This window comes from Bradyrhizobium canariense (assembly GCF_018130465.1).
In the GTDB taxonomy this organism is placed as follows: domain Bacteria; phylum Pseudomonadota; class Alphaproteobacteria; order Rhizobiales; family Xanthobacteraceae; genus Bradyrhizobium; species Bradyrhizobium canariense_C.
The window spans coordinates 1-54,220 of record NZ_JAFCKJ010000014.1 but is presented as its reverse complement, the minus strand read 5'-3'; the positions used below and the strand labels follow the sequence as shown (position 1 = coordinate 54,220).

At 65.4% G+C, this 54,220-nt stretch carries 58 protein-coding genes and 1 tRNA gene (1 of these 59 cut by a window edge); 32 read left to right on the top strand and 27 right to left on the bottom strand.

Translation table 11 applies throughout. The features are described from left to right. Positions 1-11, top strand: partial view of a hypothetical protein gene (locus JQ591_RS28685; RefSeq protein WP_211399483.1) — the 3' portion only. It extends 430 nt beyond the left edge of the window; the window shows 11 of its 441 coding nt (coding positions 431-441); its start codon lies beyond the left edge, outside the window; it ends in the stop codon at positions 9-11. An 18-nt stretch (positions 12-29) separates the two neighbouring features. Here the strand turns inward: JQ591_RS28685 and JQ591_RS28680 are convergent, their stop codons facing one another. Further along, a complete protein-coding gene (locus JQ591_RS28680; protein WP_211399363.1) occupies positions 30-872 on the bottom strand; it encodes a GNAT family N-acetyltransferase in 843 nt (280 codons plus the stop codon). 122 nt (positions 873-994) lie between these two features. Here JQ591_RS28680 and JQ591_RS28675 point away from each other — a divergent pair, with 122 nt between their 5' ends. Together JQ591_RS28675 and JQ591_RS28670 are read left to right on the top strand one after the other, a co-directional pair. Continuing rightward, positions 995-1,699: an SDR family oxidoreductase gene (locus JQ591_RS28675; RefSeq protein WP_211399482.1), complete on the top strand. Its 705-nt coding sequence runs from the start codon at positions 995-997 to the stop codon at positions 1,697-1,699. 273 nt (positions 1,700-1,972) lie between these two features. After that, entirely contained in the window at positions 1,973-2,800 is an 828-nt protein-coding gene (locus tag JQ591_RS28670) for an outer membrane protein (RefSeq protein WP_211399362.1), read from the top strand. Positions 2,801-2,873: 73 nt separating this feature from the next. On the opposite strand, the gene JQ591_RS28665 is transcribed toward JQ591_RS28670, so the two are convergent. Then, positions 2,874-3,929, bottom strand: coding sequence for a serine hydrolase (locus JQ591_RS28665; RefSeq protein ID WP_211399481.1), 1,056 nt, complete (start codon positions 3,927-3,929; stop codon positions 2,874-2,876). 281 nt (positions 3,930-4,210) lie between these two features. Between JQ591_RS28665 and JQ591_RS28660 the strand changes: the two genes are divergently transcribed. Continuing rightward, on the top strand, positions 4,211-4,630 hold the full coding sequence (locus tag JQ591_RS28660) for an ArsR/SmtB family transcription factor (RefSeq protein WP_211399361.1): 420 nt from the start codon (positions 4,211-4,213) through the stop codon (positions 4,628-4,630). Continuing rightward, entirely contained in the window at positions 4,630-5,121 is a 492-nt protein-coding gene (locus JQ591_RS28655) for an SRPBCC family protein (RefSeq protein ID WP_211399360.1), read from the top strand. Before JQ591_RS28660 ends, JQ591_RS28655 begins: the two co-directional genes overlap by 1 nt. Before the next feature lie 127 nt (positions 5,122-5,248). On the opposite strand, the gene JQ591_RS28650 is transcribed toward JQ591_RS28655, so the two are convergent. Genes JQ591_RS28650 through JQ591_RS28640 form a run of 3 tightly spaced genes read right to left on the bottom strand, consistent with a single transcriptional unit; the run spans position 5,249 to position 8,378 of the window. Beyond that, positions 5,249-6,469 (bottom strand): ABC transporter substrate-binding protein, encoded by a 1,221-nt coding sequence (locus JQ591_RS28650; protein WP_211399359.1) that lies wholly within the window; start codon positions 6,467-6,469, stop codon positions 5,249-5,251. Positions 6,470-6,491: 22 nt separating this feature from the next. Beyond that, complete coding sequence (locus JQ591_RS28645) at positions 6,492-7,466, bottom strand: Bug family tripartite tricarboxylate transporter substrate binding protein (RefSeq protein WP_211399358.1); 975 nt, start codon at positions 7,464-7,466, stop codon at positions 6,492-6,494. 33 nt (positions 7,467-7,499) lie between these two features. After that, entirely contained in the window at positions 7,500-8,378 is an 879-nt protein-coding gene (locus JQ591_RS28640) for an IclR family transcriptional regulator (protein WP_211399357.1), read from the bottom strand. A 210-nt stretch (positions 8,379-8,588) separates the two neighbouring features. On the opposite strand from JQ591_RS28640, the gene JQ591_RS28635 reads away from it, so the two are divergent. Beyond that, positions 8,589-9,431, top strand: coding sequence for a hypothetical protein (locus JQ591_RS28635; protein ID WP_211399356.1), 843 nt, complete (start codon positions 8,589-8,591; stop codon positions 9,429-9,431). Positions 9,432-9,496: 65 nt separating this feature from the next. Here JQ591_RS28635 and JQ591_RS28630 read toward each other — a convergent pair whose 3' ends face one another. The 4 genes from JQ591_RS28630 to JQ591_RS28615 all read right to left on the bottom strand — a co-directional run bounded on the left by JQ591_RS28630 (position 9,497) and on the right by JQ591_RS28615 (position 14,006). Beyond that, positions 9,497-10,708, bottom strand: coding sequence for an ABC transporter substrate-binding protein (locus JQ591_RS28630; protein ID WP_211399355.1), 1,212 nt, complete (start codon positions 10,706-10,708; stop codon positions 9,497-9,499). Positions 10,709-10,754: 46 nt separating this feature from the next. Beyond that, complete coding sequence (locus JQ591_RS28625; RefSeq protein WP_211399354.1) at positions 10,755-11,606, bottom strand: fumarylacetoacetate hydrolase family protein; 852 nt, start codon at positions 11,604-11,606, stop codon at positions 10,755-10,757. Positions 11,607-11,629: 23 nt separating this feature from the next. After that, the gene (locus tag JQ591_RS28620) at positions 11,630-13,138 is read right to left on the bottom strand and encodes a bifunctional 3-(3-hydroxy-phenyl)propionate/3-hydroxycinnamic acid hydroxylase (protein ID WP_211399353.1); all 1,509 of its coding nucleotides are present in this window, start codon (positions 13,136-13,138) and stop codon (positions 11,630-11,632) included. A 76-nt stretch (positions 13,139-13,214) separates the two neighbouring features. Continuing rightward, positions 13,215-14,006, bottom strand: coding sequence for a DNA-binding transcriptional regulator (locus JQ591_RS28615; protein WP_211399352.1), 792 nt, complete (start codon positions 14,004-14,006; stop codon positions 13,215-13,217). 146 nt (positions 14,007-14,152) lie between these two features. On the opposite strand from JQ591_RS28615, the gene JQ591_RS28610 reads away from it, so the two are divergent. Next, the gene (locus JQ591_RS28610) at positions 14,153-15,136 is read left to right on the top strand and encodes a VOC family protein (RefSeq protein ID WP_211399351.1); all 984 of its coding nucleotides are present in this window, start codon (positions 14,153-14,155) and stop codon (positions 15,134-15,136) included. Between the two features lie 16 nt (positions 15,137-15,152). On the opposite strand, the gene JQ591_RS28605 is transcribed toward JQ591_RS28610, so the two are convergent. After that, the gene (locus JQ591_RS28605) at positions 15,153-15,815 is read right to left on the bottom strand and encodes a response regulator (protein WP_211399350.1); all 663 of its coding nucleotides are present in this window, start codon (positions 15,813-15,815) and stop codon (positions 15,153-15,155) included. Continuing rightward, the gene (locus JQ591_RS28600) at positions 15,812-17,197 is read right to left on the bottom strand and encodes a sensor histidine kinase (protein WP_211399349.1); all 1,386 of its coding nucleotides are present in this window, start codon (positions 17,195-17,197) and stop codon (positions 15,812-15,814) included. Before JQ591_RS28600 ends, JQ591_RS28605 begins: the two co-directional genes overlap by 4 nt. Before the next feature lie 191 nt (positions 17,198-17,388). Here JQ591_RS28600 and JQ591_RS28595 point away from each other — a divergent pair, with 191 nt between their 5' ends. Beyond that, entirely contained in the window at positions 17,389-18,264 is an 876-nt protein-coding gene (locus tag JQ591_RS28595) for a DUF3280 domain-containing protein (protein ID WP_211399348.1), read from the top strand. A gap of 116 nt (positions 18,265-18,380) precedes the next feature. Here the strand turns inward: JQ591_RS28595 and JQ591_RS28590 are convergent, their stop codons facing one another. Genes JQ591_RS28590 through JQ591_RS28580 form a run of 3 tightly spaced genes read right to left on the bottom strand, consistent with a single transcriptional unit; the run spans position 18,381 to position 21,418 of the window. Beyond that, entirely contained in the window at positions 18,381-19,412 is a 1,032-nt protein-coding gene (locus JQ591_RS28590) for an L-idonate 5-dehydrogenase (RefSeq protein ID WP_211399347.1), read from the bottom strand. A gap of 26 nt (positions 19,413-19,438) precedes the next feature. Continuing rightward, positions 19,439-20,206: an SDR family oxidoreductase gene (locus tag JQ591_RS28585; RefSeq protein WP_211399346.1), complete on the bottom strand. Its 768-nt coding sequence runs from the start codon at positions 20,204-20,206 to the stop codon at positions 19,439-19,441. Between the two features lie 12 nt (positions 20,207-20,218). Continuing rightward, positions 20,219-21,418 carry a mandelate racemase/muconate lactonizing enzyme family protein gene (locus JQ591_RS28580; protein ID WP_211399345.1) on the bottom strand — a complete coding sequence of 400 codons (1,200 nt, stop codon included), beginning with the start codon at positions 21,416-21,418 and terminating at the stop codon, positions 20,219-20,221. A 181-nt stretch (positions 21,419-21,599) separates the two neighbouring features. On the opposite strand from JQ591_RS28580, the gene JQ591_RS28575 reads away from it, so the two are divergent. After that, a complete protein-coding gene (locus JQ591_RS28575; protein ID WP_211399344.1) occupies positions 21,600-22,364 on the top strand; it encodes a GntR family transcriptional regulator in 765 nt (254 codons plus the stop codon). Positions 22,365-22,389: 25 nt separating this feature from the next. Continuing rightward, complete coding sequence (locus tag JQ591_RS28570) at positions 22,390-23,754, top strand: MFS transporter (protein WP_211399343.1); 1,365 nt, start codon at positions 22,390-22,392, stop codon at positions 23,752-23,754. 50 nt (positions 23,755-23,804) lie between these two features. Here the strand turns inward: JQ591_RS28570 and JQ591_RS28565 are convergent, their stop codons facing one another. The 5 genes from JQ591_RS28565 to JQ591_RS28545 form a co-directional block, all read right to left on the bottom strand. Continuing rightward, on the bottom strand, positions 23,805-24,041 hold the full coding sequence (locus tag JQ591_RS28565) for a hypothetical protein (protein WP_211399342.1): 237 nt from the start codon (positions 24,039-24,041) through the stop codon (positions 23,805-23,807). A 98-nt stretch (positions 24,042-24,139) separates the two neighbouring features. Then, positions 24,140-25,390: an arsenic transporter gene (locus JQ591_RS28560; protein WP_211399341.1), complete on the bottom strand. Its 1,251-nt coding sequence runs from the start codon at positions 25,388-25,390 to the stop codon at positions 24,140-24,142. A 25-nt stretch (positions 25,391-25,415) separates the two neighbouring features. Beyond that, complete coding sequence (locus JQ591_RS28555) at positions 25,416-26,711, bottom strand: MFS transporter (RefSeq protein WP_211399340.1); 1,296 nt, start codon at positions 26,709-26,711, stop codon at positions 25,416-25,418. 80 nt (positions 26,712-26,791) lie between these two features. Further along, complete coding sequence (locus JQ591_RS28550; protein WP_211399339.1) at positions 26,792-27,232, bottom strand: EamA family transporter; 441 nt, start codon at positions 27,230-27,232, stop codon at positions 26,792-26,794. A 180-nt stretch (positions 27,233-27,412) separates the two neighbouring features. Continuing rightward, positions 27,413-29,890: a PAS domain-containing hybrid sensor histidine kinase/response regulator gene (locus JQ591_RS28545; RefSeq protein WP_211399338.1), complete on the bottom strand. Its 2,478-nt coding sequence runs from the start codon at positions 29,888-29,890 to the stop codon at positions 27,413-27,415. Between the two features lie 213 nt (positions 29,891-30,103). Here JQ591_RS28545 and JQ591_RS28540 point away from each other — a divergent pair, with 213 nt between their 5' ends. The 4 genes from JQ591_RS28540 to JQ591_RS28525 all read left to right on the top strand — a co-directional run bounded on the left by JQ591_RS28540 (position 30,104) and on the right by JQ591_RS28525 (position 34,692). Beyond that, a complete protein-coding gene (locus tag JQ591_RS28540; protein ID WP_211399337.1) occupies positions 30,104-31,174 on the top strand; it encodes a zinc-binding metallopeptidase family protein in 1,071 nt (356 codons plus the stop codon). 172 nt (positions 31,175-31,346) lie between these two features. Then, positions 31,347-33,362 (top strand): acetyl-CoA carboxylase biotin carboxylase subunit, encoded by a 2,016-nt coding sequence (locus JQ591_RS28535; protein ID WP_211399336.1) that lies wholly within the window; start codon positions 31,347-31,349, stop codon positions 33,360-33,362. A gap of 167 nt (positions 33,363-33,529) precedes the next feature. Beyond that, complete coding sequence (locus JQ591_RS28530) at positions 33,530-34,396, top strand: isocitrate lyase/PEP mutase family protein (protein WP_211399335.1); 867 nt, start codon at positions 33,530-33,532, stop codon at positions 34,394-34,396. Beyond that, the gene (locus JQ591_RS28525; protein WP_211399334.1) at positions 34,393-34,692 is read left to right on the top strand and encodes an acylphosphatase; all 300 of its coding nucleotides are present in this window, start codon (positions 34,393-34,395) and stop codon (positions 34,690-34,692) included. The genes JQ591_RS28530 and JQ591_RS28525 overlap by 4 nt, the downstream gene beginning before the upstream one ends. Positions 34,693-34,700: 8 nt before the next feature. On the opposite strand, the gene JQ591_RS28520 is transcribed toward JQ591_RS28525, so the two are convergent. Then, positions 34,701-36,221, bottom strand: coding sequence for a PAS domain-containing sensor histidine kinase (locus JQ591_RS28520; RefSeq protein ID WP_211399333.1), 1,521 nt, complete (start codon positions 36,219-36,221; stop codon positions 34,701-34,703). Positions 36,222-36,375: 154 nt separating this feature from the next. Here JQ591_RS28520 and JQ591_RS28515 point away from each other — a divergent pair, with 154 nt between their 5' ends. Genes JQ591_RS28515 through JQ591_RS28505 form a run of 3 tightly spaced genes read left to right on the top strand, consistent with a single transcriptional unit; the run spans position 36,376 to position 39,048 of the window. After that, the gene (locus JQ591_RS28515) at positions 36,376-36,933 is read left to right on the top strand and encodes a GbsR/MarR family transcriptional regulator (protein WP_211399332.1); all 558 of its coding nucleotides are present in this window, start codon (positions 36,376-36,378) and stop codon (positions 36,931-36,933) included. A 16-nt stretch (positions 36,934-36,949) separates the two neighbouring features. Then, positions 36,950-37,615 (top strand): DUF4166 domain-containing protein, encoded by a 666-nt coding sequence (locus tag JQ591_RS28510; RefSeq protein WP_211399331.1) that lies wholly within the window; start codon positions 36,950-36,952, stop codon positions 37,613-37,615. After that, a complete protein-coding gene (locus tag JQ591_RS28505) occupies positions 37,612-39,048 on the top strand; it encodes a TIGR01777 family oxidoreductase (protein ID WP_211399330.1) in 1,437 nt (478 codons plus the stop codon). Before JQ591_RS28510 ends, JQ591_RS28505 begins: the two co-directional genes overlap by 4 nt. A gap of 12 nt (positions 39,049-39,060) precedes the next feature. Here the strand turns inward: JQ591_RS28505 and JQ591_RS28500 are convergent, their stop codons facing one another. Further along, a complete protein-coding gene (locus tag JQ591_RS28500; protein WP_211399329.1) occupies positions 39,061-39,915 on the bottom strand; it encodes a LysR family transcriptional regulator in 855 nt (284 codons plus the stop codon). 111 nt (positions 39,916-40,026) lie between these two features. On the opposite strand from JQ591_RS28500, the gene JQ591_RS28495 reads away from it, so the two are divergent. Continuing rightward, a complete protein-coding gene (locus tag JQ591_RS28495) occupies positions 40,027-40,449 on the top strand; it encodes a tautomerase family protein (RefSeq protein ID WP_211399328.1) in 423 nt (140 codons plus the stop codon). 58 nt (positions 40,450-40,507) lie between these two features. Here JQ591_RS28495 and JQ591_RS28490 read toward each other — a convergent pair whose 3' ends face one another. Together JQ591_RS28490 and lipB are read right to left on the bottom strand one after the other, a co-directional pair. Further along, positions 40,508-41,221: a DNA helicase gene (locus JQ591_RS28490; RefSeq protein ID WP_211399327.1), complete on the bottom strand. Its 714-nt coding sequence runs from the start codon at positions 41,219-41,221 to the stop codon at positions 40,508-40,510. Positions 41,222-41,418: 197 nt separating this feature from the next. After that, positions 41,419-42,153, bottom strand: a complete 735-nt coding sequence (lipB, locus tag JQ591_RS28485; protein WP_211399326.1) for a lipoyl(octanoyl) transferase LipB — start codon at positions 42,151-42,153, stop codon at positions 41,419-41,421. Between the two features lie 80 nt (positions 42,154-42,233). Between lipB and JQ591_RS28480 the strand changes: the two genes are divergently transcribed. From JQ591_RS28480 to JQ591_RS35480, 5 genes are all read left to right on the top strand, one after another. Next, entirely contained in the window at positions 42,234-42,476 is a 243-nt protein-coding gene (locus tag JQ591_RS28480) for a FliM/FliN family flagellar motor switch protein (protein ID WP_011088012.1), read from the top strand. A 166-nt stretch (positions 42,477-42,642) separates the two neighbouring features. Then, positions 42,643-42,727 (top strand) — tRNA-Leu (locus JQ591_RS28475). 453 nt (positions 42,728-43,180) lie between these two features. Further along, positions 43,181-43,384 (top strand): hypothetical protein, encoded by a 204-nt coding sequence (locus JQ591_RS28470; protein ID WP_211399325.1) that lies wholly within the window; start codon positions 43,181-43,183, stop codon positions 43,382-43,384. Continuing rightward, positions 43,384-44,130, top strand: coding sequence for a Crp/Fnr family transcriptional regulator (locus tag JQ591_RS28465; protein WP_211399324.1), 747 nt, complete (start codon positions 43,384-43,386; stop codon positions 44,128-44,130). Before JQ591_RS28470 ends, JQ591_RS28465 begins: the two co-directional genes overlap by 1 nt. A 355-nt stretch (positions 44,131-44,485) precedes the next feature. Continuing rightward, the gene (locus JQ591_RS35480) at positions 44,486-44,686 is read left to right on the top strand and encodes a hypothetical protein (RefSeq protein ID WP_249137854.1); all 201 of its coding nucleotides are present in this window, start codon (positions 44,486-44,488) and stop codon (positions 44,684-44,686) included. Here JQ591_RS35480 and JQ591_RS28460 read toward each other — a convergent pair. Beyond that, complete coding sequence (locus JQ591_RS28460; RefSeq protein ID WP_211399323.1) at positions 44,638-44,805, bottom strand: hypothetical protein; 168 nt, start codon at positions 44,803-44,805, stop codon at positions 44,638-44,640. The two genes, JQ591_RS35480 and JQ591_RS28460, sit on opposite strands and share 49 nt — an antisense overlap. Positions 44,806-45,161: 356 nt before the next feature. Here JQ591_RS28460 and JQ591_RS28455 point away from each other — a divergent pair, with 356 nt between their 5' ends. The 4 genes from JQ591_RS28455 to JQ591_RS28440 all read left to right on the top strand — a co-directional run bounded on the left by JQ591_RS28455 (position 45,162) and on the right by JQ591_RS28440 (position 46,728). Beyond that, complete coding sequence (locus JQ591_RS28455; protein ID WP_249137852.1) at positions 45,162-45,368, top strand: hypothetical protein; 207 nt, start codon at positions 45,162-45,164, stop codon at positions 45,366-45,368. Positions 45,369-45,435: 67 nt separating this feature from the next. Then, entirely contained in the window at positions 45,436-45,579 is a 144-nt protein-coding gene (locus JQ591_RS28450) for a hypothetical protein (protein ID WP_211399487.1), read from the top strand. Beyond that, positions 45,576-46,481 (top strand): NAD(P)/FAD-dependent oxidoreductase, encoded by a 906-nt coding sequence (locus JQ591_RS28445; RefSeq protein WP_211399322.1) that lies wholly within the window; start codon positions 45,576-45,578, stop codon positions 46,479-46,481. The genes JQ591_RS28450 and JQ591_RS28445 overlap by 4 nt, the downstream gene beginning before the upstream one ends. 58 nt (positions 46,482-46,539) lie before the next feature. Further along, entirely contained in the window at positions 46,540-46,728 is a 189-nt protein-coding gene (locus tag JQ591_RS28440) for a hypothetical protein (protein WP_211399321.1), read from the top strand. Positions 46,729-46,749: 21 nt separating this feature from the next. Here the strand turns inward: JQ591_RS28440 and JQ591_RS28435 are convergent, their stop codons facing one another. Next, the gene (locus JQ591_RS28435; RefSeq protein ID WP_249137850.1) at positions 46,750-47,007 is read right to left on the bottom strand and encodes a hypothetical protein; all 258 of its coding nucleotides are present in this window, start codon (positions 47,005-47,007) and stop codon (positions 46,750-46,752) included. Between the two features lie 282 nt (positions 47,008-47,289). Here JQ591_RS28435 and JQ591_RS28430 point away from each other — a divergent pair, with 282 nt between their 5' ends. Then, the gene (locus JQ591_RS28430; protein WP_211399320.1) at positions 47,290-47,664 is read left to right on the top strand and encodes a hypothetical protein; all 375 of its coding nucleotides are present in this window, start codon (positions 47,290-47,292) and stop codon (positions 47,662-47,664) included. A gap of 3 nt (positions 47,665-47,667) precedes the next feature. On the opposite strand, the gene JQ591_RS28425 is transcribed toward JQ591_RS28430, so the two are convergent. Together JQ591_RS28425 and JQ591_RS28420 are read right to left on the bottom strand one after the other, a co-directional pair. Beyond that, positions 47,668-48,990: a polysaccharide deacetylase family protein gene (locus tag JQ591_RS28425; protein WP_211399319.1), complete on the bottom strand. Its 1,323-nt coding sequence runs from the start codon at positions 48,988-48,990 to the stop codon at positions 47,668-47,670. Between the two features lie 240 nt (positions 48,991-49,230). Further along, positions 49,231-50,004: a polysaccharide deacetylase family protein gene (locus JQ591_RS28420; protein WP_211399318.1), complete on the bottom strand. Its 774-nt coding sequence runs from the start codon at positions 50,002-50,004 to the stop codon at positions 49,231-49,233. Between the two features lie 116 nt (positions 50,005-50,120). Here JQ591_RS28420 and mgtE point away from each other — a divergent pair, with 116 nt between their 5' ends. From mgtE to JQ591_RS28400, 4 genes are all read left to right on the top strand, one after another. Next, positions 50,121-51,542, top strand: a complete 1,422-nt coding sequence (gene mgtE / locus JQ591_RS28415) for a magnesium transporter (protein ID WP_211399317.1) — start codon at positions 50,121-50,123, stop codon at positions 51,540-51,542. A 206-nt stretch (positions 51,543-51,748) separates the two neighbouring features. Beyond that, on the top strand, positions 51,749-52,051 hold the full coding sequence (locus JQ591_RS28410; RefSeq protein ID WP_211399316.1) for a helix-turn-helix domain-containing protein: 303 nt from the start codon (positions 51,749-51,751) through the stop codon (positions 52,049-52,051). Positions 52,052-52,182: 131 nt separating this feature from the next. Next, the gene (locus JQ591_RS28405; RefSeq protein WP_211399315.1) at positions 52,183-53,001 is read left to right on the top strand and encodes an aldo/keto reductase; all 819 of its coding nucleotides are present in this window, start codon (positions 52,183-52,185) and stop codon (positions 52,999-53,001) included. Between the two features lie 49 nt (positions 53,002-53,050). Then, the gene (locus JQ591_RS28400; RefSeq protein WP_211399314.1) at positions 53,051-54,055 is read left to right on the top strand and encodes a hypothetical protein; all 1,005 of its coding nucleotides are present in this window, start codon (positions 53,051-53,053) and stop codon (positions 54,053-54,055) included. The last annotated feature ends 165 nt before the right edge of the window (positions 54,056-54,220 follow it).

Sequence of the window (54,220 nt, the reverse complement as noted above, 5' to 3'; positions counted from 1 at the left end):
GCTGCTACTAAGCGGCGCATTCCGCTCAGCTAGCCCAGCTCAAAACTGGTCACGCCGAAGACGCGGTCGATCCGCAGCGGCGGGATCGGCCCGGTGTACATCCGCGCCGTCTCGAACACCGGCTTCAGCCCGAGCGATTCCGCGAGTGCAATGGCCTCGCGATTGACGGCGGGGACGTCGAGGAAGATTTCGCCGCCGTTTGCGCTCGCCAGCAAGGCTTGCACGATCGCGTCCGCCGCCGCGCGGTCGTCGGCGACGAGCGGGCCGATCTTGCGGCCGGTCCGGCACGGCCGGATCACACCCCATGCAGCGAGCTTGCCGTCGCGTAGCAGCGCGCGACCGACATGTCCTGATGCGCCGATCCAGGCACGCAGGAAGGCGCTGCGCGGCGCAGGGAACACCGTTGCATCGTCGGCTTCAACGCGCGCGAACGGGATCGTGTCGAGCGCAACGACGTCGGCGGGCGGCCTCAATGGCGCGGCGACGATGCCGCCATAGCGGATATTGGCGTAAGCAAGCTGGAAGCCGGACTTTTCGTAATTGTCCTGCTGCGCCACGACGCCGTCGAGGCCGATCACGCGAGCGCCCGCATGCGCGATCGCCGCGTCCCAGATGCGCAGGCCGTGGCCTCTGTCGCGAAAACCCGATCGCACGATGTAGAAGCCGAGAAATGCGAAGCGATCGTCGTAATTGACGCAGGAGACGGCCGCGACCGGCTGGCCGTCGACCTCGCCGACGAAGAAACCCTTCGCGTCCGGGATCGCGAAACAGGCGGCATCGGAGAGGCCCGGATTCCAGCCCTCGGCCGCGGCCCAGTCGACGGCGATGGCGATCTCCTCGGGGCGCAAATTGCGGATCTGCAAATCGCTCATCTTTCAAGTTGCTTTCGACGGTGGACCTTCCGGCCGGTCCGGCGGTAGAAGGCCTCATGATAGGCCGGGCCCGCGGCTCGCCTCAACGATATCACAGAGGATGATCGGTCATGGCAGCAGAGATGGCAGCAGAGAAGGTCGCACTCGTTACCGCCGGCGGCAGCGGCATGGGGGCAGGGGCTGCGCGTCGGCTCGCAGCCGACGGCTTTCGCGTCGCCATCCTGTCCTCCTCCGGCAAGGGCGAGGCGCTGGCAGCCGAGCTCGGCGGGCTAGGGGTCACCGGCTCCAACAAGTCGAACGACGATCTGAAGCGGCTTGTCGACGGGGCGCTTGCCAAATGGGGACGCATCGACGTGCTCGTCAACAGCGCGGGCCATGGGCCCCGGGCGCCGATCACGGAGATCACCGACGAGCAGTGGCACACCGGCCTCGACACCTATCTGCTCAACGTGATCCGTCCGACCCGGCTGGTGACGCCTTTGATGCAGGCGCAGAAGGCCGGCGCCATCATCAACATCTCGACCGCCTGGGCGTTCGAGCCGAGCGCGATGTTTCCGACGTCTGCGGTGTTCCGCGCCGGCCTTGCCGCCTTCACCAAGATCTTCACGGACACCCATGCCGCCGACAACATCCGCATGAACAATGTGCTGCCGGGCTGGATCGACAGCCTGCCGCAGACCGATGCACGCCGCGACAGCGTGCCTATGCAGCGCTACGGCAAGGTCGAGGAGATCGCCGCCACGATCTCGTTCCTGGCGTCCGACGGCGCGGCCTACATCACCGGCCAGAACATCCGCGTTGACGGCGGACTGACGCGCTCGGTCTGAGGGCGGCGGATTCGAATCGCGTTCGCGTCGGCCTTGTCGTGATGCGACGCGGGCTTGCGTGGCCCGCCGTGGATGAAGGATGACGCGTGGCTGCCGGGCCACACTCGTCATCCGTTCGCACGACACAGGGCCCACACTACGTCACGGTCCCTATGAACTTCGCCGCAGCCCAAGACGACATGGGGCCGGCGGCCTATGCCCGATCTGCGCCGGACGCCTTCCGCCCGCGCGCATTCGAAACGCGAGATCCATCGCGTGGGCAAGGAGACTGGAATGAAGAAGTTTTTGCTGGCGGTTGCCGCGGTCGTTTTGGGCTCCGCATCCGTGCAGGCGGCCGACCTCGCGGCGCACTACACCAAGGCGCCGATGATGGCGACGGCCTACAACTGGACCGGCTTCTACGTCGGCGGCAATGTCGGCGGGCAGTGGGGCAGTGCCGATCCGAGCACATCGACCGTGTTTGCTCCGGCCGGCTATTTCGCCGCCAGCAGCGTTCCCGCCATCAACACGGTCGGCGCCCAAGGCGTCAACAGCTCCAGCGTGACCGGGGGCTTCTCGGCCGGCTATAACTGGCAACTCAACAACGCCGTGCTCGGCCTCGAAGGCGATATCAACTATTTCGGCTTCAAGGGCAGTGCGTCCGGATCGGCGCTCTATCCCTGCTGCGCCCCGACCGGCTTCACCGTGTCCTCGCAGGTCTCGGCCGACTGGCTCGCCACGATCCGCGGCCGCATCGGCTTCCTCGCGGCTCCGACCTGGTTGCTCTACGCCACGGGCGGTGCGGCGATCGCCGAGGTGAAGGGCAATTTCAACTTCACCGACACCTTCTCGGCGGCAACGGAATCGGCGGCGATCCGCGACACGCGCCTCGGCTGGACCGCAGGTGTGGGTACCGAATATGCCGTCGGCGGCGGCTGGTCGCTCAAGGCCGAATACCTCTATGTCGATCTTGGCCGAAGCACGGTGACCAGCACCAATCTGGTCAGCGGCGCAACGCAATATCCGAGCAACGTCTACACCCACTCGATCGATCTCAAATCGAACATCGTGCGTGTCGGCGTGAACTACAAGTTCGGCGGACCGGTCGTCGCCAGATACTGAGCACCCCGTTCCGACCCTGGCGTGGAAAGCCCCGGCTCGGCCGGGGCTTTCTGTTTTTCGCGGGGCGCGCGGTTCAGTGCGTAGCCACGAGGCGCGCCAGCGCCGGCAGGATCCTGTAGCGCGCGATCTCGTGGGGATATTCGCCCCGATTGGCGAGCAGGACGATCCCGATCCGCTGCGCCGGCACGAGGCCGATATATCCGGAGGCGTTGTTGAGCCCGCCCGGCTTGTCGACGACGGTGACGCCCGGAAGACGCACCGTCTCCCAGGCCAATCCCTGTCCAAACTTCTCGTCGACGCGGAAGATCTCGTGCTGTGTCATCCGCAATGCCTCACGCAAGTGAGGGTCGGTCGACCGCCCGTCGACGCAGGCAGCGACGAAGCTCGCAAGATCCCGCGGCGAAGAAAACATCTGGCCCGTGCCGGGAAAATCAAAATAGCTCTGCTGGTTGCCGATGGGGCCGATCGCCATGCCCTGATCCGAATAGCCCTGGACCGCGCGCTGCATCCAGGCCTCGTCCATGACGGCGCGGCTGTCCTCGCCGCGTTCGGGCAGGGAGGTCGCATTCATGCCGATCGGCTTGAGGATGCGTTGTTCGAACAGGGTTGCGATCGGAGCGCCGTAACAGCGCTCGAGCACGAGCTGAAGCAACACGTAGCCGGCATGGCTGTAGACGCGCTGCCTGCCGGGCACTTCGCCGGCTTGCGGTCGCCAGCTGTTGAGCATGTCGATGAACTGCGCGCGGGAAAAAGTTTCGCTCGGCCAGGGCGGATGGTCGGTTGGCAGCAGCATGCCTGAGGTGTGCGTGACGAGCTCGCCGACGGTGACGCGGCGGACATAGTCGCCGGTGAGTTCGGGGAGATATTTCGCCAGACGATCGCCGAGCCGCAGCTCGCCGCGGAGGTTGCCGAGCGCGACCAGCGTCGCCTCGAACGGCTTACGCAGCGAGCCGAGGTTGAACAGCGTGTCCGGCGTGACCGGCCTTCGCGTGGCGTCGTCGGCAAAACCGTAGTTGAAGAACTCGACATGGCTGCCGGCATAAAGTGCAACGGCGAGACCGCCCGGCTGGTCCGGCGTGACGGTCGGCGCCAGCTCGTTCGCGACGACGTCGCGCATCTGCGCGATCATGTCGGAATCCGCGGCGGCGCCGCGCGGCCAGGCAAGCGCGAGGGGAAGGAGCGCCGCCCGGGCGAACGCCCGCCGGTCGAGGTGCGATGAGGTGACAACAGACGGCACGGCTCTGACGCATGATGCGGTGCGCCCCCACGTCTCTTTTAGCGGGAAGGGCCGTGCCTCCCAATTCACGATTGCGCGTGGTGGGTTCCGCCCGTGGAGCCCGCGGCAAAAATACTTAGCTTGTGAGCTAACAATTGTTGACGACGAATGGCGGCGGCCTTATAGTTAGCTCCATGGCTAACCAATTATCCCGGCTCGATCAGGTTTTCGCGGCCCTTGCCGATCCCACCCGGCGGGCGATCGTGATGCGGCTCTGCGCCGGCGAGGCGTCGGTCGGCGAGCTTGCCGATCCCTTCGAGATGGCGCTGCCGAGCTTCATGAAACACATCCACGTGCTGGAGACGAGCGGGCTCGTCCTGTCGGAGAAATCCGGCCGGGTGCGCACCTGCCGCCTCAGTCCCGACGCACTCCTCAGTGCGGAGGACTGGTTCCAGCACCAGCGTGCGATCTGGGAGGCGCGGCTCGATCGCTTCGAATCCTATGTGATGAAGCTGAAGAAGGAGAGGGCGGCTGCCAAACGGCCGTCCAAGACGGTCAACAAGACGGTCAACAAGACAACCAGCAAGACAACCAGACGGAAAGGTTCCGAGTGATGACGAATTCTGCCAATCCCGCCCTGTCGCAATGGTCGCTCGACCGCGAGATCGTGATGTCGCGCGTGATCGACGCGCCGCGCGATCTGGTGTTCGAAGCGTGGTCCGACCCGAAGCATCTGCCGCAATGGTTCGGGCCGAAAGGCTTCAAGGTCGAGACCTTCGAGATCGACGTGCGCGTCGGCGGCGTCTGGCGCTTCAACATGACCGGCCCGGACGGCACCGTCTACCCGAACCGCATGCGCTTCCGCCGCATCGAGCGGCCGTCGCTGATGGAGATGGACCACGGCGCCGACCAGGACGAGGATCCCGGGCTGTTCCGTTTCACCATCACCTTTGCCGAGCAGAGCAACGGCAAGACGGTTCTGATGATGCGGCAGCTGGCGTCGAGCACGGCGCAGCGCGACGGCATGATCAGCTTCGGTGCGGTCGAATACGGCTACCAGACGCTGGACAAGCTCGCGGCGTATGTGAGTGGGATGAAGAGGTAGGGCGAGCAGCCACTTCCTCCGTCATGCCGAGGCGGCCGCGGAGCGGCCGCCTCGAAGCACGAGGGCAACCGGTGAGGCCTTCGTCCTTCAAGGGGCGCGTTGCACGCCTCTCAGGATGAGGGGCACTTCATTCCTTCGCCTCGTCCGTGACGATGTCGCCGAGTTTCTGCCAGCGCTGGCCGTCGAATTTCACCATCTGGAACTGCTTGTTGACGCGGTAGTCGGTCGGCGTCGTCGTCACCGAGATGCCCGGCAGCGTCAGGTCGAGTTCGATGTTGGTCAGGCTGGCGGCCTGGCGCATCACGTTCTCGCGCGTGAGATCGTCGCCGCATTGCTTCAGCACCTGCACCAGCAGCTGCGCGGTGATATAGCCGTAGACGTTCAGGTTCGAATCCCTGTCGCCCTCCGGGTAGTACTTGGCCATGAAGGCGAGATATCGCTTCATGCCGGGGTCGTCCTTCCACTCGGGGTCGGCTGAATCCTTGACATAGCCGACGCTGACGACGCCCTTGGCGTTGTCGAGCCCGGCGGGTTTCAGCACCGCGCTGACCGAGGAGGCGTTGATGTCGATGATGTGCAGCGGCTTCCAGCCGATCTCGGCGACCTTCTTGATCGCCTGCGCAGCCTGTTTCGGCGTCGTGGCGCTGAACAGCACGTCGGCACCTGCATCCTTCAACCGCAGGATCTGCGAGTCGATGGTCGGCTCGGTGATCTCGTAGGACGTCTCGGCGACGATCATCTTCGCCTTGTCACCGAGACCTGCCTTGAGGCCGGCGAGGTAATCCTTGCCGAGATCGTCGTTCTGATAGAGCACGCCGATCCTGGCGTTCGGATAGTTCTTCAGAAGATATTGAGCGTAGATCCGGCCCTCGACGAGGTAGGAGGGGTTGAAGCCCATGGTCCAAGGGAAATTCTTCGGATCGGTGAAACGCGCCGCGCCCGTTGCCGCGAACAGCTGCGGGACCTTCTTGGCGTTGAGATATTTTTGCACGGCGACATTCGGCGCCGTGCCGATGATCTGGAAGGTCAGCAGCACCTCGTCGCTTTCGACCAGTCTGCGGGTCTGCTCCACCGTCTTCGGCGGGGAGTAGGCGTCGTCATACTGGATCAGCTCGACCTTGCGGCCGGACACGCCGCCCTGGTCGTTGATCATCTTCATGTAGGCGGCCTGGGTCTTGCCGATCACGGCATAGGCCGAGGCCGGACCGCTGAGCGGAACGGTCTGGCCGACCTTGATCCCGATGTCGGAGGCGCCGGGATCGTATTTCTTCTGCGCCTGTGCCGCCGGGATCGACAGCGCGAGAACGATCGCGGGTGCCGCGACGCGTTTGAGAATTATGTTTTTCATTTCCATTCCCTGTTCGTGACCGTCACTCGCCCTTGAGACCGGCCTCCCGGATCAGCGTGGTCCACTTTTTTGTCTCGTTGTCGATGAACTGGCCGAATTCGGCCGCGGTGCCGGCGCGCACTTCGAGGCCCTGGGCGGTCAGCTTGTCCTTGATCGCCGGCTCGGCCAGCGCGCGTAAGACTTCGGCCTGCAGCTTGTCGATGATGGCGCGCGGCGTCGTCGAAGGCACCATGAAGCCGTACCAGCCCGCGGCGGCCACGTTGGGAAAACCCTGCTCGCGCAGGGTTGGCGCTTGCGGATAGAGCGCGCTGCGTTCGGCCGAGGCGACGCCGAGCACAATGAACTTGCCGCTCTGGATGTAGGGCAGTGCGGTCGGCAGCGCCGTCAGCGTGGCATCGACGCGGCCCGCGAGCAGCTCGGTGTAGGACGCCGCATCGCCACGGAAGGGAATGTTGAGCCCCTTGACGCCGGCATCCCTGAACAGGAGTTCGCCGGCAAGATGCGGCTGCGAACCGGCGCCGGGGGAGGCGAAGGTCAGGCCATCCGGCTTCGATTTGCCGTAGGCGATCAATTCGGGGAGCGTCTTGAACGGCGCATCCGCGCTGATAATCAGGAACAGCGGCGCGATCACCGCCATTGCGACCGGCTGCAGATCCTTGCGGTCGTAGGTCAGCTTGCCGAACAGCGCTTCGGCAGTGGCATAGGGCGCCGCGACATAGAGGAGAGTGTAGCCGTCGCCCGGCGCATGCGCGACGGTGTCGTTGGCGATGCGCGTGCCGGCGCCCGGCTTGTTCTCGACGATGAACTGCTGGTGCAGGTTGCGACCGAACTCTTCGGCCAGCAGCCGCAGCGAGATGTCGTTGGAGCCGCCGGGCCCGTAAGGCGAGATCAGCCGCACCATGCGCGTCGGCCAGGCGTCCTCAGCGCGTGCGGAGAATGGAAGTCCGGATAGCGAAAGGGCGAGGGTGCCCAAAAATGTTCGCCGTGTGACGGTCATGATGGCCTCCCGGTGGAGCGCCAATTGTCGTTTTCATCGTCTGGCGCTCTTCTTGTTTTGCTTTTGTGTCTCGATCGGCCCCGCCGCGCCGACGATGGCGCAGATGCTGTCGGCAAGGGCGGCAATGCGCGGGCCGATCTCGCCCTCCAGCTGGCCGGGCTGGAGCCGGAACGCGGGAATGCCGCAATTGATCGAAAAGGCCTGCTTCGCCTCACGCGCATGAAACAGCGGCGCGGCGACGGCATGGATCGAGGCGATATACTCGCCGAAGCAAGTGCAGAAGCCGCGGCTGGCGCATTGGGCGAGGCCGGCGCGGTATCGTTCGCGGAAGGCTGACCACAGCTCGGTGTCTTCGCTCGCGATGCGCTCTTCGAGCAGCGCGGCATCGGCCTGCGGCAAGGTCGCCGCCGCGGCGCGGCCCATCGCCGTCATCACCACCGAAATGGGCATGCCGATATCGGGAACGTGCGGGCCGACGTCGCCGGAGCGCGCGGTCTCGACATAGATCATGGAGGTCGCATCGAGCAGGCCGATCGAGACCGTGCCGCGCACGCTTTGCGCCAGCTCCTGCATCATGGGACGCGCGACCTGGCGGAACTGCATGTCGGCGAGCAGCGGATGCGCCATGCGAAGTGCGCGCGCGCCGACGCGATATTTGGCGCGTTCGGCGTCGTAGCGGAGGTAGCCGAGCTCGGCGAGCGTATGCGTCAGCCGCGCCACCGTCGGGCGCGGAATCCCGGTCAGCATCGACAGCTCCATGTTGCCGAGCTGCGTCGCCCCCGCCTTGAACGCTTCGAGCACCACGAGACCTTTGGCCAGCGTCGTCGCGAACGCGGCGTCGTCGGCGCTGTCCGCCAGCACGGCGGCGGCGGACGAGGAGGCGTGGATCGGTTTGGAGGCGGTTCTGGCCATGCAGAATTAATGAACCCGGTCAGGGCCGTTGTCCAATAGATTCACAAAATGTGGTTCTGTGTCCACTATTCGGACACGCAGCGGCTGCGCCGGCTAAGACGAAATGTGCGCGAAGAGCACCACGGCACACAGATTTTTGTCGTGATTCCGTGGCTTGTTGTGACAGGATTATTACGACGAGATGTCATATCGGTTACGGCGGAGCGATTCATGTTGCAGTGGCAGGCGCGGTCAAATCCCCTCGCGTGGTGGTGGGGGTCCCTGACGCTGGTCAGTGCTGCCAACATTCTCGTCTGGTTCATGCTGTACCGCGAGTTCTACCCGACGCCTGCCGGCAGCATCAGTGGCGGCTCCGACATCGGGCTGATGTTGCTGCTCTGCGCCGGCTATGTCTTCGGCTGCGCCTTCCGCTCGTTCCTGCCACGCGCCGACGTGCAGCGCATCTGCCTGTTCGACACCTGGCTCTCCAGCGTCTTCGTCGGCCGCACGGTCGCGACCGTGGCCGAACTGTGCTTCGCCGCGCAATGGGCGGTCATCCTGCATCAACTCGGGATCATGACGGGCGCGGAGACGGTCGTGAACATCGCGTGGGTAATCGTGCCCATCATCATCATCGCGGAGTGCTTCTCCTGGTACGCGGTGGTGACGACCAACTTCCTCTTCAACGCGATCGAGAACTCGCTGTGGGCGGTGACGTTTTTCCTCGCGGGCATCGCGTTGTGCCGGCTGATGCCGGAATTCCAGGGACCGGTGCGTTGGGCGCTGATTGCCGGCATCGTCGGCATCGCCTGCTTCCTGGCCTTCCTCGTCACCGTCGACGTGCCGATGTATCTCAGCCGCTGGCGGGCAGGGCATGAAGAGGGCAACAGATTGCTCGGCTTCCTCGAAGGCCTGCATGACGTCTCGACGCGCTGGGTCGTGACCCACGACATCGCGCACTGGAAGGGCGAGCTGACCTGGATGTTCCTGTATTTCACCGCCGCCGTGTGGTCGAGCCTCGCGCTCTGTGCGCTCTACGCGATGGAAGGCTATCTCACCCGCTATCTGGCTTGACGGTTAGACTCCTATCTGATGCGTTTTCTTGACGCGAACCGGTATCCACTTCGCTTGAAAACGCTCTACTTGACGACCAGGCTGCACTTGCTGCGGTCAAGCGGGCGGAAGGCCTGGTCCGGCGGGATGGTCGCGACCAGCTTGACGAAGTCCCACGGCCCTTTGGATTCCTCCGGCGTCTTGACCTGCACCAGGTAGAGATCGTGCACCATGCGCTGGTCCTCGCGGATGCGCCCATGGGGCGTGTAAGCGTCCGAAACGGGCGTCGCCTTCATCTTGGCCATCACCACCGCGCTGTCGTCTGAGTCGGTATCCTTCACGGCTTGGAGATAGTGGCGCACGGCGGAATAGACCCCGGCCTGGATTTGCGACGGCATCGCTTTGCGGCGAGCGAAGAACGCATCGGAGAATTTCCGAGCTGCCGGCGAGACGTCCTCGAAGAACGAGGTGACGATGAGGTCGCCGCGCGTCGCCTTCAACCCGACGGCTTCGATATCGACGTTCTGGAACGACATCGGCACGATCTTGATGCCCTGGTCGGCAAGGCCGAATTCTTCCGCCTGCTTGATCGCGGTGGCGTTGTCGCCGGCGACGTTGATTGCCAGGATTTTTGCGCCCGAGGACTGCGCCTGAAGCAGGAACGAGCTGTAGTCGGGCGTGCCGAGCTGCGCCTTCACGCTGCCGGCGACCTTGCCGCCGAGCGCAGTGATGCGGGCGCGGGCGGTTGCTTCGATCGAGTGGCCGAAGGCATAGTCGCCGGTGATGAAGAACCACGGCTCCTTGCTGGTCTGCATGATGCCGGAGACCACCGCGGTCGCGGTCGAATAGGCGTCCTGGGTCCACTGCACGCTACTCGCTGCACAGGCTTCATCGGTGAGCTGGTTGGCGCCTGCGCCGGAGACGAGGAAGATTTTTCCGTTGCCGCGCACCAGTTCCTGCACCGCGAGCGCGGCACCGGAGCTGCCGCCGTCCGCGATCGCCTGCACGCCGTCGCTGAACCATTTGCGGGCGAGCGAGGCCGCAAGGTCCGGCTTGTTCTGGTGGTCGGCCTGCAGGATCTCGATCGGCTTGCCGTTGATCTTGCCGCCGAACTCCTCGGCCGCCATCCGCGCCGCCTCGACCGAGCCCGGGCCCATCGCGGTCGCGAATATCCCGTTCATGTCGGTGAGGACGCCGATGCGGACGGCCTCGCCCTTGATCTCGGCACGCGCGGTGGCGCCTGCAAGCGCCAGCGTGATCAGCAGGATGGCGGTCGATGTCGTACGAAGCGTGCTCATGGCGTTTCCCGATCCCGTTATCGTTTTGATTGATTGGTGCTGGCGGTCAGGCCGGTTCGGCGATGACCCTGTTGCGCAAGATTCCGATGCCGGAGATCTCGACCTCGACGGTGTCGCCGGGACGCATCCAAAGTGGTGGCGTGCGCTTGGCGCCGACGCCGCCGGGCGTGCCCGTGACGATGACATCGCCGGGGACGAGCGGGCAGATCGCCGAGACGTAGGCGATCAGCTCGGATATCGCGGTGATCAGGAGATCCGTGGTGGTGTCCTGGACGACGGTGCCGTTCAGGCGCGTCTGCAAGGTCAGCTTCGACGGATCGGGGATCTCGTCCGTCGTCACCAGCCACGGGCCGAAGCTGCCGCTCTCGGCAAAGGTCTTGCCGGAGAGGAACTGGCTCGTGTGCCGCTGCCAGTCGCGGACGCTGCCTTCGTTGTAGCAGGAATAGCCGGCGATGTGGTCGAGCGCGCGGCTCGCGGGGATGTGGCGGCCTGCCTTGCCGATGACGAGCGCGAGTTCGCCTTCGTAGTCGAAATCGTCGCTGACTTTCGGCTTCACGATGGGCTGGAGATGTCCGACCTGGCTGCAGGGAAAACGCACGAACAGCGCTGGCTTCTCGGTAACGGTGCGCCCCGTTTCGGCGACGTGGTCGCGATAGTTGAGGCCGACACAGATGATCTTGCCGGGATCGGGAATGACGGGAGCAAAGGTGATCTTGTCGAGTGGATGATCGGGCGCCGCGGACAGGGCGAGCTTTGCCGCCTCGGCAACGCGATTGGTTTCGAGCAACTGCCGCAACGTGGTGCAGCCTGCCATGCGTGTGCCGAGATCGACGACGCCGTTGTCCCTGACGGCCCCGAACGAGGCACGGCCGTTGGCGATGAAAGAGAGCAGCTTCATGAGATATCCTCGAGAGAAGTCGGTCAGGCCGCGGACGGCACGTGGGTTGGAGGCGTGATGGCGGCAATGAGCCGGTCGAGCTCGGTGTCGTTGCGGGCGGTTCCGCGAACGTAGCGGTCGGGGCGAACGAGTGCTGCGATGATGCCGTGCTCGCGTAGCCATGACCCGACGCCCTCGGCATCGTCGCTGGTCAGGATGTCGATTCCTGCCTGCGACAGGGCGAGACGCGACGAGAGCGTGGCCGCGCTCTCGACGAGGAGCATGTGGCTGTAGCCGATCCGGTCATCGCCGCGGCGGCCGTCTTTCAACTCGAACTGCGGCGCCAGATATCCGGCGAGAGGCAGATCGCCGAGCGCGAGGCCGGGGCCGAGCAGCGGCTTTTTGACCTCCAGCTTGACCGGTGCATTCTCGCGGGCTTCGCCGGCGGCAAGGCCCGCTTCGATCGCCTTGGTGTTGATGACGCCGCCGAGGCGGATAGCGAGCTCGATGAACTCGCGCACGTGCGGCTGGCGCTCGCTCTGGTAAGTGTCGAGCAGACTTGCGTCCGCCCGTCCGTGCAGGACTTCGGCAAGCTTCCAGGCAAGGTTGGCGGCATCCCGGACGCCTGCGCACATGCCCTGGCCGAGGAAGGGCGGGGTCTGATGTGCGGAATCGCCGGCGAGTAGCAGACGGCCGCTCCGCCATTGCTGCGCGATGACGGAATGAAAAGTGTAGACCGCGGCGCGCTCGAGTTCGGCATCGTCGGGCGTGATCCAGCGTGACAGCAACTCCCATACATGGGTCGGCTGCACCACATCATGGGAGTCCTCGTCCGGGAGAACCGTGATCTCCCAGCGCCGTCGCGTGCCTGTGCCGCGAACATAGGTCGCCGGCCGGCGCCGATCGCAATGCTGGATGCTGTAGTCGCCGAGATCGTCGCGGTCGCGCTTGAGCAGCACGTCGATCACGAGCCAGCGCTCATGGAAGCCGAGATCGTCCATGCCGGAGCCGATGAAGCGGCGCACCAGAGATCGGGCACCGTCGCAACCGATGACATAGCCGGCGCGGACTTCGCTCAGCTTCCCCTTGGAAAGATCCTCGTAGCGGACGCGCACGCCGGTTTCGTCCTGATCCAGCGCGAACACATCGCAGCGGCTGCGCAAGGCGACGTGCGGCCAGCGCGCGAGGCCAGCGATCAGCACGTCTTCCAGGTCGGGCTGGTGGAAGCGATAGCTGAGATTCCATCCCATCGGCGTCAATGTCTGCGGCCGCGACCAGTCCAGCAGCATCCGGCCGTCGGCGTCGAGAAAGAGCATGCCGGGGCTGAGGATGACATGCGGCAGGATTGCCTCGGCGAGGCCGATGGTCTGGAACACCCGCATGCATTCGTCGTCGAAATGTACCGCGCGTGGCAGATGATAGGTTCGTGCCTCGCGCTCCAGCACCAGCGTCCGCACGCCGCACAGGCCGAGCAGGTTGGCGAGCGTGGCTCCGACCGGGCCGCGGCCGACGATCACCACGTCAAACTCTTCAGGGGCGGATTTATCTTGCATGGGGTTATCTCTTCCCCAAGCGATGCCACCGCATCAACGCCGTCGCGCCAAGTGTCCGCCCAGCGGACGGCCTCGCCTAGATCTCGAGCGGAATGGCCGACGCCGTCTCCCGAAGTTGCGCCGCAAACTGAGCCACCGCCTCGTCAATCCCCAGCGCCGAGCGGATCCAGATGATCGAGATGCAGCCGAATACGACGCCGTTCCGCACGATCGGGACGGCGATCGAGGCGGTCTTGGGATTGTATTCGCCTTCGCTGCGGATCGCGTAGCCCCGCGCTTGCGTCTCGGCGATCATTCGGTCGAGGCGGCCTTCGTCGAGGAAAGGGCGGTCGTCGGCCTCGTCGATCCGGCGCAAATGATTGACGATCAGCTCGCGCTCGCGCAGGGGGCATGCGGCAAGATAGGCGCGGCCCGCTGAGGTCCGCAGCATCGGCAGGCACTTGCCGATCATGCCGCGGTCGATCGAGAGCGGGCTGCGCGAATGCGTGGTCTCCTGCACCACCATCGCGGCGTTCTCGTAAGTCGAGAGATCGACCGGCCAGACCAGGGTCTTGCTCAACTCGGCGAGGAAAGGTGCCGCCGCCTGGCAGATCACCACGCCGGGATCGTAGCCGTCGCCAAGGCTGAGCGCCCGCCGGGTTACGCGAAAACGGTCATCGCTGGCGCTGCGGGCGACATAGCCCAGTTCCTCCAGCGTCTCGAGCAGGCGGTAGACGGTCGGGCGGGGCAGGTCGAGCGCACGCGCGACGTCTCCCGCGCGAATGCCGCCGGAGCGGTTGACCTCGTGCAGCACGTCCAGCCCACGCTTGAAGGCGCGGACGCCCTCAGACTGCCGCGGCTGAGCGTTCCGCGTCCGCTCCTTGGACACTTCGCATTTCCTCCCTTGTGGCGCACGGCCTCGCGATTATCGTCTTTGCGAACGCGAAGCGATTGCGGGCGCTACCGTAGGATCGCGCGCGGCCGGTATCAAGCTCGCCGCAGTACGGCGGACGCAATGCCCTCGGGAGGACGTCGATGGAGATCACCGCGCTCGGCTATATCGGGATCAACTCGCCAGAGGTCGACCAGTGGAGCCGGATGGCGACCGGCCTGCTCGGCATGCAACAGGTCGACCGCGGCGGCAAGATGCGCGCATTCCGCATGGACGACCGCAAGCAGCGCCTGATCGTCGACGGCAGCAGCGATGCCGGCCTGGCGGTGATGGGATGGGAAGTTCCGTCGACCGCCGAGCTCGATCAGTTGGCCGGGCGGCTGGAAGGCCATGGCGTGAAGGTGACGCGCGGCTCGCGCGCGCTGGCCGACGAGCGGCATGTGGCCGAACTGATCGTGTTCGGTGATCCCGCCGGCAATCGGCTGGAGGCCTTCTGCAAGCCGGAGCTTGCGACCGAGCCTTTCAAGCCGGGACGGCCGATCTCGGGTTTCCGCACCGGTGCGCTCGGCATGGGGCACGTCGTGCTCAATGTCGAGGACGTCGAGCCGCTGGTGCCGTTCTATCGTGACGTGCTCGGCTTCCACGTCTCCGATTTCGGCCTCAAGCCCTACGGACTTTATTTCTTCCACGTCAACGGCCGCCATCACTCCTTTGCTATGGTTGGCTCGGGGCGGAAGGCGCTGCACCATTTCATGGTCGAGCTTGGCAGCCTCGATGATGTCGGGCAGGGCTACGACCTCGCGCAGCTGGACGACGGCCGCGTCGCCTATACGCTCGGACGGCACACCAACGACCACATGACGTCGTTCTACGTGAACACGCCGTCCGGCTTCTTCATCGAATATGGCTGGGGCGGGCGCGTGATCGAGCCTGCGACCTGGCAGCCGCACGAGACCTTTGACGGCCCGTCGCTGTGGGGCCACGAGCGGCTCTACATGCCCGAGGAGCAGCGCAAGCGCCTGCGAGAAATGCGGCTCGACGCAGCGTCGCGTGGTGTTCGCGTGGCCGACCCCCGCGTGCCGCCGCTGAACTGCGCATGGCTGGATTCAGTGGTCGCGCGGGAGTAATCTAGGGCGGATACGATCAGCCCTCGCCGAGATCGACCTCTGTCAATATTCCCTGGCGCAGCGCCAGCCGGACCAGCTCGATGTCGGAGCCGACGCCGAGCTTGTCCTTGATCAGGGAATGCAGGTTCGCCACCGTCTTCGGGCTGACATGGAGCGTCTCGGCGATCTCCTCTGTGGTGTTCTCGGCGAGCAGCAGCCGCATCACCTCGAACTCGCGCGGCGTGAGGACGTCGGCGGCCGAGCTTTCCCCGGCGAGCCGGCTCAGCGCGAGCTCATGGTCGATGTCGGGGCTGATGGCGATCTTGCCGGCGAGCACGTCCATCACGGCGCGCACCAATGTCTCCGGCGGACTGGTCTTGGTGACATAGCCCCTCGCGCCGGCGCGGATCGCCTGCACGGCAAAGCCGGCATTTTCATGCATGGTGAAGACGAGGATCCTCGCGCCCTTGTCCCACTGCCTGATGCGCCTGACGGCCTCGATGCCGCCGATGCCGGGCATACTCAGATCCATGATGACGAGGTCGGGCGCCTCCGATTTGTAGAGACGGTAGGCCTCCGCGCCGTCGGCGGCTTCGGCGATGACGCGAAGTCCCGGCTGCTTCTGGAGCACGGAGCGATAGCCCTCGCGGACGACGGAATGGTCGTCGACCAGCAGAATGGTCGCGTCGGCCGCGCTCATGCGGCGTGCTCCAGCGGCTGCCGATCGGCGGGTCCGAGCGGGATGACCACGCGCAGTGCGGAGCCGCCGTTCGGCGCGGCCTCGAAGCTCAATTGGCCGCGCAGGGCTGCGACGCGCTCGCGCATGCCGAGCAGGCCCATTCCGGATTTCGCGACGGGATCGGTCGCGCGTCCGTCGTCGTCGATCGCAAGCGCGATCTCGCTGGCCCCCATCGTCAATTCCAAGCTGACCCGCGTGGCGACGGCATGCTTGGCGGCGTTGGTGAGCGCCTCCTGCACGATCCGGTAGAGGCTGGCGCTGATCGTGGCCGGCAGGGTCTCGAATGCGCCGTCGAACCGGATCGAGAAGCGCGTCTCGCCGCGGCTGCGCCCGTTCCAGCCCGCGACGAGGCCTTCGAGGCTGGCGACGAGCCCGAGCTCCTCGACATCCGGCGGCCGCAGCCGGAACAGCGTGCCGCGCAACGTCTCCATCATGCCGGTTGCGGTCCGCGCGATGCCGTCGCATTCGCCAAGCAGGGAAGGGCAGTCCTGCGCGGCGGTCTGGCGGGCGGAGGAGGCGAGCGCGCGGATTGCGGCGAGCGACTGGCCGAACTCGTCATGCAGCTCGCGCGCGAGATGGCGGCGCTCCTCGTCCTGGAGCGCGATCAGCTTCCGCGTCAGCTCGCTGCGTTCGGCAAGCGCGGTGTCGAGGCTTTCGGCGAGATGATTGAATCCGTCGCGGATCGCGGAGAGCTCGGCAAGGTCGAACGGCGGCAGCCGCGTGGTGAGGTCGTTGGCGGCAATCCGCTCGAGGCCGGTGCGGATCATGCGGGTGGGGCGCAGCGCCCGTGCAAGCGCGGCGTAGACCAGCGCGCAGAGCAGCGGCAGGGCGATCGCCAGCGCGAGCATCAGGCGGCCGGCCTCGTGCCAGGCCTCCGCCGTCTGCACGGCCGGCTCGACCGAGACCACGGCGTCGCCGAGCTTCGCTCCGCGCACGATCACGGGCCGTGCCGCTTCGCGGCCGGGGTCGAACAAGCTGCGATAGAAGGCCACGAAGGCTTGCGGCGGCGGGCTCGCCGGGGCAGGCGCGCCGCTGCAGAAGCGCTGGAGGATGTCGCCGCTCGTGCCGCGGAACGCCAGGCACAGGCCGGGCGTCATCACATAGGCCGAAACGGGGTCGAGGTTGGGAAAGTCCGAGCGCGGGCTGGCGACCCACTGGATCTTGCCCTGCTGCAGCTCCAGCGTCTTCGCCACGATGGCGGCGATAGCGTCGAGGCGCGCGTGCGCCGCGCGGTCGGCCGTAATCAGGAAATAGGCGGAGATGGCGGCGAAGCAGGCGGCCGATATCGCGGCCACGCGCAACGTCAGACGGACTTTGAGATCGAACCTCGGGCGGTTCCACATCGGCGGGCACCTGGTGCGAACGGGTTTGTCGCGGCCCCATTAGACGGCAGAACGCATCCGGCGCAAAGCCGCCAGGTACTAGTGCGGTGCACCGTCGTGAAATTTTCCCGGCCGTCGCCGGGACCGGCGCCGCTGCATGGCCTGATTCCGCCGTCCAGATTGCGGGTCGCTCCGTCACACGAGGCCCGCTCATGCACCTGCGCCGGTTGATCCTCTCTGCTTGTCTCCTCTTCGTCCTCCCGGCGTCTTATGCGCCGGCCCGCGCCGAGACGTCCATCGGCGTCGCCATGGACGACTTCAGTTATACCGATACGTCGGCTGAGCCGGCCAACCAGACCGCCGCCCACGAGCGACGGCTGTCGGCGTTCATGTCCGCGCTCCGGCAAGACATCGGCGGGGACCGGCGCTACCGGCTCGTGCCCTCGGCCCAGGACGGCGCGGCGTTCAAGGTCATCGGCGGCATCCAGAAGACGAGCACGCTGGTACAATGGGCCAAGGTCGCCGTGATCGATGTCGGCGCCAAAAAGATCGTGATGGACAAGCTCTATACCTTCCGCGGCGACAATGACGAATCATGGCAGCGTGCCGAGATCTTCGTGTCCCGCGAGGTCATGGCCGCGCTCGGCACACCCGCGCCGATTGCGCTGTCGGTGTTCGAATTCGAGCTCGAGGACAACACCGCGGCGCCGGCCACCGGCCTCGCCGCCGCAGATGCATCCTTTCTGGCCGAAGTGACCGGCAGTGTCCGCGACGCCCTTGGCCGATCCGGCCGCTACCGGATCGTCGATGTCGGCAGCGCAAACGAGGAGGCGGTGAAGGCGCGCGCTTTGCGCGACTGCGGCGGCTGCGAGGCGGCGATTGCGCAAGGGCTCGGTGCGGATCAGTCGCTGATCGGGGTGGTGCGGCGGGTCAGCCGCACCGAGTATACGCTCGGCTTCCAGGTGCGCGATGCCAGGACCGGCGCGGTGCTGGCACGCGGTGACAGCGGGCTGCGCCTGGGCGCGGACTATTCGTGGAAACGGGGCGCGGTGCGGCTGGTCAGCGACCGGCTGATCGAGAACCAATAGAGCGTTTTCGAGCGAAGTGGATACCGGTTCGCGTGAAGGAAACGCGTCAAGACAAGAATCTAGAGCTTCGGTTCTGATTCAATCAGAACCGAAAAAGCTCTAGCGGCGCTCATCGCTCAGAACGTCAGCTGCACCTTCATCGACTGCGAGCGGTCGCTGGCGAGCTCGAACGCCGCGACCGCGTTCTCGAACGGCATGGTCGCCGTGATCAGCGGCTTCACGTCGATCAGGCCTTCGCCCATCAGCCGCACCGCGAGCTCGAATTCGGGATCGAAGCGGAAGGTGCCGCGCAGCTGCAATTCCTTGGCGACGATGGAGTTGATCGGCAGCGTCATCTCGCCGCCGAGGCCGAGCTGCACCAGCGTGGCACCGGGCCTGAGCACGTCGAGTGCGGTGCGGAGTGCGGCCTGGTTGCCGGAGGCCTCGAACAGCGTGTCGAACACGCCCTTGCCGGTGCGCCAGGGATCGAGCGCCGTGGCGTCGGCCGCGACATTGATGGCGTGAGTGGCGCCGAGCTTTTTGGCGACCGCAAGCGGCGCCTCCGCGACATCGGTGACCACGATCTCGGCCGCGCCGCCGAAGCGCGAGACCAGAATCATGAGCGCGCCGATCGGGCCGCAGCCGGTGATCAGCACGCGCTTGCCGAGCAGGGGGCCGGCCTGCTTGCCGGCATGCAGGCACACCGCGAGCGGCTCGGCGACCGCGGCTTCCGCCAGCGACAGCTTGTCGGCGATCGGAACGGCTTGCGCCGCATCGACCGTGACGAATTCGCGAAAACCGCCCTGCACATGGGGAAAGCGCATCGCGCTGCCGAGGAAGCGCATGTCGAGGCACTGGTTGCGCATGCCTTCCTGGCAATGCAGGCACTGGCCGCACGGCTTGCTCGGATTGACCGCGATGCGGGTGCCCGGCTTCACATTCGTGACGCCGTCACCGACGGCTGCGACCACGCCGGCGATCTCGTGGCCCAGCGCCATCGGCTGCTGGATGCGCACGACGCCGAAGCCGCCGTGATGATAGTAGTGCAGATCGGACCCGCAGATGCCGCCGTTCGCGATTTTGACGCGAACTTCACCCGGACCGGGCGTTGCATCCGGATAGCTGTCGATCCGCAGATCTTTCGGTGCGTGAATGACGACGGCGCGCATGATTGGCTCCCTCAGCGTTTCGCGGCTCACATCGCAGCGATCATGCCGCCATCGATATAGATGATCTGGCCGTTGACATAGGTCGAGGCATCCGACGCCAGGAAGATCGCGGCGCCCACCAGCTCGTCCGGTCGGCCCCAGCGCTTGGAGGGAACGCGGCCCATCAGCCAGTTGTTGAAGTCGGTGTTGTTGACCAGCGCCTCGTTCATGTCGGTCAGCATATAGCCGGGGCCGATCGCGTTGGCCTGGATACCGTGCTGGGCCCATTCCACCGCCATCGAGCGGGTCAGGTTCTTGATGCCGCCCTTGGCGGCGGTGTAGGGCGCAATCGTGGGCCGCGCGAGCTCGCTGCCGAGCGAGCCGATATTGATGATCTTGCCGTGCTTGCGCGGGATCATGCGCTTGGCCGCCTCGCGGCCGATCACGAAGGCGCTGGTGAGGTTGGTCTCGATCACCTTGCGCCACTCGTCAGTGGTGAACTCCACCAGCGGCTTGCGGTGCTGGATGCCGGCATTGTTGACGAGAATGTCGACCGCGATGCCTTGTCTGTCGAAGTCGTTGAAGGCGGCGACGATCGCCGGCTCGTCGGTAACGTTGAAGGCGGCGCCTTCGGCCTGGTGGCCGGCGGCGCGAAACTCGGCGACGGCCTGCTCGACACGCTTGGGATCGACGCCGTTGATGATCAGCCTGGCGCCGGCCTTGGCCATGCCCTCGGCAATGGCGCGGCCGAGGCCGCGGGAGGAGCCGGTCACGAGCGCGGTGCGGCCGGAAAGGTCGAACAGGGCGGTGCTCATCTCAAAATATCCTCAGACGTTGGAACGGCGCACGGTCAGATCGGAGCGGTCGAATACGGCGGGCAGAAGGTCGACGCCGAGGCCGGGGCCTTCCATCGGATAGACAAAACCGTCCTTGATCGTGGGCATGGTGGTGACGAGCTCATTGTACCAGCCCTTGTAGAAGGCGCGCACCGATTCCTGGATCAGCGTGTTGGGCTGGCTGAACGACATGTGGATGGCGGCGATGAAGCCGATCGGGCCGATGCAGTCGTGCGGTGCGAAGGGCCGGTGATAGGTCTCGGCCATCGCCGCGATCTTGCGCCCCTCGGTGAGGCCGCCGGTCCAGCACAGATCCGCCATCACCACATGCATGGCGTCGCGGTCGAGCATGTCCTTGTAGGGGAAGCGCGAGCCCAGCGTCTCGCTGGCGCAGACCCAGACGTCGGTGCAGCGGGCGTATTCGGCCAGCGCCTGCGGCGAGTTCATCCGGATCGGGTCTTCGTACCAGGTCGGCTTGTAGGGCTCGAGCGCGCGCGCGATCTGTTTTGCGGTCGGCAGGTTCCAGAGCGAATGAAGCTCGACCATGATCTCCATCTTGTCGCCGACGGCTTTCCGGATCTTCTCGAACGGCTCGATCGCCTGCTTCATCTGCGCGGCGGAGATGTAGAGACCCTTGTTCTCCTGTGCCGCCGGATCGAATGGCCAGATCTTCATGGCGGAGATGCCGCTCTCCAGCAGATTCTCGGCAAGCGCGTCGGCGTGGTTCATGAAGCCGTCGAGGTCCTCGTAAGGACTCTTGGAACCACCGAGATTCCAGTTGGCGACCGGGCTGATATTGGTCGAGCGGACATATTGGGTGCCGGCGCAGGTGTTGTAGATGCGCTGCTTGTCGCGGCAGAGGCCGCCGAGCATCTGGTGCACCGGCTGATTGCAAACCTTGCCGAACAGGTCCCACAGCGCGATGTCGATCGCCGAGGCCGCGCGATATTCGACGCCGGTGGACGACTGCGCCATCGGCAGGTTCAGCATGTCGCGGTGAATCGCCTCGATGTGCAGCGGATTGCGGCCGAGCAGGCGGCCGGCAAAGGTGTCGTGGATCTGCGCCTCGACTGCGCCGGCGCCGTAGAAGGTTTCGCCGAGTCCGATCATGCCGGTGTCGGTGTGGACGCGCACCCAGATGACGTTGGAGAATTCTTCGGTGCGCAGCGTTTCGATCGACGTGATCTTCACGGCAATACTCCTCCCATCGCAGGCGCGCGCAGCGCCGTCTTGTTGTCATTCCGCACCGCAACATGGTGCGGGCACATGCGAAGTCTTACGCCTGCTTGTAATATATCACAACATGTTTTAAGGATATCACCAATAAGGCGCCGCCTTGCAACGACGGCGCGGGCCGAGGGGAGAGGACAACATGGCAACGCGCAAGCGCGCGCTCGAGGTGGTGAGGAACGGCGACGGCGAGGGCAAGCCCTCCCGGCGCAACCGCCTCAACTTCTTCGAGCTGGCCTATCAGAAGATCGAAGAGCTGCTCGTTCATTGCGAGCTCAAGCCCGGCCAGTTCATGACGATGCTGGAATTGCAGCACATCACCGGCTTCGGCCGCACGCCGGTTCATCACGCCGTCAATCGTCTCTCCGCCGATACATTGATCATCATCCGTCCGCGCCACGGTCTGCGCATTGCGCCGATCGATCTGGCGCGCGAGCGCATGCTGCTGGCCTTGCGCCGCGACATGGAGCGCTTCGTGATCCGGCTTGCGGCCGATCGCGCCAGCCTCTCGCACCGCAATCAGGCGCTGCACATCGAGCGTCTCTTGCGCGAGCGCCGCGCCACTCTGACCCTCGACGAGTTCAACAATATCGACCGCCGCATCGACGCTCTGGTGCTGGAGGCGGCAGGCGAACCGTTTCTGGTGCACACGCTGCGGCCCTTGCACACGCTGTATCGACGCATCGGCTATATCCACCACCGGTTCATGCCGGGACAGGCCGAACTGTCAGGCACGATTGATCATCACCTCGCCATTCTCGCTGCGGTCGCCAGCCGCCGCGTCGAGGACGCGGTCAAGGCGAGCGATGCATTGATCGACTACATGGGCGAGATGTTCACCGGCATGGAGGTGGGGATCGACCCGCGCCTGCTCGATTGCAGCATCGAGCCGCTGCTCGGCACGTAAAAGAGTTTTCAGGAGAGGACCAGACATGTCAACGATGGCGATGCCACAACCGACCGCGAGCGAAGCCGCGGTCCGCTACCTCATCACGAACTACAGTCCCAAGGGCAACAAGGTCGGCTGGCTGATGATGGCCTCGATCCTGGTCGAAGCCTGGGACCTCTATTCGATCGCCTTCGTGCTGATCTTCATCAAGGAGCAGTTCAATCCCGATCCGCTGATGCTGGGTCTGGCCGCCGCCGGTACGCAGGGCGGCGCCCTGATCGGTGCGCTGCTCGGCGGCTGGCTCTCCGACAAGATCGGCCGCCGCATCATGTTCCTGTCCACGATGGTGCTGTTCATCGTGCTGGCGCTGGCGCAGGCCTTCGTGCCCAATGTGTTCTGGCTCGTCGTGATCCGCTTCCTGCTCGGCATTCCGCTCGGTTCGGACATCTCGACCGGCTACACCTACATCATGGAATCCATGGCCAAGGGTGAGCGCGAGGTCATGGGCAACCGCTGGCAGTTCATGTTCGCGGTCGGTGAGGTCCTGACCATCGGCGTCATCGTGATCTTCCTGCTGCTCGACATCAACCACGAGACGCTGTGGCGGGTGACGCTCGGCCTTGGCGCGCTGCCGGCGCTGATCATCCTGGTCATGCGGCACGACGTGCCGGAGACGGCGGTGTGGCTGGTGCAGAAGGGCCGCTATCGCGAAGCCAAGCAGGTTGCGCGCGAGATGTTCAACGACGATCTCGCCATGCTGCCGGACCATGACGTGGAGGTGCCCAAGGTCTCCACCCGCGCCTTCCTTGCCGACCTCAGGAAGGATCCGATCCGCTGGCGCGCCACGATCTACGGCTGGATCGCCTGCTTCGCGCAAGCCAGCGAGTTCTCGACCTTCGCGTTCTACCTGCCGGTGCTCTTTGTCATGGTCGGCGTGTCGAGCGTGCTCGGCATCAATCTGGTGACGATGGCGCTGTTCTCCTTCGCCGCCGTGTCGGGCTGGGTCGGTCCGCTGCTGACGCCGAAGATCGGCCATCGCGGCATCTCGATCGCGGGCTTCTCGATCGTGCTTGTCTCGCTGCTGGTCGCGGCCTTCGCGCTCTACACCGACAACAAGATCCTGCTGCCGTTCGCGGCCGCCGCGATGCTGTGGGGCCATTATTGGGACGCGTCGAACTGCATGACGATCCCGACCATGGTCGCCAAGCCGAAATATCGCGGCACCGCCAGCGGCTTCGCCTACATGTTCGTGAAGCTGCCGTCGTTCCTGGCGATCTTCCTGTTCCCGACGGTGTTCGCTGCGATCGGGCAGGCGAATGCCACGCTGATGGTCGCGATCTTCCCGCTGATCGGATTGCTCGCCGCAATCTTCATCCTGCCGGAAGTCTACGGCTACGAGAACGATTGACGATGCGTGACCCGGTCGCGGCCGTCGTGGCCGCGATCGGGCTTCTCCTGCTACGGGCTCAGGAAGACGGGATCGATCCCGCTGCCATGACTGAGCAGGCCGATCGCCTGAAGCTGGGCACTGTGCAGGTCGATCTGCACGATGGCGAACAGGGTCAGCAGCACCACGACGGAGACGACAAGCAGGGGATGGGATGTCTCCCCTTGGCCTTCAGCGGGCGCGATGAAGCTCTGGATTTCGCGACGCAGGGAAAAGCTCTGCGGCAGCGCTTTTGATTGAATCTGCATGATGAACCTTCCTTCCCGCGCGGTATCAGGCTGCGCGACAAGTCCAAGTATAGGCCCGGCTTCAGCGGCGACATTGATGCGCCGCAAACTGCGCGTGATTACCTGATCGCGGCCGCAAGCGCCGCGATCAGGGCGGGCGGCGTCACCAGCAGTCCGAGCTTGAGGAACGGCCAGGCACCGACTTCGATCTTCTCCCGCCGCAGCGCCACCAGCCACAGGATGGTGGCGAGCGAACCGGTCACCGACAGATTGGGCCCGAGATCGACGCCGATCAGGATGGCGCTGACGACCGGCGCCGGCAAATGATCGCTGGCGGCGACCGAGCCTGCGACGAGACCGACGGGCAGATTGTTGGCGATGTTGTCGGCGATCGCGGTGGCGATGCCGACGCTCCAGGCCGCCTTCGTCACGGATTGCCCGACGGCTTCATGCAGCAGCGCGCTGAGCTGCCCGATCACGCCGGTCTTGATCAGCGCTTCCACCATCACGAACAGCCCGCCGACCAGCGGCAGCACGCTCCAGGAGACGCCGTGCAGCACCGGCAGCGGCGATTGCCGGCTGACCAGCAGCACGATCGCGGCGGTCACCACGCCGCAGACGAAGGTCGGCAGGCCCAATTGCTTGTCCAGCGCGGAGGCCGTGACCAGCACGACGCCGATCGCCACGATGCCGATTGCGGTGAGCTTGCCGCCGCGGCCGAGCTTTGGATGCGGCACGTTGCGCGCGATCGTCTCTTCCTTCAGGGGGCGGTGCTGGGTCAGGCGCAGCACGACATAGGTCAGCAGGATCGAGGCCGCCGAGGGCAGGGCGAACAGGCGCAGCCATTCGGTGAGCGCAGGCATGTGCGCCCCGAACACGACGAGATTGGCCGGGTTGGAGATCGGCAGCACGAAGCTGGCGGCGTTGGCGATGAAGGCGCAGACGAACAAATAAGGCAGCGGCTTGGCGCCGGCCGCGCGCGTCGCGGCATAGACCGCGGGCGTCAGCACGATCGCGGTGGCGTCGTTCGAAAGCAGGACGGTGACGAGCGTGCCGACGATGTAGATCAGCAGGAACAGCCGCTGCGGCGAGCCGCCGGCATATTCCACGGCAAGCGCTGCGAGGTAGTCGAACAGGCCCTCGAGCCGCGCCAGCTCGGCGATCAGCATCATGCCGATCAGGAAGAGATAGACATCGACGCCTTTCTCGATGCCCGTCAACGCATCCCGCCACGGCAGCAAGCCGAGCAACACCAGCGCGCCGGCGCCGATGACGGCCCAGATCGCCTCCGGCAGGCGAAAGGGCCGGATGATGACGCCTGCGGTCGCGGCGACGATGATGCTCCAGGCCCAGATGGCGTCAGACGGCACGGTCAGTCCTCGAAATGGAAAGGCTTCATTCGGCAGCGATAGCGGAAGCTGCCGCCGCTGTCTTCCCCCGGGGGCGCAGATCGCCGTCTGTGATTTGCCGCGTCTCGGGCAGCGCGACAAAACAGACGGCGGCGCCGATCGCGGCCAACACACCGAGCGTGAGGAACGCCGCGCTGTAACCCGCGCCAACCACGACGAAGCCGGCGAGCGTCGTCGACAGCGCCGCGCCAATGCTCTGGGCGGTGATGACGGCGCCTTGCGCGACGTTGAACCGGCCGGTGTTGCGCATGAGATCGGCGACGATGACGGGGAAGATCGCGCCAAAAATGCCGGCACCGACGCCGTCGAGAAGCTGCACGCCGACCAGCCAGAACGGATTGTCCGAAAGCGTATAGAGCGCTCCCCGAAGCGGCAGGATCAGGAGCGCGGCGAGGAAGAAGCGCTTGTGGCCCCAGCGGTCGGCCTTCGCGCCCACCAGCATCGCGAACGGCACCATCACCAATTGCGCCGCGACGATGCAGGCCGACATCAGGCTGGTGCCCGTGTTCTTGTCTTGCAAGGCGAGCTTTTGCCCGACAAGCGGCAGCATCGCGGCGTTGGAGAGATGAAAGAGCAGGACACAGATCGCGAAGACGAGCAGGGGACGACAGGTCAGGAGTACACTGAGGCCGGAGGCATGTTCGGGCCGCTCGTTCGCGTCTGCGTCGTCGAGCCCGCGGGCGAGATCGTGATCGATCGCGCGGGCGGGGATCGCAAGGATGCTGACGAGGCTCGCGACCGCCATGGCGCCGAGAAGGTAGAACACGACGGTCGGGCCGAACCAATAGGCGGAGAGACCTGCGAGCCCGGCTGCGACCGCATTGCCCGCGTGATTGAATGTCTCGTTGCGGCCGATCCGCCGGGTGAAGGCGGCATGGCCGAAGATGCCGAGCGAGACCGCGGCGATCGCCGGCGGAAACACCACGGCGGCAGCCTGCGCGATGCCTTGCGAGATCGCAACTGCCAGGAAGCCTGGAAACAGCGGCAGCGACAACGAGGCGAACGTCACCATGATGGCGGCGATCACCATCACCAGCCGCTTGGACCGCGTCGCATCGACCAGCGCTCCGGCCGGCGTCTGCGCCACGATGCCGGCGATCGTCGCGATCGACATGACAAGGCCGATGCGCGCTTCGTCCCACCGTTGCTCGGTGAGGAGATAGACGGCGAGATAGGGACCGAGCCCGTCGCGAACGTCGGCGAGGAAGAAATTGGCCGCATCCAGCGCGCGCCCGGCACGCCTTGCCTGATCGGGGTCGTCATCGGGGTTTCGGCTCGACATCGGTCTCTCGATCGAGGCTCAAATTCGCCCCGGCAGCAACCGTCGTGATGCCGGCCTGGTTCCACGGATCGGAGGGCTCCTCAAAACTTGACCGCCAGCAGCACCGCGCCGGCGCCGATCATGGCGATGCCGACCCAGCCTTGGGCCGTCGGCCGCTCGCCGAGAAAGGCGAATGCGAACAGGGCCACGAGCACGACGCTGAGCTTGTCGATCGGCGCCACCAGCGTGGCGGGGCCGAGCTTCAGCGCGCGAAAATAACATAGCCATGACGCACCGGTCGCAAGTCCCGACAGCACCAAGAATAGCCAGGTCTTCGACGAGACTTCTGACGGCACGGCGAATTGCCCTGTGAAGACCAGCAGCACCGAGAAGGCAAGCAGTACCACGATGGTGCGGATGAACGTCGCCAGATCCGGATTGATGTTCTCGACACCGATCTTGGCGAAGATCGCAGTCAGCGCCGCAAAGCAGGCGGAGAGCAGCGCCCAAATCTGCCAGGCGGAGAGGAAGGCGGGTTTCACGAGCGTCTTACTTTCGTTTGGTCGTCGTGCGGATCGCAGCTTGCCAAGTCCCCAGCCGTCGTCCCGGCGAAGGCCGGGACCCATAACCCCAGGGAGGAGTTTTGCGAAGAACGACGTTGCTTGTGCCACAAGAGAGATCACGCGGTATGGGTCCCGGCCTTCGCCGGGACGACAAGAAGCTCACCGCGTCACCGACAGCTTTGTCGTGATCGCCTTGCGCAAAATGCGCGACAGCGATTCCACCGAATACGGCTTCTGGATCAGCTCGAAACCGCGATGGGCGTTCTCGGCGAGAACGTTGCTGTAACCAGAGGTGAGCACGACGGGCAGCCCCGGATAGCGTTCGCGGATGATGCCGGCGAGCTCGACGCCGTTCATGCCGGGCATGATGACGTCGGAGAAGACCAGGTCGACGGCGAACTCGTTCTCGCCGAGGATGGCGAGAGCCGCATTGGCGTTGGCGACGCGGCGGACGACATAGCCGAGGTCTTCCAGGAGCTCCGTGGAGAAGCGGCCGACCTCGTCATCGTCTTCCACCACCAGCACGCGATAGCCGCGCCCGGTGGCCGCGGCCTCATAGGTCAGCGCTGCGGCTTCCTGATCCGTCGCGGGGCTCTGCGCCTGCGGCAGATAGATGGTGAAGGTCGCGCCTTCACCCTGCGTGCTCGTCACGGCGATGTCGCCCTCGGACTGCTTCGCGAAGCCGAAGGCCTGGCTCAGGCCGAGGCCGGTGCCCTTGCCGACCTCCTTGGTGGTGAAGAACGGTTCGAAGATGGTCTCGATGTTTTCCGGCGCGATGCCGCTGCCGGTGTCGGCGACCGAGATCGCGACATAGTCGCCGCCGCGCGCCGATTGCGCGCGCAGGCTGGGGATGCCCTGAACTTTCCGGACTGCGATGGTGAGGCGGCCTTCGCCGTCCATGGCGTCGCGGGCGTTGATGGCGAGGTTGATCAGCGCGGTCTCGAATTGCGCGATATCGGCGACCGTGAAGCAGTCGCCATCATGAACCTCCACCGCGATTTCGATGCGGCCACCGACCAGCGGGCGGACCAGTTGCGCGACGCCTTCAACCTGGCTGCCGACGTTGAAGATCTGCGGTTTCAACGGCTGCCGCCGTGCAAACGCCAGCAGCTGGGCGGTCAGCTTGGAGGCACGCTCGACGGTGTCGGAGATGGCATCGACATAGCGGCGGCGGCGCTCCTCCGGCAGTTCGCGGCGGCGCAGGAAATCAGTGGCCGAGCGGATGATGGTGAGCAGATTGTTGAAGTCGTGCGCGACGCCGCCGGTGAGCTGGCCGATCGCCTCCATCTTCTGCGATTGCCGCAGCGCTTCCTCGCCGCGGCGGCGCTCGGTGATGTCCACCGCCTCGGGCACCGCGCCGGTGATGTTGCCGTGGCGGTCGAGCACCGGGCGCATGCCGAACTCGAAATCGCGCTCGCCGACGGGAAGGCGCAGGCGCATCTCCAGCCGCACGGCTTCGCCTTTGAGCACGGTGTCGAAGGCCTCGCGCACCCGCGCGCTCATGCCCTCCGTCGTGCTGAACCAGGGCGTCTGCCACAACGGCTTTCCAATCACGTCCGCAGAGCTCGCCTTGATGGCGTCGAGCACGGTCGTGTTGGCGTAAAGCAGCTCGCCCCTGAGATTGACGAGGCCCTGATACTGGTTGCTGGTCTCCAGGATCGCACGCAGCCGCGCCTCGTTGGATTCGAGCTCGGCGGTGCGCTGGACGATGCGTTCTTCCAGCGTCTCGTTGAGCTGCCGGAGCTCGATCTCGGCCTGCTTGGCCACCGTGATGTCATGGGCGACGCCGATGAAGCCGATGTGCCTGCCGGTCGGGTCCCAGCGCGGCTGCGATTCCGAACGCAGCCAGCGCCATTCGCCGTCGGCGTTCTTGTAGCGGGCTTCCAGCACGAACGGTTTGAGCGATGCTTCACCCTGGACGGACTGCTGCAGCACATGCGGCAGGTCGTCCGGATGCAGCACCTTGCGCCAGTCGAAGGCAATCGCCTGGTCGTAGGGCAGGCCGACGAAATCGACATAGGCCTGGTTGGCAAAGGACCGTGTGCGGTCGAGTTTCGTGACCCAGATCGGCACCGGCGCGCTGTCGGCGATCAGCCGGAAGCGCTCCTCGCTCTCGCGCAGGGTCTCGCGCACCAGCATCTGGTCGGTGACGTCGATATGGGCGCCCACGAGGCGGATGGCGCGGCCGTCGCCGTCGCGCTCGATCTTGGCGACGACGCGGATCCAGCGGGTCTCGCCGTCGCTCGGACGGATGATGCGGTATTCGGCGGTGTAGTCTTCGCTGGTGCCGGCCAGCGCCTCGAGGAAATGTCTGACGGTCGCGTCCCGGTCGTCGGGATGAATGCGATTGATCCAGTCCTCGTGCGACTCGTCGGCGGCCTCAGGCGGCAGGCCGTGGAGCATCAGATATTCCGGCGAACGGCGGTTCTTGAAGCCTTCGCGGAAGTCGACCTCGAGACCGCCGACCTTGCCGATGCGCTGGATGCGCGCTAGCTCGGCTTCGCGCTCCTGGAGCGCGCGATAGGCGTTGTCGCGCTCGCGCGCGACGTCTTCCAGGTGCTGGCGCAGCCTTTCGGCGGCGATGGTCTCGGGCAAAGGATCGTTCAAGGCGTTGGCCGTTGTGATGCGAGAGCGCACGTGGCGGACCGATATTCACACAGACGAAGCGTGAAGGCCATTGCTCAAAGGGAATATGGAAAGAAAGGCGTCGCCGAATGCAGTGTGGTTGGTATGAACGAACGCCGGGTCTGGCTATTTGTTCCGAACATTGGAACGATGAGCCCCCGCGCGCGTATCTGCGAGGCGCCACAACTTTCATTCAAAAAACTCCCATTCCGAAGAGGCTAAATCTTGAAGCTCTTTGTCTGCCAGGCCTGCGGCAACGTCCTGTATTTCGAGAACCGCGCCTGCGAACGCTGCGGCCATCGGGTCGCCTTCCTACCCGAAAAGGAGACGATGTCAGCGATCGAGCCCGACGGCGAGGTCTGGGCCACGCTCGCCGACAAGGGCAGGGGACGCATGCCGTGCCGCAATGCCGAATATGATTCCTGCAACTGGCTGACGGATGCAGGTGATACCACCGGCTATTGCCGCGCCTGCCGCCACAACGGCATCGTGCCGGACCTGTCGGATCAGGCGCAACTCGCCGGCTGGCGCGAGCTGGAGGTGGCGAAGCACCGGCTGTTCTATTCCCTGATCCGCTGGAAGCTGCCGCTCCAGACCCGGCAGGACAATCCCGAACACGGCCTGATCTTCAATTTCCTCGCCGACGATCCGCAGAGCGGGCAGAAGGTTCTGACTGGCCACGACAACGGCCTGATCACGATCGCGCTGACCGAGACCGACGACATCGAGCGCGAGCGGCGCAGGCTGGAGATGGGCGAGCCCTACCGGACGCTGCTTGGGCATTTCCGCCACGAGGTCGGGCACTATTTCTGGGACGTGCTGGTGCGCGACGGCGGCAAGCTGGACGAATGCCGCGCCGTGTTCGGCGACGATTCCGCCGATTACGGCCAGGCCTTGCAGCGCCACTATGCCGAAGGCGCGCCGCCGGACTGGCAGCAGAACTACGTCTCGGCCTATGCGACCATGCATCCCTGGGAGGATTTCGCCGAAACCTGGGCGCACTATCTCCACATCGTCGACACCCTGGAGATGGCCTCCGAGTTCGGCATGGAGGTGCGCCCCAAGGTCGACCGCGACGGGGAGTTGACGACGCGCATCCGCTTCAACCCTTACGAGGCGAGGGACGTCGAGGCGATCGTCAACGCATGGCTGCCCTTCACCTTCGCCATGAACAGCGTCAACCGCGCCATGGGCATGCGCGACCTCTATCCGTTCATCCTCTCGCCGACCGTTGTCGACAAGCTCGGCTTCATTCACGGCCTGGTCCGGAACGTGGCCAAGCCCGGGAAGCCGTAGCCCGTCCGGGGCCCGCCAGGCCCGTTTCGGTCTTGCGCTGGTACGCCAGAGGACCCGGATTTTGACCGTTGCCTCCGGCCGATTTTGATGTACCACGGGAGCCACACGGCCCATCCCATAGGCCCCAACGGCCAGGGATGGGTCCCGCCCAAGGTCGAGACTCAAGAAAAGCATGTTCAAACGCATTCTGATCGCCAATCGCGGTGAAATCGCCTGTCGGGTCATCAAGACCGCTCGCCGCATGGGAGTTCAAACGGTCGCGGTTTATTCCGAGGCCGACCGCGACGCCCTCCATGTCGAGATGGCCGACGAGGCCGTGCTGATCGGCCCGCCGGCCGCGGCCGAGAGCTATCTGGTGATCGAGAAGATCGTGGAGGCCTGCCGCAAGACGGGCGCCGAGGCCGTGCATCCCGGTTACGGCTTCCTGTCCGAGCGCGAGGCGTTTCCGCGTGCGCTAGAGGCGGCCGGTATCGTCTTCATCGGCCCCAACCCGGGCGCGATCGCGGCGATGGGCGACAAGATCGAATCCAAGAAGGCCGCCGCGAAGGCAAAAGTCTCGACCGTGCCCGGCTATCTCGGCGTCATCGAGGATGCCACGCACGCGGTCAAGATCGCCGACGAGATCGGTTATCCCGTGATGATCAAGGCCTCTGCCGGCGGCGGCGGCAAGGGCATGCGCATCGCGCATTCGACGTCCGAGGTCGCAGAGGGATTCAACCTCGCCAAGGCCGAGGCCAAGGCCTCGTTCGGCGACGACCGCGTCTTCGTCGAGAAGTTCATCGTCGACCCCCGCCACATCGAGATCCAGCTGCTGGGCGACAAGCACGGTAACGTGATCTATCTCGGCGAGCGCGAATGCTCGATCCAGCGCCGCAACCAGAAGGTCATCGAGGAAGCGCCGTCGCCGTTGCTCGACGAAGCCACCCGCCGCAAGATGGGCGAGCAGGCGGTCGCACTCGCCAAGGCCGTGAATTACGACTCTGCCGGCACCGTCGAATTCGTCGCGGGGCAGGACAAGAGCTTCTACTTCCTGGAGATGAACACGCGCCTCCAGGTCGAGCATCCCGTCACCGAACTCGTCACCGGCGTCGACCTCGTCGAGCAGATGCTCCGCGTCGCCGCCGGCGAGAAGCTCGCGATCACGCAGAAGGACGTCACGCTGACGGGCTGGGCCGTGGAGTCGCGCCTCTACGCCGAAGACCCGTTCCGCAACTTCCTGCCCTCGATCGGGCGCCTGGTGAAATACCGTCCGCCGGCGGAAGCGAGCCAGGACGGCATCACCGTGCGCAACGACACCGGCGTGCAGGAAGGCGGCGAGATCTCGATCCACTACGATCCGATGATCGCCAAGCTCGTCACCCACGCGCCGTCGCGCGCGGCCGCGATCGAGGCGCAGGCGACCGCGCTGGACTCGTTCTATGTGGACGGTATCCGTCACAACATCCCGTTCCTGTCGGCGCTGATGCATCATCCGCGCTGGCGCGAAGGCCGGCTCTCCACCGGCTTCATCGCCGAGGAATTCCCCAAGGGCTTTGCCGTGCGCGTGCCGGAAGGCGAGGTCGCGCGGCGGCTTGCGGCGGTCGGCGCCGCCATCGATCACGTGCTCGGCGAGCGCAAGCGGCAGATCTCGGGGCAGATGGGTGGCCGCATCGTGCAGCGCGAGCGTCGCCGTGCGGTCTGGCTCGACCGCCAGGAAATCCTGCTGGAGGTCGCGCGCGAGGGCGAGGCGGTCGCGGTGCGTTTCGTCGATGCCGACGGCAAGGCCGGCAATTCGCATTTGTTGCAGTCGCCGTGGAAGCCGGGCGATCCGGTCTGGCAGGGCACCATCGACGGGCACATCGTCGCGGTGCAGGTGCGCCCGATCGCGAACGGCATCCGCCTCGCGCATCAGGGCGTCGAGGTGCCGGTCTATGTCTGGACCGAAGCGGAAGCAGCCTCGGCGCGGCTGATGCCGGTGACCACGGCTGCCGACACCGGCAAGAAGCTGCTCTGTCCGATGCCCGGTCTCGTGGTCTCGATCGCGGTGACCGAAGGGCAGGAAGTCAAGGCGGGCGAGACGCTCGCAGTGGTCGAAGCCATGAAGATGCAGAATGTGCTGCGCGCCGAGCAGGACGGCACGGTGAAGAAGATTCACGCCAGCGCCGGCGCGACGCTCGCGGTGGACGCGCTGATTTTGGAATTTGCGTAGGGGCCTCAATGTCGTCCTGGCGAAAGCCAGGACCCATTACCCCAGGGAGTAGTTGTTGACGGCGATGGTGGCCGTCATTCTCTGTCACCATATCCAATTGTGGTAATGGGTCCTGGCTTTCGCCAGGACGACGGCGGGACGCAATTCGCACTAACCGAGACATCACCATGGCCTTTCGTTCCCGTCGCGAAAAACTGCGATCGATCCTGTCGGGCGGGACTTGCGTCCATCCCGGCTCGGTCTACGACGCCATCTCGATCCGTATCGCCGAGGATCTCGGTTTCCCGCTCGGCATGTTCGGCGGCTCGGTGGCTTCGCTCGCGGTGCTCGGCGACCCCGACATCACGCTGATCACGCTCACCGAGCTTGCCGAGCAGATGCGGCGGATGTCGCGTGCGGCGGCACTTCCGGTGCTGGTCGATGCCGATCACGGCTATGGCAATGCGCTCAACGTGCGCCGCACGGTGCAGGAGCTGGAGACGGCGGGCGCCGCCGGCCTCACCATCGAGGACACGCTGCTGCCGGCGGGCTTCGGCGAAACGAAGACGCAGCTGATCTCGCTGGAGGAGGGCGTCGGCAAGATGAAGGCGGCACTCGACGGCCGCGGCGATCCCTCGCTCGTCATCATGGGTCGCACCGGTGCGGCCTCGATCAGCTCGATCGAGGATGCGATCCGCCGCGCCAGGGCCTATGAGGCCGCCGGCGTCGATGCGCTGTTCTTCACCGGCATCAAGTCGCGCGCCGAGCTCGAGGCGGTCGCATCCGCCACGCACCTGCCGATCGTGCTCGGCGGCGCACCGGAGGAATTGAACGTGCTCGATTATCTCACTGGCCAGCGCGTGCGCATCGCGCTCCAGGGCCACGCGCCGATCGCGGCCGCGACGCAGGCCGTCTACGAGACGCAGAAGGCGCTGCGCGACGGCACTGCGCCGAAGAATCTTAGAGGTCTCCCATCGTCGGACCTGACCAGCCGCGTCATGCGCGAAGCCGACGTCAAGGCGCGCAGCGCCGATGTTCTCGGATTGAAAAAATGAGCCGGGCGATCCTCCAGGTCATGATCCGCGGCCGCGTGCAGGGCGTCGGCTATCGGGCCTGGGTCGAGTACCAGGCGACGACGTGCGGTCTCGAAGGCTGGGTCCGCAACCGCCGCGACGGCAGCGTCGAAGCGCTGTTCGCGGGATCGCCGAACCACGTCGCCGACATGGTTGCGCTGTGCCGACACGGCCCGCCGTCCTCGCGCGTAGACAGCGTCACCAGCGAGACGGCCGACGTCGATGAGCTGAACTTGCGCCGGGCAGGGGAGGCGTTCTCGGTGTTGCCGACGGTCTAGCTGAAGAATCACCGCGGCAGCTTGGCGATCGCTTCGCTCAATTCGTGGATCTCGTAGGGCTTGCGCAGGATCGGGAAATCGCCGCGCACGCCGGCGGCGACGTCGCTGTAGCCGGTGGCGAGCAGGATCGGCAGGCCGGGGCGGATCTGGCGGAGGTGATGGGCGAGGCTGAGCCCGTCCATCTTGCCGGGCATGACGATATCCGAGAACACGAAATCGACGCCGTTCTCCTCGATCTCGTGCAAGGCGGCTTCGGCGTCCGCGACCCGGCGCACCTGATAGCCGAGCTGCTCCAGAAGACCGATGCTGACGGCGGCGACGTCCGGATTGTCCTCGACCAGCAGCACCGTGCCGCTGCCGTGGAACGCCGGTTCTGCCGCCGCCTCGCGCGATGGTGCGTCTTCTCCGCGCGGCAGGAGGATTGTGAAGGTCGTACCCTTGCCGAGCGTGCTCGCGACCCGCACCGTGCCGTCGGCCTGGTGAGCGAAGCCGTGCACCTGGGAGAGACCGAGGCCAGTGCCTTTTCCGATAGGCTTGGTCGTGAAGAACGGCTCGAAGATCTTGTCGAGAACGTCGGAGGGAATCCCGAGTCCGGTATCGGTGATGTCGATCGCGACGAATTCGCCGGCGAGGGGGGGCTCGTCGAGCACGAGATTGCGCGCACCGATCGTCACCGTGCCGCCGTCGGGCATCGCGTCGCGGGCGTTGATGACGAGGTTGAGCAGCGCGGTCTCGAGCTCGGAGACGTCGGTCCTGATCGGCCAAATCTCGCGGCTGACGTCGAAGGCCAGGCCCACGGAGCTGCCAACGCCGGCATCGAGCACCTCGCGGATCGCCTCGATGCGGTCGGCCAAGTCGATCGCCTGCGGATTGACGCTCTGCCGTCGTGCGAAGGTGAGGAGCTGGTTGGTCAGCGCCGCGCCGCGCTTGGTGGCGGTCTCGATGGCCGAGATCGCGCGCTGAAGCTTGGCTTCGTCGTCGGCCCCTCGCTTCAGCATGTGGAGGCTGCCGCTGATGATCATCAGGAGATTGTTGAAGTCGTGGGCGACTCCGCCGGTGAGCTGGCCGAGCGCATCGAACTTCTGGGATTCGGCGAGCTGCTTCTGCATCGCCTCGAGCTTGATCTGGGTGTTGCGGCGCTCGGTGATGTCGCGCGTGATTTTGGCGAAGCCGACCAGGACGCCGTCCTCAAAGATCGGATCGATCACGACGCTCGCCCAGAAGAAGGTGCCGTCCTTGCGGACGCGCCAGCCTTCCTCCTCGTAGCGGCCCTTTTCCCGCGCGATGCCGAGCGCACGGGCGGGCCTGCCGTTGGCGCGGTCGGTCTCGGTGTAGAAACGTGAAAAGTGCTGGCCGAGGATCTCCCCGGGAGAATAGCCCTTGATGCGCTCGCCGCCGATGTTCCAGCTGGTGATGATGCCGGTGGGATCCAGCATGTAGAGGGCGTAGTCGGCTACTCCTTCAACCAACAGGCGGAAACTGCGTTCGCTCTCGAACAAGTCTCTCTGCTGACTGACCTTCTCGACCATTCCCGGACCCTGCCTCGACGGGAGCAAACGCCGCAGGTGGCGGGTTGTTCCCCGAGCCTGGAACATTTTTAAGCAATATCGCGAGCCGGTATGCAGGGCGCAAGCCAGCCGATTGCTCCTTGACAGTCGGTCGCGTCCGTCAGATATTTCTGTTATGACAGAAATAACCGGAAAGAAGAAACTCCCAGCCGCGGTCGAACGCTTCATCCTGCATTGGGGTGACATGGGAGACGGCTGGGGCGTCAATCGCTCGGTCAGCCAGATCCACGGGCTGCTCTATCTCACCGAAGCGCCGATGACGGCGGAGGACATTGCCGACACGCTCGGCATGGCCCGCTCCAACGTCTCCAACTCGCTCAAGGAGCTGCTTGCCTGGAACCTGATCCGGCGCGTCCCGATCCTCGGCGATCGCCGCGACCATTACGAGGCCGAGACCGACATCTGGGAGGTCGCTGCCAGAATCGCGGCGCGGCGCAAGGAGCGGGAGCTTGATCCGGCGATCACAGCGCTGAGGGCCTGCGTGTCCGATGCCGCCGACGATCCGACCATCAATCCGGTCGCGAGCAAACGGCTGAAGGAGATGCTCGCCTTCACCGAACTCGCCGACCACTGGTTCATGCAGATGCTGAAGGTGCCGCGGCCGCGGCTGGCCGCCTTGATGCGGCTTGGCGAGAAGATCGCCAACCTGCTGCCGCTGGGCAAGGCCAAATAGTTCTGAGGAGGGTGCGATGACGTCGGCTCGATTATCAGGCTCCAACGCAGCTCCCTCCGCTCACATCAAACTGCTCGACGATCGCCGCTTCCGCGCGCTGCTGTCGGACGAGGATTGGGGCCGGCTGCCGCTGGCGACCTGGCGGCGCTTTTCGAAACGCGTCGCCGACGGCGACAGCGTCGTCTATGTCGGCGTGGTCGACGAGATCGGCTTCAGCGATATCGGCTGGTGGTTCGCCCAAGCCGCGCGCCTGATCGGCGGCCCATTGCCGACCGGCCGCGACACCGGCGTCCCCATGATCGTCACGGTGACGGAAGATGCCGGGGGCGGCGGCCAGACCTGGACGCGCATCTGCGCGCGCAAGCGCGGCTTTCCGCAAGTGATCCATTCCGCCAAGCGTTTTGCCGGCCCGACCGGGCTCGAGGAATATGTCGGCTTCGGCGTCTCGATGGCGCTCCGCATCGCGGTCGAGGACCAGACGCTGACGTTTCGCAGCGCCGGCTACGGCCTCCAGCTTGGACGCCTGTGGATTCCGCTGCCGCGATGGCTGACCCCGGGCGATCTCACGGTGACGCACAGCGACCTGGGCGAGGGCGCGTTCCGCTTCACCCTCGATCTCGTCCATCCGCGTTACGGCGCGCTGATCCACCAGTCCGCCACGTTCAGGGAGGCCGTGTCATGACACAGCTCATGTGGACGCTCATCGCCATCCAGATCGTGATGGGCGTGTTCGACACCTTCTATCATCACGAATTCACCGAGCGCCTGGCCTGGCGCCCGTCGCAGCGTTTCGAATTGAAGCTGCACGGCATCCGCAACATGCTCTATGCGCTCCTGTTCCTGCTGCTCGGCTGGCTCGAGGTCCATGGCGTGCTGGCGCTGCTGATCGTCGCGGTGCTGGGGGCCGAGATCGTCATCACCCTGATGGATTTCGTCGAGGAGGATCTGAGCCGAAAACTGCCGCCGAGCGAGCGGATCAATCACACGCTGCTCGCGATCAATTACGGCGCCATCCTGGTGCTGCTGCTGCCGGTGCTGATCGATTGGACCATGCAGCCGTTCGGCGTGACAGTCGTGTACCAGGGCCTGCTCAGCATCGCCGCGACGGCGTGTGCGGTCGGCGCGGCGCTGTGCGGTGTCAGGGATTTTGCGGCGATGCGCCGGCTCGGCCGCATGAAAAGCGTTCCAGCGCATGGACTCGTCGAAAAGCTGTCCGGCCCCAAGACCGTGCTGATATCAGGCGCCACCGGCTTCATCGGCAGCCGCCTTGCGGCAAGCCTCAGCGGGGCAGGGCATCACGTCATCGCGCTGATCCGCAATCCCGCGAAGGCCGAGATGCTGCCGCCGCCGGTCACGCTGATCACCAGCCTCGATCAGCTCGCATCGGACACGCCTATCGACGCCATCGTCAATCTCGCCGGCGAGCCGATCGGCAACGGCCTGTGGACCGAGGCGAAGCGCGCGAAGATCCTCAGCTCGCGCATCGACATGACCGGCGAGATCGTAAAATTGATCGCGCGGCTCGAGCGCAAGCCCGAGGTGCTCGTCAGCGGCTCCGCGATCGGCTGGTACGGCCTGTGGGCCGACCAGGTGCTGACGGAATCGGCGAAGTCTCATGCGTGCTTCAGTCACGAGCTGTGCGCGGCCTGGGAGACGGCGGCACGGCCGGCAGGGGAGCTTGGCGTCCGCGTCGTCAATTTGCGCATCGGCCTTGTCCTCGGCACGGAAGGCGGCTTCATCACGCGCATGCTGACACCGTTCGAGTTCGGGCTCGGAGGCCCGCTCGGTACCGGGCGGCAGTGGATGTCCTGGATCGAGCGCGACGATCTGATCCGGCTGATCGCCTATGTGATCGCGACGCCCGATCTCACCGGGCCCGTCAACGCCACCGCGCCGATCCCGGTCACCAACGCGAAATTCACGGAAGAACTTGGCCGCCGGCTGCATCGGCCGGCGGTGTTTCGCATTCCCGGCGGCCTGCTGCGCCGGATCGGCGGCGGCTTCGCCGACGAGCTTCTGCTCGGCGGCCAGCGCGTGCTGCCGAACAAGGCGCTGAGCCGCGGCTTTGTGTTCCGGCACGAGACGCTGCGCAGTGCGTTCGAGGCGATCTTGTAAAGCCGCGCGGCGTCAGACCGCCGCCACGCTCCGAAACGTGGCGGCCACCGCGCGCAGCGCCGCAAGCTTGGCGGGATCGCTGACCTTCGAATGCAGCATCACCTTCGAGCTGCCGAGTTTCGGCAGCTTGTTGGCGGGGCCGACATCGACCAATCCGGGAGGTGCGATCCGCCGCGCCAGTGGCGCAATCGCAAGTCCGGCAAGGGCGGCCGCGACCACCGCCGTGACGCCGCCGCCGACGAAGCGTTCGCGCCAGGCGATGCCGGCCTTGTCGAGCGCACGCACGGCGATGGCGCGGACGCCGCAGGGCGGGGCAAGCGTCGCGAGCGGCAGCTGTTCGCCTTTCGGCAAGGCAAAGCGTCTTGACGCGAACCAGCCGAACTCGTCCTCGGCCAGCCTCTCGCCGCCGCGGCGGCTGCCTTCCTGGCGCACGATCACCGCATCCAGCTGGCCGGCGTCATAAGCCTCCTGCATCTCGCGCGAGAAGCCGATGGTGACGGCGAGCGTGAGGTTCGAGGACATCGCATGCAGCCGTTCGAGCAGCGGTACCAGTTCCGGCCCCGCAGCATGGTCGGAGATGCCAAGCGAGAGCGACTGCGCGACTGAGGCCTCGCCCGACAGCGCGCGGTCATGCGCCTGCATCAGCGCGCGGGCGCGATCGAGGAACGTCGCGCCGTCCGCCGTGAGCCGGACCGCGCGCGGCGAGCGCTCGACAAGGCGCTTGCCGAGCAGCGTTTCCAGCCGTTGCAGCTTCAGACTGACCGCCGCCTGCGTCGTGCCGAGCGCTTCGGCTGTGCGGGTAAAGCTCTGGAGGTCGGCGACCAGCAGGAAGGCCTGGACGGTGGCGATGTCGAGTGTTGCTGTCATTAAGATATCTTATCACTGCTATCAACAGAGATAAGATACCAAAATGTCGAGGGCAGGTCTAGCTTCTCACCAACGCCGCGCGAACCGCGCGACATCATGAGGAGAACGACCATGCCGCTGATCACCGTGTCCTACACCACCTCGCGCCAGTCGCCCTCGCTGAAGGCCGACATCGCGAACGCCGTGTCAGAGCTCACCGCAAAAATCCTGCACAAGGACCCCGAGGTCACCGCCATCATCGTGAAGCCGGTCGATGCGGGCGACTGGTTCGCCGGCGGCAAGTCGCTCGCCGAGCAAAAGCTCGCGAGCTACTGGATCGACATCCACGTCAGCGAAGGCACCAACACCAAGGACGAGAAGGCCGCCTATCTTGCCGCGATGTTCAAGCGCATGGCCGGGATCCTGGGCCCGCTGCATCACGAGACCTATCTGCACGTCGACGAGGTCAAGGGCGATGCCTACGGCTTTGGCGGCCTGACCCAGGAGCGGCGCTACATCGCCGGCAAGCTCGAGGTTTCGCCGGAAAAGGCGTGAGGACGGAGGCCGCGGGTGAACAATCGCACCCGCGGCCTGAACCGGTTGCGAGGGATCGTCAGCCCGCTATTCGAAACTGAACTTCGGAATTGTTCAGGAAACAGGTCTTGTCGAACAGCTTCAGGTCGAGCGGGTTCGGCAGCCTGACATCGTCGAGGTCAGGGCAGGGCTTGACCGCGGGATCATAGGAACGGTCGATCTGCGAGATGAGGACGACGATCAATCCCTTGTCGCGCGCGAATGATTTCAGCGCGCGCACCTGAACGGTGAGGTCGGGGTTTTCCCGCCGCTGGTCGAGCAGTTGCAGATAGTCGATCACCACGACCGTGCCGCGCGGTGCCGCGCCCATCTGCTTGACGACGTAGTCGGCACTGATGGCGTCGGAGCAATCGACCTCGAACAGTTTTTCGAATTGCGCCGGCTCCACGCCGATCATCCGAAAGCGATCCAGAACGTCTTTCTCGGTGTATTCGAGCGAGAAGAACGCGGCGCGGTGGCCCGACCGCATCGCTTCCACGGCAAGTTCGAGGCTCATCAGGGTCTTGCCCTGGCCGGGGCGCGCCCCGACCAGCACCAGGTCACCCGGTTGGAATTGCGGGAAAAGCCTGTTGGCCGGCGTCGCCGCGGCAGCTTTCGCCGCGAGCATGCTCCAGGCGGAAAATCCTTCCGTCGCGGCGGTGCGGTCGAGCGCATCGTGCAGCGGAATGCCTTCCTCGCGCGACATGCGCTTCGCTCTTCGCTTCAGATGATAGATCGGTGCAGACAGCTTCATCGAGAGAACCTCCCATTGCGAGCATGATCGCAACCCCTCCTTATGCCTGGCGCTCGAACAGTCGGTCCGATGGTTTAGTCGCCCGGCATGAGGTCTGCTTTCCCGGCGGAGGGGGGAGGCGTGGGCGGCGCCGGGATCAAGCGTAGCCGATTCCGCGTCGGCGGAAAATGAGAGAGGCGGGCGCTCTACGGAAAGCGTTAGACTGCTTCCGGCAGCAGCGCCCGGGTCGGCCCGAACAGCTCCTCGAAGGCCTGCCGGAGCGCGACGTCGACATCGGTCATCGTCACGAGCTGGCCGAGATCGACCAGCGAGGTGACGCCGTAGCGGGGATCGGCGACGCCGCAGGGCACGATGCCGGCGAAATGCGAAAGCTCCGGCTCGACATTGATGGCGATGCCGTGGAACGACACCCAGCGCTTCAGCCGGACGCCGATCGCCGCGATCTTGTCCTCGTGCTCGGGTCCCTTGTCGGGCCGCTTGACCCAGACGCCGACCCGGTCCTCGCGCCGCTCGCCGCGGATGTTGAAGGCGCCGAGCGTCCGCAGGATCAATTCCTCCAGGCTCGCGACATAGGCCCGCACGTCCGGCCGGCGGCGCTTGAGGTCGAGCATGACATAGGCCACCCGCTGGCCGGGCCCGTGATAAGTGAGCTGCCCGCCGCGCCCGGTGGCAAAGGTCGGGAACCGCGCATCGAGCAGGTCGGTGGCCTTGCCCGAGGTGCCGGAGGTGTAGAGCGGGGGATGTTCGAGCAGCCAGACCAGCTCCGGGGCTTCATCGGCCGCGATCGCCGTGACGCGCGCCTCCATTTCGGCCACGGCCTCCGGATAGGGCACGGGCGCGTCCGAAATCCGCCACTCCACGGGGTCGCCGTCTGCGGCGGAAAACGACGCCAAATCGAGGTCTTGGCGGTGGTTTTTGGGTGAATTAACCATTGGCTAACCATAACCGGGTGATGATCCCAGGCGCAAATACCAAGTCCCTAGTCCTAGTCCCAAGTTGCGGTGGTGCTGAAGTGCCTACTCTCGACAAAGTCACCGTGGATCTCATGGTCGTCCTCGGGACGACCACCATGCCGATCCATCAAGTATTGCGTCTTTCCCGCGGTGCAATCATCGAGCTGGACGCAACCGAGGCCGACGAGGTCAAGGTTCTGGCCAATAATCTGCCGGTCGCCTCCGGCGTCGTGCTGGTCGATCGCAACCGGATCGCGGTCGAGGTCAAGCAGATGCTGCCCCGCACGCCGGGCACGCGGTAGCGGCCCGGGCACACGGTAAAGGCCGATGCCCGGGGCAAGGGGCCAGAACTTTCCTGCAAAGCTTGTGGAATTCAGGGCCTTTGGAGGCTTGTACCCCTCTGATGGATTTGTTAGATCGGCGCCGTTGATCCGGCTGGCCTTCAGGCCTCAAGCCGGCATCCCCAAAGCGCTCGTGGCGGAATTGGTAGACGCGCTGCCTTGAGGTGGCAGTGAGTAAAATCGTGGGGGTTCGAGTCCCTCCGAGCGCACCATTTGGCCACATTGGCATTGAAATCCTTCATTTTTTTCTGATGTGACATGGCATGTTGCCACGCCGTCGCCGTGCAACGTCGGCGACGAACTTTCTCCGTTCCACTGATGCCGGACTTCCCTCGATTCGCCCGTGCCAGGGGTCTCGCCGCTGCGGTCGAGGCTCGGGAGCCTGATCTATGCGGCGTGAGGCTCGCCGGCTGCTCGACGCACTGTGCGATCCGAGCAAGCTGTCGACGCCGCACAGGCCGCAGCCCGTCGGCCCGACCAGATGTCGCCGTCGCTGCTTCAGCCGGCGCGTACCGTTCGGTCCCAGCCGTAGCCGCAGACGAGTGCCACGGGACATTCCTCGGCCATCATCCGCTCATCGTGCGCCCCGCTCGATGTAAGCCGGAGCATTCTCAGGGATGCTGGGCGTGGATGCGCGATCGTGTGCGCCGGACCGAGAGCCGTGCATGGCTGTTTCGTCCTACGTCGATTCATCGACGCACAGGCCGAAGCAAGGTTTTGAACCCATAGGAACTTGCGATCCCATCTCGGGGTTTGCGTTCGAGTTCAAGTGGCAAACCACGATGGCATTCAATCCCCAGGGACTGCAATGCACGATCACCATTCCCCTCAGCAAGCGGGCGCTCCATACGCCGGCGGCGGCCGGTTGATGTCCTTGTCGACGCCAGAACGCAGCCTGGTGAGCCCGGCCATTCGCCGGCTGGACGTGCTGATGCCCTTGTCGACTGAGGCCCGCACCTCGCTCGAATATGCAATGTTCGAGGGAATCCAGCGCGCAGGATCGGGCGAGGATCTGATCTCGGAGGGCGATCCGGTCGACAGCGTCCGCCTCGTGCTGTCGGGCTGGCTCTGCCGCTACAAGACGCTCGAGGACGGCCGGCGCCAGATCGTCAATTTTCTCTTCCCCGGCGAAAGTTGCGACGCGTACGCGTTCCTGCTGTCGGTGATGGATCACTCCATCGCGACGATGACGCCGGTCGTCTACGCCGAAATCAAGCGCGCGCGGTTCGAGGATCTGATGGCGAGTGATCGCTCGCTGGCAGAAGCGTTCTGGTGCGAGACCCTCGTCAACAACGCCATCCAGCGCGAATGGGCTATCAATCTCGGCCGCCGAACGGCCTTTGAACGCGTGGCCCATCTGTTCTGCGAGATCATCGAGCGGCTGCGCCCCGTCGGCTTGGTCGACGGCAATTCCTGCGTGATGCCGGTGACGCAAATGGATCTTGCGGATGCCACCGGGCTGTCGGTCGTCCATCTCAATCGCACGGTTCAGGAGCTGCGTGCCTCCGGCCTGATCGTGCTGCGCGATCGCACGCTGACCATCACCGATCTCGATGCGCTCAAGGACGCGGCGCTGTTCTCGCCGAGCTATCTGCAATTCTATCGGCGGGGCTGAACGCTCTCTCACTTGGAAGCGACTCGTGGGTCTTCGGCCGAAGACCGTACCCGGTCGGCGGCTACTCGATCCAGGTCAGCGTGCGCGGATGATTTTGAGCGGACGGCTGGTTTTGAGTAACTTACGTAACTTACGCAAAGGCGCTTTCGTCCCGAAGACTTCTATCGTTCGCGCAGCGCCGAGTGGTGATGGAAAGCGCGATGTTGCGGGAAGAGGAGGACCTCCGATCCCTTGCCCGAGGCGTGGAGAAACCGTTCGCGGTCCAAAACGTTGAGCCTGCGGTCCGGTCTGGCTATGGAAGCCGTCGGAGATGGACGCAACGGCGCGCTCTGCCCATGAACAGGGAGAACTCCTCATGTTGACGCGGCGTCGTGTCAAGCAAACGGATGCACTGGAAATGCGCCTGGCCGCGGAGGCCGAGCGGCTTCGCGAGCAGGCCAAGTCGCTTCCGCCCGGGGCTGCGCGCGACGAGATGTTGCGCAAGGCGCGTCAAGCGGAAACCGGTTCTCAGATGAGCGAGTGGCTGCGGTCGCCGGGGCTACAGCCGCCGGAATAGAAGCGGGCGACGCGAAACGTCCAGCGCGCCGCCGGGATGGTGCCCCAGGCAACGCCGCTTCGCCGCCCGGTGAGGCCTGCCGTTTCCACGCTGTCCTTCGCGCTGGAAAAATCACGCACCGTAAATTTATTGAAATGCCGGAACCCGCGGTTGCCGCCGAAGTTGCAAACGCTGCCGGGCTGGACCGCCCCAACCGGCACGAAACCTGGCCCCGACGCCCAACTCCCGCCGGGGCCAAATTTCCTTCCATCCAAAGTGCTTTGCGAAAGTACAATGACCGCCAAACGCAACCGCAGGAAGCAGACCCAATCGCTCCACGAGCGGTTGGCGATATTCGTCGAAAACGCTCGCGCGCGTGCGCGCAGCCTGCCGCCCGGCAAGGAGCGCGAGTTGCTGCTACGACGCGCCAACCAGAACGAGGCGACCTTGAACCTGACGGACTGGCTGAGCGCGCCGTCTGCCCGAGACGAGCACCGTGACCGTGCGGAGCCTCGAGCATTACCGCGCGTTCCAGATTGATCCGGACGGGCAGGTGTTCGGAAGCGTCGACCTGGTCTGCGACGATGATGAGCAGGCCAAGCGCGAGGCCGCCTCGCTCGTGCTGATGCATTGCATCGAACTGTGGCGGCTGGACCGACGCATCGCGCGATTCGATCTATCGCCGGAAGTTGTTCGCCAATAGAGGGGGCGAGGAACCGCGCGCTGCGCCCCGGGTTGGTCGGACTGTACCGATCGCGCCAGGAGCCTGCATGACGGACGCCGACATTCGCCAAGGGATGCCATCCGTCAAGCTCTCGCGCGACGCCTTCGAGCGCCGCTACAGGGTTCGTCGATCCCGAAGCGAACACCTTCGGGAGCCCGGTGCAGGCCTTTCCGATCCCAATCCCAAATGACTGGTGATGATCGGTCGCATGACTGCCTGATCGTCGGCGGCGGCCCCGCCGGGCTGATGGCCGCGATTTACCTCGCGCGATTTCGGCGCCGCGTCTGTGTCGTGGACGCAGGCGCGAGCCGGGCGGCGCTGATCCCGCGCAGTCACAATGTGCCGGGCTTCGTCCACGGCCTATCGGGCACCGACCTGCTCGCGCGCATGTCCGCGCAACTGGGCGAGTTCGCGGTCACGCGGGTTGAGGCCGAGGTCACTGTCTTGCGGCGGCACGACCAGGGTTTTCAGGCGATCTGGAACGGCGGCGCGCATGAGGCCGCCACTGTCATCCTTGCCTGCGGCATCGTCGACACCCATCCGCCGTTCGACGAATGGCGCGCCGCGGTCGCGGACGGGCTGTTGCGCTACTGTCCCGTCTGCGACGCCTTCGAGGCGATCGGCCGCCGCATCGGCATTGTCGGTCCGCTTCACCGTGCCGCCGCCAAGGCGCTGTTCCTGCGCGGCTACTCGCGCGACGTGACGTTGCTCGCGACCGGACAGGATGACGGGAAGGCCGCAGCATCGGAGCTGACTGAAGCGGGTGTCGAGGTCGTGGTTGCGCCCGGCCTGCGCCTGAGGCGGAGAGACCACAGCGTCGAAGCCGTCTTCGCCGACGGCCGGACGGCGCAATTCGAGATGGTCTACCCCGCGATGGGGGCCGAGGTACGCTCGTATCTTGCGGTGACGCTGGGGGCCGAACATACCGGGGAGGGTTACCTGAAAGTCGACGACCATCAGCGCACCTCGGTCGACGGGCTCTACGGGATCGGCGACGTCGTCACCGACCTGCACCAGATATCGGTCGCGTTCGGCCACGCCGCGGTCGCTGCCTGCACGGTCCACCACAGCCTGCCGCGGCGGCTGGCATGATCGCTCTCCGGATGGCGGTGGCTCCCAATCGATCGGAACTGAATGGAAGGACAAGCCTATGCTGGAAGAGAAACTCACGGAAGCCATCGTCGAGGAGCTAAAGCGGCAGGCGGCCATCCAGCCGCAATCGCTGCAGGTCGAACGCGCGGACGATGCGAAAGCCTCGGAGGAGCTTGTCGTCAACGGCAGGATCGACTTGGCCGCGCTGGTCATGGTGATCGCGGGATCGGTCGCCGGCGGACCCTAGTCCGGCCGGTCAACAGCGCCCTCAGCCATATTCCTCGCCGATGCCGTATTCCCGGTAGATCTCCAGCGGATCGAGGTCGGGAAACAGCCGGCATTTGGCCTGGGCGAGATGCAGGGTCACCGCTGCCGGCTCCTTGCCGTTCGAGAGCATCTTGCGGAGGTCGTCCATATGCGCGTTCGGCTGGTGCTTGGTTTCGAGCTGCTCCAGCGCGACCAGCGCGGTCGCCAGCGCCTCGGTCAGAACCCAGTCGTCGTGGCCGGTGATTCCCTTCTTCGGCATCGGCAGACTCCGCATGTGGTGGCGATAGTCTATCGCGGCTTCGGCCAAATCTCCATCGAGCCATTGCGGCGCGCGGAACGGGCCGACGGGCCGTGCTCCGGCTTGCATTATGGCCGCGCGTGGCTAAAAGGCGGCATTGCAGGGGCGATAGTATCTTTGTTGAAACAAAATTGGCGTAGACGGGCCTGCACGGCATCCAGGCCGGCTGTTTCCGGTCTGGGCCCCCTGATCCCCGCATTCGCAACGCGATCCGGTTGCGCTACCCCCAAGGCTTGAGCCCGCATGGTCTTTCTAAGCTTCGTCTATCGCTTCGTGACCAACTTCGCATTCATGGCGATGGTCTATTTCAGCCTGAATTTCATGGAGAAATACCAGAATCGGGCGATCATCGCGATCCTGGTGCTGGTCTATACCGGCATGCGCGCGGCCTCGACGCTGCGGGCGTTCTATTTCTATCAGAAGATCGAGAAGCTGGAAGCCGAGACCAAGCGCCTTCAGGCCCCGATCAATGACGGCGCGGGCGGAACGAGTGTGCGCAAGCAGGTCGTGGTCGATGTCGCGCGGCTGCGGCGCGACGGCGAGATCAAGTCCTATATGGACCTGTTCTTCCTGGCGCTGATCGTGTTGCTCTGCGTCGCCAACATCATGCGGCAGTAGGCTCTACTGCGCGCGCTTCTTCAGGCTCGCCACGCGGGTCGGGCGAGGCGCGGCGCTCTTCGGGGCCGTGCTCTTGGAAGCCGTGCTCTTGGCCTGCGCTGCATGCTTCGGTGCGGCATGTGCAGCAGCGTGCGCGGCGCGGGGAGCGTGTGACTTGCCGGCCTTGCCCTTGGCCGCACGAGGCGTCTCGGCTGCCATTGCCAGCCGCGTCGCGGCGCGCCGCGACAAGGTCGTCGACAGCAGCACCTCGACCGAGCCCTCTGGGATCGCAAAGAGATCGCGGCCGGGCACGGGCAGGGTGGCCGCGACATTGGCGAGCGCCATGGTCTTGCGCGGCAGCAGCGGTTGATGCTCGGTCTGCGCGTTGAGGTCGGCCAGCGAGGGCGCCGGGAGCGTTCTGGTCTGCGCGAACACGAAGTTCGGCACGGCCGGCCAGCGCGCGATCGGCACAGTCTCGGTCGGCGGATGCAGCAGCCATTCCACCGGCGTTGTCGGCGTCGCCGGCCGCTCGGCGGTCGCGGGCACCACGTGCACGATGCGATAGCCGCGCGCCTTGAGGTCGCGGATGATCTTCGGCAGCGCCGCCACCGTGCGGGCCTGGATGTCGTGCAGCAGCAGGATGCCCTTGCCCTTGGCCTCAAGCCGCTGGATCGCGAGCTGATAGACGCGGTCGGACGACACATGGCGCCAGTCGTCGGCCGGGAAATCGGCGCTCCAGACCTGGATGCCGCGCGAGATCAGAAGGTTCTCGACGCCGTCGGCGCGCATCAGGCCGGGAATGCGGAAGAACGGCGCGAGCTTGGACGGATCGGTCATTGCGGCCGACGTCCACTCGATGCCGCCGTTGATCTCGGTCTCCGCCTTCTCGATCGGCATCCGGTCCATTGTGAGCGGATGCGTCATGCTGTGGGTGCCGACGGTATGGCCCGCGGCCACCAGCTTGCGCACGCCTTCCGGGTTCGCCTTGGCCTGGCCGCCGATGATGAAGAAGGTCGCCTTGATGCACTCGTCGGCGAGGATCTGCAGCACCTGATTGGAATATTTCGGCAACGGACCGTCGTCGAAGGTCAGGACGACTTCGTGGTCCTTCAGCGGCAGCGTCTCGCGGTACTGCATGGTGCCGATGCGGGGGTGCTCGTGCGGATCGACCACGAGAGTGCGGGACGTCCCGAGCGCGTCCGGATGGCCGGGGCAGTCGGCCGCAACGGCCGCCGGCGAGCCGATGGTCAGGACACCAAGGAATCCGCCGAGGAATCTGCCAAGGAATCTGCCAAGCCAAAGGACGGTCCACGATCGCGTCCGAACAACAACGCTACTTCCGATCATGAATCCCGTCTGCCCTCTTACGCGATTGCCGCCATAGTAGGTCGGAGACATCAGGAAACGGTTCAGGCGCAAGAACCGTTGCCAAGAACCGTGCCAAGAACCGTTGCCAGAACGGCTGCCAGAACGGCTGCCATGAACGGCTGCCAAGACAAGTCCCCTCGATACTTGCATGGCGTAGCATGAACAGACTGTTAATAGGGCCCAAATCACCCCATTTTGCGCCGGCGTGACATTCCGGCATCAATGCGCGTCGGCATTCTTCTGTGATGTGCCCGCCGGCACGATGTGAACCACCCGATAGCCGTTCTCCCTCAGATACCGCAGGAAGGCCGGCATGATCGCGGCCGTGCGCGCCTTGGGATCGTGGAACAGGATGATACCCTTGCCGGCAGCGGCGAGACGCTCGGTGACGAGCTTCAATTCCTGCTCCGGCGTCATCTCGTTCCAGTCGCTGGCCCACAGGTCAGCCCCGAACACCACGATGCCGCGGGACTGGAGCAGGTCGAGCTCGGCTTGCGTGGCTTCGAAATAGGGAAACCGGAAGAACGGCGTCGAGGGTGTCGTCGTCGACGTGCCGTGCAGCGCCATCTCGTTGGCGGCAATGCCGCGGTCGATCTCGCTCTTCGCCTTGTCGAGCGGGATCCGCGCCATGAACGGATGCGAGAAGGTGTGGTGACCGATGCTGTGGCCCTCGCGGGCGATGCGCTTGACCATGTCCGGGTGTTCGGAGGCGTGCAGGCCGATCAGGAAGAAGGTCGCGCGCACGCATTCCTGCGCCAGCGCCGCCAAGACCTTCGACGTCGTCGGCGGATGCGGTCCGTCGTCGAAGGTCAGCACGACCTCGTGATCGGCGAGGGCTAACGTCTGCGGAAAGCTCTTCAGGCCCACGCGCGGCGTGGTCTTGGCGTCGACGCTCAGAATGCGGGAGGTGCCGAGCGCGTCCTTGCGCGGGCACTCGGCGGCTTCGGTCGAGGCGATGCCGGTGAGGGCGGCGAGGACTGCGCCTGCCGACATCGAGGTCCACCTCAGTCGAAGCATCTTTGTCATTGCGCTCGCTATTGCCTTGTGGGTATTGCCTGAACCGTCAGCTCAGACCACCTGATCCAACCCGTCAAACGGCGAGGCGCGCCATGGATGAACATATGGACGGTGCCGCGTCTGCCGCGGATTCGGTACTCGACCACGTACCGATGCGCAATGAAGACGGCGAAATTCGTCACGAATTCGTCGAGGAAATCGCCCATGCGATCGAGACCGGCAACAGCGCCGCGCTGCGCGCCTGCGTTGCCGAGCTGCACGAGGCCGATCTCGGCGATCTGATCGGGGCTCTCGAGCCCGACGACCGGGTCCGCCTGGTTGAGCTGACGGGGCGCGATTTCGACTTCTCCGCGTTGAACGAGCTCGACGAGGGCGTGCGCGAGGAGATCCTCGAGGAACTGCCGCCGGAGACCGTCGCGGAGGGTGTCCGCGAGCTCGAATCCGACGACGCGGTCGAGCTGCTGGAAACCCTCGACGAGGCCGAGCAGGAGGAGATTCTCGAGAAGCTGCCGCTCAAGGAGCGCGTCGCGCTCGAGCGCAGCCTGCTTTATCCGGAAAATTCCGCCGGTCGCCGGATGCAGACCGAGTTCATCGCGGTGCCGCAGGATTTCACCGTCGGCCAGGCGATCGACTACATGCGCGAGACGCCGGATCTGCCTGAACGCTTCTACGAGATCTACGTCGTCGACAAGGAACAGCACTGGCAGGGCGCGGTCTCACTCGACGTGCTGCTCCGCGCCCGCCGCCCGGTGGCGCTTGCCGAGCTGACCGACGAGAATCGCCGCCGCGTCTCCGTCCTGGAGGACCAGGAGGAGGTGGCGCGCATGTTCGGCAAGTACAATCTCGTCGCAGCCCCCGTGCTCGACACCCAGGACCGCCTCGTCGGTGTCATCACCGTCGACGACGTCGTCGACGTCATCGAGGAAGAGGCGGACGAGGACCTCAAGGCGCTCGGCGGCGTCAACAGCGACGAAGAGCTGTCCGACACCGTGTTCACCATTGCACGCGCGCGGTTCAACTGGCTGCTGGTCAATCTCGCCACCGCCTTTCTGGCGTCCTCCGTGCTTGGCCTGTTCGAGGGCCAGCTCGAGAAGATGGTGGCGCTCGCCGTGCTGGCGCCGATCGTCGCAAGCCAGGGCGGCAATGCCGCGACCCAGACCATGACGGTCGCGGTGCGGGCGCTGGCGACGCGCGAGCTCGGCTCCTCCAATGCCTGGCGCGTGGTGATGCGCGAGGGGCTGGTCGGCCTCGTCAACGGTCTCGCCTTTGCCGTCATCACGGGCGTCGCCGCGGTGGCCTGGTTCAGGATCCCGGGCCTCGGCATCGTCATCGGGCTCGCCATCATCGTGAACCTCTTCGCCGGCGCGCTCGGCGGCATCCTGATCCCGATGGCGCTGGAACGTGTCAGGGCCGATCCGGCCGTGGCCTCCGGCACGTTCGTGACAACGGTCACCGACGTCGTCGGCTTCTTCTCCTTCCTCGGCATCGCGACGCTGTGGTTCGGATTGAGGTAGGTCTGGTGTCCCGGGCGCGCTGCAACGCGCTTCGCGTTGCTGCGCAGAACCGGGACCCAGAAAGCGACACGGTACACTGCGGCGAGATGGGCCCCGGCTCTGCGGCGCACCGCTGAAGAAGCGCTGCGTCGCGTCCGGGGCACGGCCGCCATCATCTTTAATCCGAACTTAAGCGGCCTGCCGCATGATCACACCCGCTTGGGGGAATGAGCATGCGTGTGCGGCTGAAGGCGGACGGACGGATCGTCGAGTTACGGGACGGGCGGGAGTTTCCAATCCAGCCCACGACCCATGCGGTGCCGGCCGACAGCTCTTCGCTCGCGGTGCGCGATTTGCGCCGCCGCGCCTGCCTGACCCAGATGGAGTTCGCGGCCAAGCTCGGCGTTCCCGTCGAGACCATCCGCAACTGGGAGCAGGGCAAGCGGGCCCCGCGGGGACCCGCCCGCGCGCTGCTCGCCGTGATCGCGCATGCGCCCGACACCGTGTTCCAGGCGCTCGCGAAGGCCTGACGCAACCCCCCGTTAGCATTGCGCTGAATAACCCGTCCGTGGGCTGCAGCTTCCGTTGGCAGTGCCACCGGCCGGGTTCATAATGGCGGCTGGATGATGATTTGGGGCGACCGCGACAGAGAGGATTCCTCATGCTGTTCGTCGAGGCCGATGGCGCAAGGATACCGGCGATAGGGCTGGGGACCTGGGAGCTGAGCGGGCGCATGTGCGCGCGTGTGGTCGAGCAGGCGCTGCGGCTCGGCTATCGCCACATCGACACCGCACAGGTCTACGACAATGAGCGCGAGGTCGGCGACGGCTTGCGCGCTTCCGGCGTGCGCCGCGACGACGTCTTCCTGACGACAAAGGTCTGGACCAATCATTTCGCGCCACACGATCTCGAGCGCTCGGTCAAGGAGAGCCTGGCGCGGATGCGGCTTCCCTCCGTCGATCTCCTGCTGCTGCACTGGCCCAATTCGCACGTGCCGCTGGAGGAGACGCTGGGCGCGCTGTCGCACGCAAAGCGCATGGGCCTGACCCGCCACATCGGCGTTTCCAATTTCACCGTGGCGCTGATCGAGCAGGCGGTGACGTTGTCGCCGGAGCCGCTGGCCTGCAACCAGGTCGAATACCATCCTTATCTCGACCAGGCGAAGGTGAGGGCGGCCTGCGATCAGCACGGGCTTGCACTGGTCGCCTACAGCCCGATCGCCAAGGGGCGGATCAAGACCGACCAGACGCTCGCCGAGATCGGGCGTCTCCATCGCAAGACGCCGGCGCAGGTCTGCCTGCGCTGGCTGGTGCAGCAGAATGTCGCTGCGATCCCGCGGACCTCGCGCGTCGAACGTCTGTCGGAAAACATCGAGATCTTCGATTTTGAGCTTTCGGACGACGAGATGGCCCAGATCGCCGCGCTGGCCAATCCCAGGGGCCGCCTGACCGATTTCGGCTTCGCGCCAAAATGGGATTGAGAGGCGGCTGCCGTATGCTAGGACCAGCTTGGCAACCTGAAGTCAGGCAATGGAACTGCGGAAGATCATACGGACGGACATTGCAGCGTCGGCGATCGCCCATCTGACGCTGGTCGCGCTGATCATCGTGATCAGCGAAGTCCATCCGTTTCACGCCAGCCCGCCTGAATCGGTTTCCGTCAGCATCGTGACGCCGGAGCAGGTGAAGCAGGAGGAGGCCAAAGCCGAGGAGAAGGCCAAGGATGAGCTCAAGGCGAAGCCGCCGGAGCCGACCCCTGACCTGAAGCTGCCGAAGCTGGATTTCACCGACAAGGACAAGGCGGCGACCGCGCCGAAGCCCGAGTCGAAGCAGCAGGCCGCGGCACCGTCCTCGAAGCAGCAGGCCTCGCCCGAACAGCCGCAGCAGAAACAGCCGCAGCCACAGCCTGCACAGACGCCGCCGCAGCAGCGCGAGGCAAATGCGCAGACGCAACCGCAGCCTCAACAGCCACAGCCTCAGCCATCGCAGTCACCGCCGCAACAGCCGATGTCGCCGCCTCAGGCCACGCCGCAGCCCCCGGCGCCGCAGCTATTGCCACAAGCGATGCAGCAGCCAGAGGCCGCGCCGCCCCCGGCCTATCAGGCGCCGGAGCCCGACGTCACCGTCAAGTACGGCGTCATGCTGGGCCTGCCGCCGGAATTGCCGCCGGAGCTGCCGAAAGACGCCCCCAAGGACGATGGCGGCGACGCCAAGGATTCAATCGCAGCCAAGCTGCCCGCCGAAGTCATCGCCGAGCTGCGTCGTCACTTGCGAAGCTGCGCCAAGCTGCCGGCTGGGGTCGCGCCGACGGACAACGTCAACATCAAGCTGCGCACCGTGCTCGCGACCGACGGCACGCTGGCGCGCGAGCCGATCCTGATCGAGGCCCCGCCGTCCGCGAAGGGCGTAGCGCTCGTGAAGTCCGCAATGAGCGCGCTTCAGGCCTGCCAGCCCTACAAGATGCTGCCGGCCGACAAATACGGGGAATGGAAGGTGATGGATTTGCCGTTCAGCCCCAGGGATTTCGGCGGGTAGCTCTCGCTTGGGCTGCGATTGTTGCTGTGTCGCTCTGCTGTCAATCAGCCCGCACGAAAATATTCCACTTTACCGAAATTCGGTTTTGGCGTATGTGTCGCCCATCCCGGCTCATCCTTGAGGGGCGATCTTGTGGTCGTCATGTTCGCGAGCCGGGCTTGCGGT

Bases quoted from the DNA above. Each gene is read 5' to 3' on its own strand.
- JQ591_RS28655 (WP_211399360.1), top strand. From the start codon at position 4,630: ATGACGAATTCTGCCAATCCCGCCCTGTCGCAATGGTCGCTCGACCGC.
- JQ591_RS28650 (WP_211399359.1), bottom strand. From the start codon at position 6,469: ATGAAAAACATAATTCTCAAACGCGTCGCGGCACCCGCGATCGTTCTC.
- JQ591_RS28665 (WP_211399481.1), bottom strand. From the start codon at position 3,929: ATGATCGCGCAGATGCGCGACGTCGTCGCGAACGAGCTGGCGCCGACC.
- JQ591_RS28500 (WP_211399329.1), bottom strand. From the start codon at position 39,915: ATGACAGCAACACTCGACATCGCCACCGTCCAGGCCTTCCTGCTGGTC.
- JQ591_RS28490 (WP_211399327.1), bottom strand. From the start codon at position 41,221: ATGAAGCTGTCTGCACCGATCTATCATCTGAAGCGAAGAGCGAAGCGC.
- JQ591_RS28510 (WP_211399331.1), top strand. From the start codon at position 36,950: ATGACGTCGGCTCGATTATCAGGCTCCAACGCAGCTCCCTCCGCTCAC.
- JQ591_RS28620 (WP_211399353.1), bottom strand. From the start codon at position 13,138: ATGCAAGATAAATCCGCCCCTGAAGAGTTTGACGTGGTGATCGTCGGC.
- JQ591_RS28625 (WP_211399354.1), bottom strand. From the start codon at position 11,606: ATGAAGCTGCTCTCTTTCATCGCCAACGGCCGTGCCTCGTTCGGGGCC.
- JQ591_RS28645 (WP_211399358.1), bottom strand. From the start codon at position 7,466: ATGACCGTCACACGGCGAACATTTTTGGGCACCCTCGCCCTTTCGCTA.
- JQ591_RS28445 (WP_211399322.1), top strand. From the start codon at position 45,576: ATGACTGGTGATGATCGGTCGCATGACTGCCTGATCGTCGGCGGCGGC.
- JQ591_RS28515 (WP_211399332.1), top strand. From the start codon at position 36,376: ATGACAGAAATAACCGGAAAGAAGAAACTCCCAGCCGCGGTCGAACGC.
- JQ591_RS28600 (WP_211399349.1), bottom strand. From the start codon at position 17,197: ATGTGGAACCGCCCGAGGTTCGATCTCAAAGTCCGTCTGACGTTGCGC.
- JQ591_RS28555 (WP_211399340.1), bottom strand. From the start codon at position 26,711: ATGTCGAGCCGAAACCCCGATGACGACCCCGATCAGGCAAGGCGTGCC.
- JQ591_RS28420 (WP_211399318.1), bottom strand. From the start codon at position 50,004: ATGTCGGCAGGCGCAGTCCTCGCCGCCCTCACCGGCATCGCCTCGACC.
- JQ591_RS28440 (WP_211399321.1), top strand. From the start codon at position 46,540: ATGCTGGAAGAGAAACTCACGGAAGCCATCGTCGAGGAGCTAAAGCGG.
- JQ591_RS28525 (WP_211399334.1), top strand. From the start codon at position 34,393: ATGAGCCGGGCGATCCTCCAGGTCATGATCCGCGGCCGCGTGCAGGGC.
- JQ591_RS28570 (WP_211399343.1), top strand. From the start codon at position 22,390: ATGTCAACGATGGCGATGCCACAACCGACCGCGAGCGAAGCCGCGGTC.
- JQ591_RS28505 (WP_211399330.1), top strand. From the start codon at position 37,612: ATGACACAGCTCATGTGGACGCTCATCGCCATCCAGATCGTGATGGGC.
- JQ591_RS28530 (WP_211399335.1), top strand. From the start codon at position 33,530: ATGGCCTTTCGTTCCCGTCGCGAAAAACTGCGATCGATCCTGTCGGGC.
- JQ591_RS28640 (WP_211399357.1), bottom strand. From the start codon at position 8,378: ATGGCCAGAACCGCCTCCAAACCGATCCACGCCTCCTCGTCCGCCGCC.
- JQ591_RS28595 (WP_211399348.1), top strand. From the start codon at position 17,389: ATGCACCTGCGCCGGTTGATCCTCTCTGCTTGTCTCCTCTTCGTCCTC.
- JQ591_RS28520 (WP_211399333.1), bottom strand. From the start codon at position 36,221: ATGGTCGAGAAGGTCAGTCAGCAGAGAGACTTGTTCGAGAGCGAACGC.
- JQ591_RS28405 (WP_211399315.1), top strand. From the start codon at position 52,183: ATGCTGTTCGTCGAGGCCGATGGCGCAAGGATACCGGCGATAGGGCTG.
- JQ591_RS35480 (WP_249137854.1), top strand. From the start codon at position 44,486: ATGTTGACGCGGCGTCGTGTCAAGCAAACGGATGCACTGGAAATGCGC.
- lipB (WP_211399326.1), bottom strand. From the start codon at position 42,153: ATGGTTAATTCACCCAAAAACCACCGCCAAGACCTCGATTTGGCGTCG.
- JQ591_RS28465 (WP_211399324.1), top strand. From the start codon at position 43,384: ATGTCCTTGTCGACGCCAGAACGCAGCCTGGTGAGCCCGGCCATTCGC.
- JQ591_RS28565 (WP_211399342.1), bottom strand. From the start codon at position 24,041: ATGCAGATTCAATCAAAAGCGCTGCCGCAGAGCTTTTCCCTGCGTCGC.
- JQ591_RS28585 (WP_211399346.1), bottom strand. From the start codon at position 20,206: ATGAGCACCGCCCTGTTCGACCTTTCCGGCCGCACCGCGCTCGTGACC.
- JQ591_RS28635 (WP_211399356.1), top strand. From the start codon at position 8,589: ATGTTGCAGTGGCAGGCGCGGTCAAATCCCCTCGCGTGGTGGTGGGGG.
- JQ591_RS28535 (WP_211399336.1), top strand. From the start codon at position 31,347: ATGTTCAAACGCATTCTGATCGCCAATCGCGGTGAAATCGCCTGTCGG.
- JQ591_RS28450 (WP_211399487.1), top strand. From the start codon at position 45,436: ATGACGGACGCCGACATTCGCCAAGGGATGCCATCCGTCAAGCTCTCG.
- JQ591_RS28575 (WP_211399344.1), top strand. From the start codon at position 21,600: ATGGCAACGCGCAAGCGCGCGCTCGAGGTGGTGAGGAACGGCGACGGC.
- JQ591_RS28630 (WP_211399355.1), bottom strand. From the start codon at position 10,708: ATGAGCACGCTTCGTACGACATCGACCGCCATCCTGCTGATCACGCTG.
- JQ591_RS28470 (WP_211399325.1), top strand. From the start codon at position 43,181: ATGGCTGTTTCGTCCTACGTCGATTCATCGACGCACAGGCCGAAGCAA.
- JQ591_RS28680 (WP_211399363.1), bottom strand. From the start codon at position 872: ATGAGCGATTTGCAGATCCGCAATTTGCGCCCCGAGGAGATCGCCATC.
- JQ591_RS28610 (WP_211399351.1), top strand. From the start codon at position 14,153: ATGGAGATCACCGCGCTCGGCTATATCGGGATCAACTCGCCAGAGGTC.
- JQ591_RS28605 (WP_211399350.1), bottom strand. From the start codon at position 15,815: ATGAGCGCGGCCGACGCGACCATTCTGCTGGTCGACGACCATTCCGTC.
- JQ591_RS28675 (WP_211399482.1), top strand. From the start codon at position 995: ATGGCAGCAGAGAAGGTCGCACTCGTTACCGCCGGCGGCAGCGGCATG.
- JQ591_RS28425 (WP_211399319.1), bottom strand. From the start codon at position 48,990: ATGATCGGAAGTAGCGTTGTTGTTCGGACGCGATCGTGGACCGTCCTT.
- JQ591_RS28660 (WP_211399361.1), top strand. From the start codon at position 4,211: ATGGCTAACCAATTATCCCGGCTCGATCAGGTTTTCGCGGCCCTTGCC.
- JQ591_RS28590 (WP_211399347.1), bottom strand. From the start codon at position 19,412: ATGCGCGCCGTCGTCATTCACGCACCGAAAGATCTGCGGATCGACAGC.
- JQ591_RS28410 (WP_211399316.1), top strand. From the start codon at position 51,749: ATGAGCATGCGTGTGCGGCTGAAGGCGGACGGACGGATCGTCGAGTTA.
- mgtE (WP_211399317.1), top strand. From the start codon at position 50,121: ATGGATGAACATATGGACGGTGCCGCGTCTGCCGCGGATTCGGTACTC.
- JQ591_RS28400 (WP_211399314.1), top strand. From the start codon at position 53,051: ATGGAACTGCGGAAGATCATACGGACGGACATTGCAGCGTCGGCGATC.
- JQ591_RS28495 (WP_211399328.1), top strand. From the start codon at position 40,027: ATGCCGCTGATCACCGTGTCCTACACCACCTCGCGCCAGTCGCCCTCG.
- JQ591_RS28430 (WP_211399320.1), top strand. From the start codon at position 47,290: ATGGTCTTTCTAAGCTTCGTCTATCGCTTCGTGACCAACTTCGCATTC.
- JQ591_RS28435 (WP_249137850.1), bottom strand. From the start codon at position 47,007: ATGCCGAAGAAGGGAATCACCGGCCACGACGACTGGGTTCTGACCGAG.
- JQ591_RS28670 (WP_211399362.1), top strand. From the start codon at position 1,973: ATGAAGAAGTTTTTGCTGGCGGTTGCCGCGGTCGTTTTGGGCTCCGCA.